Here is a 55,361-nt window from a genome sequence, read left to right as displayed (position 1 = left end):
CGAGCGCGTCGCCGGTGACGTCGGCCGGGGCGGGCAGTGCCTGCACGGCGTTCCAGAACGGGGTGAAGACCTTGTACGGTTCGCCCTGTCCGGTGAGCACCGTCCACGGCTCCCAGAGCAGGTTCGCGGCGAAGCTGTGCGCCTCGATGCCGCGTTCGTGCAGGGCGGCCTTGATGCCGGCGTCGATGTCCCGCTCGACGGCGCCGTACCGACGGTTCCAGTACACGGCGTCCGCTCCGGCATCGGCGACGAGCTGATCGATGACCTCGGCCCCAGCGCCCCGACGGAGGACGAGTCGGGACCCGCGCTCGCGGAGATCGGTGTCGAGCGCGGTCAGCGAGTGGTGCAGCCACCAGCGGCTCGCGGCACCGATCGGACGGAGGCCCGGGGACCGCTCGTCGAGCACGACGACCACGGTGACGTCGCCGCCGTGGTCGATCGCCGCTCGGAGCGCGGGGTTGTCCGACAGCCGGAGGTCGTCACGGAGCCAGACGATCGCGCCGGTCACACCGTCGCCGCGTCCGGAGCGGCGACCGGGCGGGTCACCGAGCGGCGGTCCGGTGCCGTGCCGACCGCGAGCCGGAGCTTGGTGCAGAGTTCGGTCAGGGTGCGGAGCTCGGGGTCGGACAGCCCCGCGCCGACCTGGCGGGCGATGCTCGCGGCGTGCTGCACGGCGACCTGCCGGTAGACGTCGAAGCCGTGCGGGGTCAGCGCCACGATCACCCCGCGGGCGTCGGTGGGGTCCGGCTGCTTCTCGACGATGCCGCGGGCGAGCAGCCGGTCGACCAGACGGCTGACGCTCGGCTGGGTCAACAGGAGGTGCCCGGTGAGGTCACGCATGCGGCAGCGACGGCCGGGCTGGGTCGACAGGTTGAAGCAGACGTCGTACTCGTTGAACGAGATCTCGTCGCCGGGGAAGTCCGCGTTGAGACTCCGCATCACGGCGACCTGGGCGCGGAAGAGCGCTTCCCAGGCGGCGACGGCGGTCGCCTTCTCACTGCGGCGTGTCTCGCTCACGTTCGCGTTCCCTCCGGTCGTACGGTCCGTCCACACTACCGACGGGGTCCGACAGGAGCCGGGCGACATGCACGAGGGCCGGCCGCCTGTCGGCGACCGGCCCTCTCCCTTGCACCAAGAGTGTCCTGCAATCACATTCCGCAGGCGGTGCCACAGCAAACACCGTCTGCACGAACGACTGTATAACGAAGCGGTAACGGGGCGCCAGCCTCTCCGGAGGTGGTTCGCTGCGAGTTCACCAAGAGCAGTCGCTCCGGTTCAGAAGAGGTCGGGCGACGGGGTGGACGCGTACCGGACCGCGACGTCGGCGTGGCGGTCGAAGCGGTAGCCGACGCCGCGCACGGTCCGGACGATCTCCTCGAACGCGCCGAGCTTCGAGCGCAGTCGGCGGACGTGCACGTCGATGGTGCGCTCGTTCGGGGTCTCGTCCTCGCCGTCCGACCAGAGGCCCTCGATGATGGCCGAACGGTCGACGGTCTGGCCCTCACGGAGGACCAGGAACTGCAGGAGCTCGAACTCCTTGTAGGTCAGCGGTGCGGCCTCACCGTCGAGCGTCACGCGCTTCCGGGAGATGTCGATGACGACCCCGGTCTCCTCGGGCTCGGGCTTCTCGGCCTGCTTGCGGGCTGCGACCGCGGAACGGTCCTGCAGGGCGAGGCGGACGACGTCGACGTCGCGCCCACCGGAGTGCTCGGCGGCGACGGCGACCGCTGCGTACGTCTCGGACGACGGGACGAGCTGCTCCGTGAGGGCCTTCAACTGCTCGACCACGGCGGCGAGGGTCGTGCCTGCGGCGGCGGCCTTGGCCTCGTCGATGCCGACGTACAGGGCGAAGCCGCGGGCCTCGGTGCCTTCCGGGAGCGCTCGGTTCCGCTGCGGAGCCACCACGGGGCTCGTCGGCACGGTGGCCGGCCCGGACGCCGCCGGGGAGGCCGGACGCGGGCGGATCGGCGTGACGGTGCCGAGTTCGGTCGGAGCCGAGGCGGTGCGGAGTGCGGTGCGGGGCTGGGCGATGGTGAGCGACATGGTGGTTCTCCGGGCGGTGTGGCCGGTGCGCGGGTGGCGCGGCGGCCGGTGTCGAATGCGTCATCCCGGGTGCGGCGGTACGCCGATGCGCCCTGCGGTCCTGCGGCGGACCGGGGCAGACCCGGGGGAACGGGAGACAGACCTCGTGACGTGGTGCGCGTCGCCGACGGTGTCCGTCACCCGGGGATCACGCGCTCGCGACGGGGATGGTGTCGCGGGGGATCCGGCTGGAACGGGTGCCGATCAGGCACACATTCGACAACGCATGACTGCCATGGCCGGCATCATCGTGCCGACGGTCCCCACTGCCCCTGCGGAGGAGCACGCCTCGGAGAGGACGCGGGTGGACACGGTTGCAGTCATGGGACGAGTATCGGCGGTATACCAACGCGGTGTCAACCGTCCGCGTGGACGGTGCGGTGAGCGCGACCGCGCGGCCGTCGAGCGCCACGCCCGTTCTTTCCCATTGCGCCCGCGATGGGAAGTCGAATCGGGCATACCGGGTGGAAAGGAACGACCGGGTACGCCCGGAACGACCCGGTACGCCCGGAACGACCCGGTACGCCCGAAACGACCCGGTACGCCCGAAACGACCCGGTACGCCCGAAACGACCGGGTACGCCCGAAACGACCGGGTACGCCCGGAACGGGCGGGTACGCCCGGTACGGGCGGGTACGCCCGGTACGGGCGGTACGGCCGTCGCGTCGCGCGCCAGGACGGACTGGAGGCGCGGTGCCAGCCGGCACCGCGCCTCCAGTCCGAGACGTGGCGGGTCTGCGCTACTCGGCCAGGCCGTAGAGCCGGTCGCCGGCGTCGCCGAGCCCCGGCACGATGTAGCCGTTCTCGTCGAGCTTCTCGTCGAGCGCACCGAGGACGATCGAGACGTTGCGGTCACCGACGGCCTGCTCGACCATGGCGAGCCCTTCGGGGGCACCGAGGATGCACACGCACGTGACCTCTTCCGCGCCGCGGGCGAACAGGAAGTCGATCGCGGCGGCGAGGGTGCCACCGGTGGCGAGCATCGGGTCGAGGACGAAGCACTGTCGCCCGGACAGGTCGTCGGGCAGGCGCTCGGCGTAGGTCTGCGGCTCGAGCGTCTCTTCGTTGCGGGCCATGCCGAGGAAGCCGACCTCGGCCGTCGGGACGAGCTTGACCATGCCCTCGAGCATGCCGAGCCCGGCGCGGAGGATCGGGACGACGAGCGGTCTGGGCTTGGCGATCGCGACGCCCATGGTGTGCGCCACCGGGGTGTCGATCGGCGTCGCCGTGACCCGGACGCCCCGCGTTGCCTCGTACGCGAGGAGCGTGACGAGCTCTTCGGTCAGGGCGCGGAACGTGGGGGAGGGCGTCGTACGGTCGCGGAGCACCGAGAGCTTGTGGGTGATGAGCGGGTGGTCGGCGACGTGGACTCGCATAGGGTCGAGCCTAGCGTGCCGCCGACCGTCAGGAGGTCCCGTGGAGCAGCCAGCAGCCCGCCCGTTCGTCCCGGCGATGGAGCGTGCCCTCGACGAGGCCAGGCGGTGCCTGGACACCGGCGACGTCCCGGTCGGCGCCGTGGTGCTCGACCGCGACGGCGTCGTGGTCGCCACCGGCCGGAACGAGCGCGAGGCGCGGCAGGACCCGACGGCGCACGCCGAGGTGCTCGCGCTCCGGGCCGCTGCGGCCGTCACGGGGGACTGGCACCTCGAGGAGCACACGCTGGTGGTCACGCTCGAGCCCTGCCCGATGTGCGCCGGCGCCGTCATGGCAGCACGGGTGCCCCGGGTCGTCTTCGGCGCGTGGGACCCGAAGGCCGGTGCCAGCGGCAGCGTCTACGACATCGCCAGGGACCGCCGGTTGCCGCACCGCTCCGAGGTGATCGGCGGCGTGCTCGAGGCGGCCTGCGCCGGGCTCCTCGACGACTTCTTCAGTCTGCGGCGAGGATGACGATCGCCTCGGTCGGCGGCTGCGGCCCGGTGCGCAGGACGTCGGGTTCGACGTAGATCACCCGGGCGATGGGCACGGCGCTCCGGACTCGCTGCTCGACGGCATCGATGCCCGCCGCGACGTCCCCGAGCCGGCGGTCCCCGTCGACGGCGACCTTCACCCCGACCATGAGTTCGTCCGGGCCGAGGTACAGGGTCTTGAGGTGGATGATCGAGTCGACCTCGGGGCCGTCGAGCACCGCCTCCTTGATGCGCTCGACGTCGGCGGCGGTCGCTCCCTCGCCCACGAGCAGGCTCTTCGTCTCGATGCCGAGCACCACCGCGACGGCGATGAGCAGCGCCGCGATGAGCATCGTGCCGATCGCGTCGAACACCCCGTTGCCGGTGATCGCCGTCAGCCCTACCCCGAAGAGCGCGAACACCAGACCGAGCAGGGCCGCGGTGTCCTCGAGCATCACGACGGGCAGCTCGGGCGCCTTGGCGCGACGGACGAACTGCACCCAGCTCTGCGAGCCCTTCTGCGGCCGGGCCTCCTTCAGGGCGGTGCGGAGCGAGAAGCCCTCGAGCCCGATGGCGATCACGAGCACGACGAGGGGTAGCCACCAGTTCTCGAGCGGGTGCGGGTGGGCGAGCTTCTCGATGCCCTCGTAGAGCGAGAAGACGCCGCCGACCGAGAACAGGATGATCGAGACGACGAAGGCGTACACGTAGCGTTCACGCCCGTAGCCGAACGGGTGCTCCTGGTCCGCCGCGCGGCGCGCCTTGCGACCGCCGAGCAGCAGCAGGAGCTGGTTGGCCGAGTCGGCCAGCGAGTGCACGCCCTCGGCCAGCATCGACGCCGATCCGCTGATCGCCGCCGCGATGAACTTCACGATCGCGATGCCGATGTTGGCACCGAGTGCGGCGAAGATCGCCTTCGTGCCTCCGGAAGCGCTCACAGCTGTCCCCTTCTCGTGGTCTGCGACACGATCCTAGGCGGGCGGCGTCGGTAGGGTCGGGAGCATGACGATCGACCTGCCCCGCACCGCCCTGCTCGGGGTCGGCTCCATGTCCGGCGCGGTCCTCGACGGCCTGCTCGCCGCGGGACTCGACCCGGCCACCGTGACCCTCACCACGAAGTCCGAGGGATCAGCGGCGGCCCACCGGGAACGCGGCCTCGACGCCACCGCGAGCGACACCGACCCCGCGGCGAACCGCTCGGCCGTCCGCGGTGCCGCCCTCGTCGTGGTCGGCGTGAAGCCGTACATGATCGCGGACCTGCTGGACGAGGTCGCCGGGGACCTGGAGCCCGGCGCCGTCCTGGTCAGCGTCGCCGTCGGGACCACCACCGCGAGCATGGAAGCGCGCGTGCCCGCCGGAGTCCGGGTCGTCCGCGCCCTGCCGAACACCCCCGTCGGCGTCGGCCACGGCGTCACCGGCATCAGCGCCGGCACGTCGGCGGACGCCGAGGCCGTCGCCCTCGCATCGTCGGTGTTCACCGCCTCGGGTGAGGTCATCGAGGTACCCGAGTCGCAGCTCGACGCCCTGTCCGCCGTGTCCGGGTCCGGTCCCGCCTACGTCTTCCTGTTGGTCGAGCAGTGGCAGCGCGCCGCCGAGGAGCTCGGTTTCACCCACGACCAGGCAGCGACGATGGTGCAGGGCACCGTCCGCGGCGCGGTCGAGCTGCTCGAGCGGTCCGGCCGGGAGCCCGCCGACCTGCGCCGTGCGGTGACGAGCCCGAAGGGCACGACGGAGCGTGCCGTCGCGGTGCTGCAGGAGGCCGACCTGGCGGACACGCTGCTGCGTGCGTCGCGTGCCGCGATCGCGCGTGCCGAGGAGATCGCCGCGTCCTAGAAGCATCCCCAGTGCGGACGCTGCCCCCTCCCTCGCAGGCTCGGTCGGCGCGGCCCGCGTGCCGCTGGCGCGGCACCGCTGAGCGGGCCGCGCTACTCGTACGCGGCGAAGCGCTCCAGGTCGGTCTCGGAACCCGAGACGATGATGACGTCGTCCTCGCCGATGATGCTCTCCGGCGTGGCGGGCACGAAGGGGCTGCCCGGCGGCTTGATGCCGAGCACGGTCAGGCCGAACCGGGTGCGGATGACCGTGGTGGCGAGGTCCTTGCCGCGGACCGCGCGCGGCGGGAACATCTTGACCACGGCGAAGTCGTCGTCGAACTCGATGAAGTCGAGCATGCGGCCGGAGACCAGGTGGGCGGTTCGCTCGCCGGCCTCCCGCTCGGGGTAGACGACGTGGTTCGCGCCGATGCGGGACAGGATCGTGCCGTGCGACCGGCTGATGGCCTTCGCCCAGATCTGCGGGACGCCGAGGTCGACCAGGTTCGCGGTGATGAGGACGCTCGACTCCAGGTCGCTGCCCGTGCCGACGACGGCGATGGCGAAGTCCTGCGCGCCGATCTGCCGGAGCGCGTCGATGTCCGTGGCGTCGGCCTGCACCGCGTGGGTGACCCGGTCGGACCACTTCTGCACCAGGCCGGCGTCGGTGTCGACGACGAGCACCTCGCGGTCCTGGCGTTCGAGCTGGCCGGCGGTGGCGGCCCCGAAGCGACCGAGCCCGATGACGAGGACGGGAGCGTCGTGACTGATGGCACCGTGCTGGTGCGGCGAACGGTTTCGGTCAGCCAACGATCGGCCTCTCCTCGGGACGGCGGAACAGTTGCCGGCTCTGGCTGGCGGCCAGGGCAGCGGCGATGGTCACTGTACCGACCCGGCCGAGGAACATGGTGGCGGCGAGGACGTACTTGCCGGACTCGGGGAGGTTCGCGGACACCCCGGAGGACAGCCCACTGGTCGAGAACGCCGAGATCACCTCGAACAGGACGCGGTCGAGGGAGTCGTCGGTGATCTGCAGGAGCACGACGGTCGCGACCGCCACGATCGTCGCTCCCCAGAGCACGATGGCGACCGCGACCCGCAGGACGTCGCTGGGGATGCGGCGGCCGAACGCCTCCATGCTCTGCCGGCCGCGGGCCTCGGCGACCGCGGCGAGGAACAGCACAGCGAGGGTCGTCACCTTGATGCCGCCCGCGGTCGACGCGGACCCGCCGCCGATGAACATGAGCATGTCGGTGACGAGCAGGCTCGAGCCGTTGAGCTGGTCGAAATCGACGAGCGAGAAGCCGCCCGACCGGGTCATGGTCGACAGGAACAGGGCCTGGAACGCGGTGCGCCCGGCGCCCTCCTTGCCGAAGGTCGTGGAGTTGGATGCCTCGAGCGCGATGTAGACGACCGCGCCGCCGACGAGCAGGATCGCGCTCGTGGCGAGGGTCAGCTTGACGTGGATCGGCCAGCGCCGCGGGGTGCGCAGCTGCTTGGTCAGCGCGCGGATCACCGGGAACCCGATGGACCCGGCCACGACACCGATCATCAGGAGCGTCAGGAACCAGTAGTCGTGCGCGAACGGGTCGAGGCCGTCGGCGTTGGGCGAGAACCCGGTGTTCGTGAAGGCCATCGCCGCGTAGTAGAAGGAGTCGCCGACCGCGGTCCAGAACGGGATGCCGGCGATGAGCACCGACGGCAGGAGGAGCAGACCGAGGACGATCTCGATCGAGAGCGTGCTCACCGCCACCGTCGCGAGCAGGGTGCCGACCTCGCCGAGCCGCACCGCCTGCCCCTCCGGGACGGCCCCGTGGTGGGTGCGGAGCGGGTTCGAATCGCCGGCGGCCATCAGCTTGGCGCGCAGGCCGAGCTTGCGGGTGACGAAGAGGCCGAGGATCGACGCGAAGGTCAGCACACCGACGGCGCCGATCTGGGTGCCGATGACCACGAGGACCTTGCCGAACACCGACCAGTGCGTCGCCATGTCGACCGTGGCCAGCCCGGTGACGCAGACCACCGACGCGGCGGTGAACAGCGCGTCCGAGAAGTGTGTGCCCCGCCCGTCGGTCGAGGCCCACGGGGTCATGAACAGCACCGTGAACAGGAAGATGAGCGCGATGAACACGACGATCGCCAGTCGGGACGGCGACGACCGGAGCACCGTCGCGATCCGGCTCGCGCGCCGTCGGCTGACGCTCACGTGGCGCGGGATCGGCTCGGTTCGGTCGAGCATGCGTATGCCTCCGAGGACATGGGCCGGGACGGTTCGTCATGGTACATCCGCGGTGCCCCGGCTAGCCTTGCCCCCATGGCCGACATCTTCTCCGTCGTGGCGGACCCGACCCGGCGCGAGCTGCTCGGCACCCTGCTGTCCGCCTACGGATCGGACGTCACGGGCGGGGAGCTCAGCGTCGGTCAGCTCGTCCAACGACTCGGTGTCAGCCAGCCCACGGTGTCGAAGCACCTGCGTGTCCTCCGCGACATCGGTCTCGTCACCAGTCGCGAAGAGGGGCAGCACCGGTACTACCGGCTCGACCCGGAGCCGCTCGTCCACCTGGAGGAGTGGGTGCTGCCGTTCACGGGTGCGGTCGACGCCGACGGCACACCCGCCACCACGGCGTGGACGCCCGACGGGCAGCCGGTGTCCGTCCGCCGGAACGGCACGGCAGGCAAGGCCACGGTCGAGGTCGGCACCGAGCTCGGCCGGGTCATGGCCGAGGCGTCCTACCGGGCCACCGCCGCGATCTCCGGGGCGCAGCAGGGCTGGGAGCGCGTGGTGGACCGCAGCCGCAAGCGCTTCACCCGCAAGCCCGACGAGGACTGAGCCCGCGGCGCGGCCGGTGAGCGCGCGACGAGGACTGATCCTGGACACCGAGTCGCACGCGCCTCTACAGTTGCCACTGACCACACAGGTCACACCACTCCCGTGCGCAGCGCGCGTGCGAGCCCCGAAGGCGGACCATGACCGGCAGTTTCGACGACGTGCGCTTCCTCACCGTCGCTGAGGTCGCCGAGATGATGCGCGTCTCGAAGATGACCGTGTACCGGATGGTGCACGCCGGGGAGCTCCCCGCCATCCGCTTCGGCCGCTCCTTCCGCGTCCCCGAGTCGGCCGTCGCCGACGTGCTGCGCGGTGGCGTGGCGGACGTCGGCTGAGCGCGCGTTCGACATCACAGCGGGCAGCCGGTAGACTCGGGCAGGTTGATTTTCCGCGGTCTCTTCGGCCCGGTGTCCGTACATCAGCATCAGTCCGAGCGAGGTCCACATGGGTTCTGTCATCAAGAAGCGTCGTAAGCGCATGGCGAAGAAGAAGCACCGCAAGCTCCTTCGCAAGACGCGTCACCAGCGCCGCAACAAGAAGTAGATCCTCAACAGGTCTGCGCAGGTCGGAGGACCTGCACGAGAAGCCCCGGTTCGCCGGGGCTTTCGCGTTCCCGGACTACGCTGGGACCATGCCCGCAGTGACGTTCCTGACGAAGCCCGGATGCCACCTCTGTGACGACGCCCGACCCGTGGTCGAACGTGTCGTCGCCGAACACCCCGGTGTCACGCTGCAGGAACGCTCGATCCTCGACGACGACGCCCTCCGCCAGGAGTACGCGGAGGACATCCCCGTCGTGCTGATCGACGGGCGCGTCCACAGTAACTGGCACGTCGACGCCGACCGGCTCGCGCGTGCACTCGAGAAGGCCGAGGCCCGCGCATGATCTCCCACGTCGTCTCCTGGTCCCTGCGTGCGGACCTCGACCACACCGCGTCCATCGCCCGCATCCGCGAGCTCCTGACCGGCCTGATCGGCACGATCGAGTCCATCCGCTCGCTCGAGGTCGTCGAGAACGTCGCGTACCCGGACAAGAACCAGGACGTCGCCGTGGTCGCGACCTTCGACGACCTGGCCGGCCTCGACGCCTACCAGGTGCACCCGGAGCACCAGGCCGCGGCAGCGGAGATCCGCGAACTGGTCACGTCGCGGGCCGCCATCGACTGGCAGAGCTGACCCGGGCCTCCCGGCCGCGCGCTCGTCGCTTCGCGTCGCGCTTCCTGAGCAGCAATGGTCGCCTCCCGCATCGGGAGGCGACCATTGCTGCTCACCATGTGCGCGCGGCCTCGCCGCGCAGCGTGGGACCTACGGGGTCAGGCGCGTCGGGCCACGGAACAGGTACGTGACCTCGCGGATCGACGGCTCACCGAGCATGAGCATCAGCACGCGTGCGAGGCCCATGCCGAAACCACCGTGCGGCGGGACGCCGTAGCGGAAGAAGTCGAGGTACCAGCCGAGCTCTTCCGGGTCGAGGCCCTTCTCGACGGCCTGCGCCTCGAGCACGTCGACGCGGTGCTCACGCTGGGCACCGGTGGAGATCTCGGCACCGTTGAAGATGAGGTCGTAGCTGTTGGTGACCGACGGGTCGCCCGGCTTCCGCATGTGGTAGTACGGCCGGATCGAGGCGTCGTACTCCGTGACGAACACGAACTCGGAACCGTGGTGCTCCTTCGCCCAGGCGGCGACGCGGCGCTCGCCCTCGGGGTCCAGGTCGCCGTCGGCGCGGACGACGTCGTAGCCGCTGTCGGCCACGATCTTGCGGGCGTCGGCCAGCGTCACGCGGGGGAACGGCGTCGCGGGGACCTGCAGCTCGAAGCCGAAGACCTCCTCGATGTCCTTGCCGTACTTCTCCTTGACGGCGGTGATGCCGGCGACGAGGACCTCTTCGTGCATCGCCATGACGTCCTCGTGGGACTCGATCCACGAGAACTCGGCGTCGACGCTCGTGAACTCGGTGGCGTGGCGGCTCGTGAACGACGGGTCGGCGCGGAAGGCGTCGGCGATCTCGAACACGGCACCGAAGCCGGCCGGCTGTGCCATCTGCTTGAAGTTCTGCGGGGACTGCGCCAGGTAGGCGGTCGTCTCGAAGTACTCGAGCTGGAAGAGCTCGGCGCGCGACTCGGACGCCGACGCCATCAGCTTCGGGGTGTGGATCTCGATGTAGTCGCGGTCGACCCAGTACGTGCGGAACGCGTGCTCCAGCGTCGTCTGGATGCGGAAGATCAGGTTCTGCTTGCGGTTGCGCAGGTCGAGGAAGCGCCAGTCGAGGCGCTTGTCGAGCGACGAGTCGTCGGCGATCGGGGTCTCCGGGATCGCGGCGCTCACCACCTGCAGTGCACCGATCTTGACCTCGAGCCCGCCGAGCTTCACGCGCTCGTCGTGCTTCAGCGTGCCGGTGACGTGCACGAAGGTCCCGTGCGCCAGGCCGGAGATCTCGTTGGTGGTCGCGAGGGCAGACTGTGCGGCGTCGTCGCCGTCCTCGGCTTCGCGCGTCGCCGGGTTCACGAGCTGGACGGCGCCGGTCTCGTCGCGCAGCACGACGAACTGCACCTTCTTCTGGTCTCGGACGGTCTCGACCCATCCGGCCACGGAGACGGGACCGTCGGGGAGGGCTGCCAGGTCGGCGATGCGGGTGCGTTCGATCACGGTGGTCGAGTCTAACCGCCTGCGTCCAGGGGCGTGGGCGGCAGGACTCCTCCCTCCACAGGGCCGCCTGCGTCCGACGTTGTCCACCGATGGCCGGGAGGCCCGTGGCGGCGTGCGTGGACTCCGTAGCGTTCTCGACGTGGCCGGGTCGCGGGACGAGAGGGGGACCGGGTGGGGACGGGGACGGGGGAGCTCGCGACCTGGCCGCCTGCGGCGGTCGCGACGGTGGTGGCGGCGCTCTCCACGGCGGCGTTCACGCTGCTCGTGGCGGTCGTCGGTGGGCTGTGGGCGGTCATCCGGTGGCGGCGGGACGTCGCGCGTGAACAGCGCGACCGGGCTTGGTCACGATTCGTCTGGGTGGTCGACCACGTCACGGACGCGGACGTGGGTCGTGCCGAGATCGGGAGACTCGTCGCGGGAGCGATGTACAACATGCAGGTTCTTCGCGAGGCCGACGAGGTCATCGGCAAGCTCGTGCTGGAACTGGTGACGGAAGAGGAGCAGACATGACGCAACGGGACCCGGTGAAGGCCTTGTTCGTGCGGCGGGACGAGGAATGGAAGGCGAACGTGCGCAGACGGCACTGGTTCCGGCCATGGCGAGCACGTCGGGTGATCGCCGAGCACGATCGGCTGCGGGAGATGATGGAGGAGATGGCCGAGGCCAAGCGGGAACGGAGCCGCCTCATCGCGGCTGGCGTGCTCGAGGGCTCAGGGGAGCGAAGCGCGGAGTGACCCGAGCGTGCCGACGAATTCTTCGGCCATGCCAGCCCGCTCGACGAGCTTGGCGTGGCGGGCTCTGGCGTCCTCGAGGTACGCGTCGAGGCGGGCCGCCAGCGCTGGTTCGTCCTCGGGGTCCTTCGTCGCGAGGGCGTCGACCACGCGGAGCAGCTCGGCCATCTCGTCGAGCGTGAAGCCGAGGGGCTTCATCCGGCGGATCACGAGCAACCGCTCCAGGTCCTGTGCGGTGTAGACCCGGAACCCGCCCGTGGTGCGCCCGCTCGGCACGAGCAGTCCGACCTCGTCGTAGTGCCGGATCGTGCGCAGGGACATGCCGGCGCGATCGGCGAGTTCACCGATGTGCATCGTGTCGGGGACGTCGTTGGGGCTCACGATGCACAACTCTACCCTCACGTGAGGGTAGAGTTCCGATCGATGTCCGTGATCACACACGCGCCGGCGGCCCCGAGCGTCCTCGCCGCCCTCCGCTCACCCCGCATGCTCACCCGAGAGGTCCTGGCGGGGATCGTCACCGCGCTCGCCCTCATCCCCGAGGCGATCTCGTTCTCCGTCGTCGCCGGGGTCGACCCCGCGGTCGGCCTGTTCTCGAGCGTCATCATCGCGATCGTGATCTCGATCGTCGGTGGTCGCCCGGCGATGGTCTCGGCCGCCGCGGGCTCCGTGGCACTCGTCATCGCGCCCCTGGTCCGCGAGCACGGCATCGAGTACCTCGTGCCCGCGATCGTCCTCGGCGGCCTGTTCCAGCTCGTGCTCGGCTTCCTGGGGGTGGCGCGGCTCATGCGCTTCATCCCGCGCAGTGTCAACGTCGCCTTCGTGAACGCCCTCGCCATCCTGATCTTCACGGCGCAGCTGCCGAACCTGCTCGGGGACGACGTGCCCCTCATCGTCTGGCCGCTGACAGCCCTCGGCATCGTGATCATCGTCGGCTTCCCGTTCCTGACGAAGGCGATCCCCGCGCCACTGATCGCGGTGGTCGTCATCACCGGCCTCACGATGCTCTTCAGCATCGCGGTGCCGACGGTGGGCGACGAGGGCGAGCTGCCGACGGCGCTGCCCGGCTTCAACGGGATCGTCACCCCCTTCACCTTCGAGACGCTGCAGATCATCGCGCCCTACGCGTTCGGGGTCGCCGTCGTCGGCCTGATCGAGACCCTGCTCACCGCGCAGCTCGTCGACTCCATCACGGAGACCGGCTCGAGCAAGTGGCGCGAGTCGTGGGGCCAGGGCGTCGCGAACATCGCGTCCGCGTTCTTCGGCGGGACCGGCGGGTGCGCGATGATCGGCCAGACGGTGATCAACGTGAAGACCGCGGGTGCCCGGACCCGGATCTCGACCTTCGCGGCCGGCGTCTCGGTGCTCGTCCTGACGATCGTGCTCCACGACCTCGTCGCGCAGATCCCGATGGCCGCGCTGACGGCGGTCATGCTCATGGTCTGCGTCGCGACCTTCGACTGGCACAGCATCCGACCGCGCACCCTCCGACGGATGCCGCTCGGCGAGACCGCGGTCATGCTCATCACGGTCGTGGTCGTCGTCGCGACCGAGAACCTGGCCACCGGGGTGTTCGTGGGCGTCATCGTCGCGGCCCTGGTGTTCGCCCGGCGGGTAGCGCACGTCGTGTCGGTCGTCCGCGAACCGATCGACGACCGCACCGTGCGGTACCGGGTCCGGGGAGCCCTGTTCTTCGCCTCGTCGAACGACCTGGTCACGCGCTTCTCCTACGCCGAGGACCCGGAGCACGTGGTCATCGACATGTCGGACGCCCACGTGTTCGACGCGTCGACGGTCGCGGCGCTCGACGGGGTCGAACAGCGGTTCGCGAAGCACGGGTCGACGGTCGAGGTGGTGAACCTCGACACGGGGTCGATCGCGCTGCACGGGCGGCTGTCCGGCGAGCTCGGGGGCTGAGCGCTTCCGCATCCGGTGAATCCCCTGGGGGGCCGGTGGGAACCGCGGGGCGACCTACACTGGAACCCATGCCCGCGACCCGACTCCACCTCGTCCGGCACGGTGAGGTGCACAACCCGGGCCGCGTCCTGTACGGCCGGCTCCCGGGCTTCGGACTGAGCGACCTCGGCACGCGGATGGCCCAGACCTCCGCCACCGCCTGGAAGGACGCCGGTGTCGACGTGCGTCGGATCGTCGCGTCCCCGCTGCAGCGCACCCAGGAGTCCGCCGCACCGTGGTCGGCGGCGTACGGGCTCGACGTGACGCTCGACGAGCGCCTGATCGAGCCGACGAACCGGTACGAGGGGCAGCCTCCCGGGTTCACGAAGCGATCGCTCGGCCGTCCGGCAGAGTGGCCGTGGATCGCGAACCCGCTGCGTCCGAGCTGGGGGGAGGCGTACGAGTCGATCGCCAACCGCATGCTCGCGGCGATGACCACGGCGTGGGAGAGCGTGGACGAGGGCGACGTCGTCCTGGTCAGCCACCAGCTGCCGATCTGGATGGTCCACCGCAAGCTCGCGGGGGAGCCCCTGTGGCACGACCCGCGCAAGCGTCGGTGCGACCTGTCGAGCATCACCACCGTCGAACGTGTGCCCGCCACGTCGACCGGTCGGTTCACCGAGGTCGGGTACGCGGACCCCGCGCAGGAACTGCGCGCGACCGCCGTCGACGAAGGAGCAGTGTGAACAGCACGAGCAGCGTGAGCGTCACCAGCAAGCGGTTCGCGGTCCTCGCGGCGACGGCGATCGCCGCCGCACTCGTGCTGTCCGGCTGCTCGTCGGACAGCGGCGGACTCGCGAAGCAGTACGGCAACGGCACGACCCAGAACTACATCTCGGGTGACGGCGCCGTGACCGAGGTCTCCGCGAAGGACCGCACCGACCCGGTCACGTTCCGGGCCGAGGACTCGAACGGCGACACCGTCTCGTCCGAGGACCTCCGGGGCAAGGTCGTCGTCCTGAACTTCTGGTACGCCAGCTGCCCGCCCTGCCGCGCCGAGGCGAAGTACCTCAACCAGGTGCACGAGGACTACGCGGACGACGACGACGTCGCCTTCATCGGCGTCAACGTCCGCGACGAGGCACAGACCGCCGCCGCCTTCGAGCGCACCTTCGACGTGCAGTACCCGACGGTCCTCGACCAGCGGTCGGGCACGATGCAGCTCGCGATGTCCGGGCAGATCGCCCCGAACGCGGTCCCGGCCACGATCGTCCTCGACACCAAGGGGCGCGTGGCTGCCCGGGTCCTCGGCGCGATCGACGGCACGAGCATCCTGCAGACCCTGGTCAGCGACGAGCTCGACGCCGGCAAGGCCTCCTGACCCGTGACATCCAACCCCTTCGCCGACGCGATCCTGAGCGGCCAGATGGCCGTGGCGCTGCCCGTGGCGGCGCTCGCCGGGCTCGTGTCGTTCCTGTCCCCGTGCGTGCTGCCGCTCGTGCCGGGGTACCTCGGGTACGTCGGCGGTGTCGCCGAGGGCGGGCAGCGTCGGGGTCGTGTGGTGCTCGGCGTGCTGCTGTTCATCGCCGGGTTCACCGCGGTCTTCGTTGCGTACACGACGGTGTTCGGCGCGCTCGGCTTCTGGCTCGTGCGGTGGCGCGACCTCATCACGCAGATCCTCGGGGTCGTCGTGATCGCGATGGGCCTGGTGTTCGTCGGTCGGTTCACGTTCCTGCAGCGCACCATCAAGCCCAGCTGGACCCCGGCCACCGGGCTCCTCGGCGCCCCCCTGCTCGGCATCGTGTTCGGCCTCGGCTGGACCCCGTGCCTCGGCCCGACCCTGGCGGCCATCAACCTGCTCAGTGTCCAGTCGGGCAGCGCCTGGCAGGGCATGTGGCTCGGGGTCGCGTACTGCCTCGGGCTCGGCATCCCGTTCGTCCTCGTCGCCCTCGGCGCCGGCTGGGCCACGGGCGCCATCTCGGCGGTGAAGCGGCACATGCGCACCGTCAACATCATCGGAGGAGCGATCCTGATCGTCATCGGTCTGCTCATGGTCACCGGTATCTGGTCGGCCGTCATGTCGAGCGTCGGGGCGGTGATCCAGAGCTTTGTCCCCGCGGTCTGACCCGAACGAGAACATCCCCACGGGCGCAGGCGACGGGGCCGACACCGCTTCGGACCCGCAGCGGCCGTCCGACCACGTCGACGGCTCCGGCCCCACCGACGGCGGCGTCAACCAGCCGAAGCTCGGCGTCGTCGGGTACCTCCGGTTCTTCTGGCGGCAGCTGACGAGCATGCGCACCGCGCTGTTCCTGCTCATGCTGCTCGCCCTCGCGGCGATCCCGGGCTCGCTCGTGCCGCAGCGCACCGCCGACCCGAACGGCGTCGTGCAGTACAAGGCGGACCACCCCCAGCTCTACCCGGTCCTCGACAAGCTGCAGGTCTTCGACACCTACACCTCCGTGTGGTTCTCGGCGATCTACCTGCTGCTCTTCGTCTCGCTGATCGGCTGCATCGTCCCGCGGACCAGGCATCACTGGCAGGCGCTCCGCACCCGACCGCCCCGGACGCCCGCGCGCCTGACGCGACTGGCGGGCTTCCGCACCGTCGCGGTGCAGCCGGACGCGATGATCGACGGGGCCACCGGGATCGACCCGGCCACGGGCCTCCCGTCCACCGAGCACGCGGTGACGCGCGCGATGGCGCTCCTGAAGCGTTCCGGGTACCGCGTCGAGCGGTTCGGCGACTCGGTGAGCGCGGAGCGCGGCTACCTGCGCGAGACCGGCAACCTGGTGTTCCACTCGGCGCTCGTCGGCGTGCTGCTGGCGGTCGGCGTCGGTGGTGGGTTCGGGTTCACCGGCCAGCGCCTGCTGGTCGAGGGCCAGACGTTCTCGAACGTGCTCGGCTCGTACGACTCGTTCAACCCGGGGCGCTGGTTCCAGCAGACCGACCTCAAGGGCTACAACCTGACCCTCGACAAGTTCGTGACCAAGTACGAGGAGCGCAACCTCGATGCCCTCGGCCAGGCACTCGACTACTCGGCCACCGTCACGAGCACCGAGAAGGGCGGCGAACCGAAGACCAGCCGCCTCGGCGTGAACGAGCCGCTGCACGTCGGCGGCACGAACGTCTACCTGCTCGGCAACGGCTACGCGATGCAGGTCACGGTGCGTGACGGTGACGGCAACGTGGCGTTCAAGGACGTCGTGCCGTTCCTGCCCGAGGACGCGAACTACACCTCCACCGGCGTCATCAAGGTGCCGGACTCGAAGCCGGACCAGCTCGGCATGGTCGGGTTCTTCTACCCGACGGCCTCGAAGCTGGCCAGCGGTGCGTACACGAGCGCGTACCCGGACACCCAGAACCCGCTGCTGACGCTGCAGGTCTACACGGGTGACCTCGGGCTCGACAGCGGTGTGCCGCAGAGCGTGTACACGCTCGACACCAAGGGGCTGGACCAGATCGCCGGTCGCCAGTCGGACACCGCGAGCATCGCGCTCGAGCCCGGTCAGACCAAGAAGCTCCCCGACGGCGCGGGGTCGATCACGTTCGACGGCGTGAAGCGGTACGTCTCCCTCGACGTCCACCACGACCCGTCGCAGCTCTGGGTGGGCGGGTTCGCCCTGCTCTCCACCCTCGGCCTGCTCACCTCGCTGTTCGTCCCGCGCCGGCGCGTCTGGGTGAAGGTCGTCCCGCGCAAGGACACGGCGGGCGGCGAGTACGACCTCGAGTACGCGGGCCTCGCCCGTGGCGAGGACCCGAACCTCGAGCGGGCCGTCGCGGACCTCGCACAGCGCCACACGTCGGACCTCGGAGTTAGGATGCCCCAGTGAACGACATGACCACGAACCTCGCGACCTACTCGGTCGTGCTGACGTACTCCGCGATGGCGGTGTACGTGATCGCGTTCATCTCGTTCGCCCTCGACATGGCCAAACGCTCCGGCGAGGTCACGGCCGCGGCGAAGAACGCCGGCGCCGACGACGGCTCGGCCGACGCGTCCAGCGCTGCATCCGCGCGCGGAGCGAAGACGGTCGCGACCGTGCGTGGTGGCACCGTCGTGCTCGAGCAGGTCGCCGCACCGCCGTCGGGCGGCTCCGCCGGCCGCGGCACGAAGTTCGAGCGCGTCGGCATGGCGATGACCATCCTCGCGCTCGTCCTGCACGTCGCCTCGGTGGTGCTCCGCGGCATCGCGGCCGACCGTGTGCCGTGGGGCAACATGTTCGAGTTCTCGCTGACCGGCACGGCGCTGATCACCCTGATCTTCCTGCTCGTGCAGTTCTGGCAGAACCTGAAGTTCCTCGGCGTCTTCATCACGGGCCTGACGATCATCCTGCTCGGCATCGCGACGGTGAACTACTGGGTCCCCGTCGTCCCGCTGCAGCCCGCCCTGCAGTCGTACTGGCTCGTCATCCACGTCTTCGTGGCGATCGCCGGCACCGGGTTCTTCGCCCTCGGCGCGGGCCTCGCGGTGGCGCAGCTCGTGCAGACGTACCGCCAGGGCCGCACGGCCTCGAGCAAGCTCCGCTTCATGGCGACGCTGCCCGACGCCGACCGGCTCGAGGTCCTGACCTACCGCGTCCTGCTCGTCGGCTTCGTCCTCTGGACCTTCACCCTCATCGCCGGTGCGATCTGGGCAGAGCGCGCCTGGGGCCGTTACTGGGGGTGGGACACGAAGGAGGTCTGGACCTTCATCATCTGGGTCGTCTACGCGGGCTACATCCACGCCCGGGCGACCCGTGGCTGGCGCGGCGCGCGCTCGTCCTGGCTGGCCCTCATCGGCTTCGCCGCGGTGATGTTCAACTTCTCGGTCGTGAACGTCTTCTTCAAGGGCCTGCACAGCTACTCGGGTCTGTGATGCACGTGGGTCGCTGAGGCGGCCCTGGTCGCGACCACGACCGGACGGGAGGCACGGTGCCAGCTGGCACCGTGCCTCCCGTCCGTCGTTCGGTCGCGTGCAGGACCAGGAAGACGCCGTCGTGTTGGCGAGACACCGCCGATTTCGGTGGCGTCTCGATGACTCGGCGGCGTCGAAGGGGAACGACGGCGTCGTGCGACCGGGCCTAGGCGGCGAGCCCGGCGAGCACGGCGTGCACACGGGCCACCCGCTCACGCCACCACGCCGTGCGCTCCGGCGACGCGGCGTACCGCTCCACCAGCTCCGGCGCGACGTCGACCCGGCGCACCGGCACCCGACCGCCGACCGGCAGCAGCGGTTCCACGGTGACGTCCCCGGCGAACATCGCGGCCGTCCCGAGCCCCGCCGCGTAGCCCGGTGTCATCGCCGCGGCGGCGAGGAACGCCCCCATCCCGAGCCCGACCGAGGTGTCGAGCGCACTGGAGACGACGCACGGCAGCCCGGCGTCGGCGATGACGGCGCGCGCCGCCGTGATCCCCCCGAGCGGCTGCGCCTTCACGACCAGCACGTCCGCGGCGCCGGCACGGGCGACGGCGAGGGGGTCGCTCGCCTTCCGGACGCTCTCGTCCGCGGCGACCCGGACGCCGAGCCCGGTGATCCGCGATCGCAGCTCGGCGAGCTCGGGCACCGTCGCGCACGGCTGTTCCGCGTACTGCAGGTCGAACGCCGCGAGCCGCTCGAGCGCCACGGCGGCCTGCTCGACGCTCCACAGGCCGTTGGCGTCGACCCGCACGGCGGCCTCTGGTCCCATGACCCGGCGGACGGCGGCGACCCGGGCGACGTCGTCGTCGACGGTCGTGCCGGGTTCGGCGACCTTGACCTTGGCCGTGGTGCAGCCGGGGTACCGGGCGAGCAGGTCGGCGACGTCCTCGGCGGCGATCGCCGGGACGGTGGCGTTGACCGGCACGGACTCGGCGGCGGGCTCGTGGTCCGTCCATCCGAAGTCGACGGTCGCCCGCAGCCAGGCGGCGGCCTCGGTGTCGTCGTACTCGACGAAGGGCGAGAACTCGGTCCAGCCGGACGGGCCGCGGAGCACGACGGCCTCGCGCGTGGTGATGCCGCGGAACCGCACCCGCATCGGCAGGGCCACGACGTGCGCGTCGGCGAGGAGATCGGCGAGGTCGGGGAGCACGTCCGCCATCCTGCCACCGCGCCCAGGGGGCCCGCCGGTTCCTCGGAGGGGACCGCCAGGGCAGGGCATTAGCATGCATCGGTCGGCTCCGGTCGGCGAGGGGAACGACCCGGAACGAGGGAGGCTCGGTGGCGGTGGATCCGCGGCAGCGCGCAGCACAGCAGCGTGCATCGCAGCGCCCGTCCGACCCGGCGCGTGCCGGACAGCCTGCGGCACCCGGTGCCGGACGACCCGCGGTCGCGCGCTCGGCCGCCGCTCCGGCCCGCGACGGCGACGACTTCGCCCGGCTCATGCAGCGCAACACCGTCGACGTGCGGCAGACCGGCGCCAAGAAGCGCCGCAACCCCGTCGTCGGCAAGATCGCCCTCGGCCTCGCAGTGGTGTCCGCCGCGGTGGACGCCAGCGCCTTCGCCGTGTTCATGGGCGGTGACACGAACTTCGCGTTCGGCATCTGCTTCGTCGTCGTGTTCCTGACGCTCATCGCCGCCGTGCTCGGATTCGTCGCGGCCGTCGGCTCGTTCGGCCGCTGGTACGGCGCCGTCGGGGTCGTCCTGGCGTTCTTCGCGAACCCGGTCATCCTCATCGTGATCATGGTGTTCGTCGCGCCGGAGATCCTGACCGACATGGGCGCCTGACCGGGCCCAGGTCCGGCGGTACGTTGGGAGCATGGCTGCTCCCGTCTCCGACCTGTTCGACCCCGACGTCTGGACCACGGCTCCGATCGCGGAGCAGTTCACGGACATCACTTACCACAAGCACGTCTCGAAGGGCATCGTCCGGGTCGCCTTCGACCGTCCCGAGGTCCGGAACGCCTTCCGTCCGCGCACGGTCGACGAGCTCTACCGCGCCCTCGACGACGCCCGTCAGGACCCCCGTGTCGGCGTCGTCCTGCTGACCGGTAACGGCCCGAGCCCGAAGGACGGCGGCTGGGCGTTCTGTTCCGGCGGGGACCAGCGCATCCGCGGGCGCAGCGGCTACCAGTACGTCGGTGACGAGGGCGCACCGCCGGAGGGTGTCGACCCCTCGGCCGCGCAGGCGTCGATGGGGCGGCTGCACATCCTCGAGGTCCAGCGCCTCATCCGGATGATGCCGAAGGTCGTCATCGCGGTCGTCCCCGGGTGGGCGGCCGGCGGCGGACACTCGCTGCACGCCATCTGCGACCTCACCATCGCGAGCGCTGAGCACGGCAAGTTCAAGCAGACCGACGCCGACGTCGGTTCGTTCGACGGCGGCTACGGCAGCGCCTACTACGCCGAGCAGATCGGTCAGAAGTTCGCGCGCGAGGTCTTCTTCCTCGCGCAGGAGTACTCGGCACAGCGCGCGTACGAGATGGGTGCCGTGAACGCCGTCGTGCCCCACGAGGACCTCGAGCGCGAGGCGATCCGCTGGGGTGAGATCGTGCTCGGCAAGTCCCCGACGGCGATCCGGATGCTCAAGTACGCGTTCAACGCCGTGGACGACGGCATGGTCGGCCAGCAGGTGTTCGCCGGCGAGGCGACGCGGCTGGCGTACGGTACCGACGAGGCGGTCGAGGGTCGCGACTCGTTCCTCGAGAAGCGCGCCCCGGAGTGGACCGCGTTCCCCTGGCACTACTGATGCCCCGTCCGCTGGCCGCGACCGGCACGTCGGACCCGATGGCCGTGCTGCGCTCCCTGGAGGCGGCGCTCGCCGGCGGCCCCGCCCTGCTCCCCGTCGCCGAGGGGGCCCCGGCGCTGCCGGCTCCGCCCCCGGCCGAGGTCCGTCAGGCGGTCGCCCTGGTGGTCGAGACGAGCGGGTCCACCGGGACCGGCAAGCGCGTGGCGCTCTCGTCGGAGGCACTGCTCGCCGGTGCCGCCGCGGCGGACGCGGCGCTCGGTGGGCCCGGGCGCTGGGTGCTCGCGCTGCCGACGCACTACATCGCCGGCCTCAACGTCCTGACCCGCTCGATCACCGCGGGCACCGACCCGGTCGTGGTGCCCCCCGGGCACTTCACGGCCGCCGCGTTCACCGAGGCGGCCGACCGGCTCGTCACCGGTCCGGCGGCCCCGCGTCGCTACACCTCGCTGGTGCCGGTCCAGCTCGCGCGGGTGCTCGACGACCCGGACGCCACCCGGGCGCTCGCCCGGTTCGACGCGGTCCTCGTCGGCGGACAGGCGACGCCGACCCCGCTCCGGCAGCGCGCGCTCGACGCCGGCGTCCGGATCGTGACGACGTACGGCGCGAGCGAGACGAGCGGCGGATGCGTGTACGACGGCGTCCCGTTCGGCACGGTGCGCACGGCGCTGGTCGACGGCGAACTGCACCTGGCCGGACCGATGCTCGCCGAGGGGTACCTGGACGACGACACCCGCACGGCGTCGGCCTTCGTCGAACGGGACGGGCTGCGCTGGTACCGGACCGGGGACACGGCGTCCCTGTCCGACGGCGTGGTCCGCGTGCTCGGACGCCTCGACGACGTCGTGATCTCCGGCGGCGAGAAGGTCCAGCTCGGCGCCGTCGAACGGCTCGTCCGTGGTCTGCCCGGGCACGAGGGCGCCGTCGTCACACGTCGTGCCGCGGGGGAGTGGGGTGAGGTCCCGATCGTCGTCACCGAGCGGCCGCTCGACCTCGACGTCGTGCGCGCCAGCGTCGGAGCAGCCCTCGGCCGTGCTGCCCGCCCGGCGGACGTGGTCGTGGTGGACCGGATCCCGATGCTGGCGTCGGGCAAACCCGACCGTCGGGCCGTGCAGGCGCTCGCCGACGGCGGTCGGTAGGAGCTGCGAGCCGTCGCACCCCGCGTCGGCAATAAGATCGGTGCTCGTGGCACGAACGAAGAACTCGACGCAGAAGCAGGGCCGGTCCGGCAACCCGGCGAAGGCCGCTGCCCCCGCCCGCACCAAGCGGAAGGCGACCGCGCGCGACTGGATCGGTGGCGCACGTCTGCGCACCCTGACCCTGGGCGTCGTCCCGGTGGTGCTGGGCACCGCCGTCGCGTTCGTCGACAGCGGTGAGCCCGGCGACTTCGGTGACTACCTGGCGAAGGACGGCCACCTCGCCGTCGCGCTGCTCGCCCTGGCCGTCGCGCTGTTCCTGCAGATCGGCGTGAACTACAGCAACGACTACTCCGACGGCGTCCGCGGCACCGACCAGTACCGCGTCGGCCCGGCACGACTCACCGGAGCCGGCCTGGCCAAGCCCCGGACCGTGCTCACCGTCGCCCTGACGTTCTTCGGCCTGGCGGCGGTCGCGGGCCTGGTCATCGTGCTGCTCACCCAGCTGTGGTGGCTGCTGCTCGTCGGGGCTGCGGCCATCGTCGCCGCCTGGTTCTACACCGGCGGCAAGAAGCCCTACGGGTACAACGCCCTCGGCGAGGTCTTCGTCTTCGTGTTCTTCGGCCTGGTCGCCGTGCTCGGCACGCAGTTCGTGCAGATCCGCGAGGTCACGGTCAGTGGCTGGGCCGCCGCGGTCGCCGCCGGGTTCTTCGCCTGCGCGGTGCTGATTGTGAACAACATCCGCGACATCGACGAGGACCAGCTGGCGGGCAAGCGCACGCTCGCGGTGGTCGTCGGACGCCCCGTGGCCCGCGTGCTCTACGGCCTGTTCCTGATGCTGCCGTACGTCGTGCTGCTCTGGTTCGTGCTGCTCTACTTCCGGACCGGCTTCACGTACTTCTCGCTGCTGCTGGCACTGCCGGCGCTCGCGATCGGGGTGTCGTCGCGCAAGCCCCGCGAGCTCATCACGGCGCTGCAGCTCTCGTCGTTCGCCTCGTTGGCGTTCGGCGTGGTGCTCGGGATCACCCTGGCCGTCCAGCCGTAGGAGCGCTCGGTCAGGTCAGTCGGCCTCGGTGTCCCGACGGGCCTCGTGCCGGTCGGCATCGGACACGGGGCGGACGACCGGGGCGGCGGAGGCATCGGAGTCCGCGGCGTCGACGAAGTCGTCCTCGAAGTCCGAGTCGGCGTCGCGCTCCGGGGCGCCACGGCGGTTCGCCAGGCTCAGGGCGACCTGCGTGCGTAGTCCGGACAGTGCGATGTACGAGATGAGCAGCCCCACCAGGGCGGCGATGATCGTCGCCCAGTACCACTTCAGCGGCGTCAGGAGCAGGAGGAGCACGAGCGCCACCGCGAAGATGCCGAGCCGAGCCAGGGTGTACAGGAGCCACGCTTTCACACGGTGAGTCTACGGAGGGTCGACCGGCAGGGGCATCACAGGGTCGCGACCTAGACTTCACCGCATGGTCCGCTTGTGGTTGATCGTCGCCGTGGCCGCCGTCGCCTTCACGGTGTACGCGGCCATCGACTGCGGGACGATGCCGCGTCAGCGTGTCCGATCCCTGCGCCGCGGCGTGTGGCTCCTGCTCGTGATCGTCCTGCCCGTCCTCGGCGGGGTCCTCTGGTTCCTGCTCGGTCGTACCCCGGCTGCCGGCCCCGGTCCGTCCGCCCGGTACCGTGGACCCGAAGACGACCCGGACTTCCTCGGCACCACGCCGGAGCCGGGCGACACCCTCACGGACAAGGACCAGGACGACGCGACCCTCCGAGACCTCGAAGACCAGTTCCACGACCGAGACGACGACGGCCGCACCGATCGCTGACGGCTCCGTCGGTTCCGGCAGCCCGGCGACCGACACCGCGCTCGCGCTCCTGCAGGAACTCGTCCGCGCCGGCGTCACGGACGTCGTGGTGAGCCCCGGTTCCCGGTCACAGGCCCTCGCCCTCGCCGCGGTCGCCCTCGAGCGTGCCGGCGGGCTCACCGTGCACGTCCGGCTCGACGAGCGGACGGCCGGGTTCTTCGCCCTCGGGCTCGCGGTCGAGACGCACCGACCGGCCGCGGTGGTGACGACGTCGGGCACCGCGGTGGCGAACCTGCACCCCGCCGTGCTCGAGGCACACCACTCCGGCGTGCCGATGATCGTGCTCAGCGCTGACCGGCCGGACGAACTCCGCGGCATCGGCAGCAACCAGACCACGGTGCAGCCCGGGATCTTCGGCCAGGCCGTCGCCTTCGTCCGCGACGTCGAGGCCCCGTCGGCCCACGGTGTCGACGCCTCGGTCCGTGACACCCTGCGCACCCTCGCCCGACAGACGGTCGCCGCCGCTGCCGGCCACACGGGGCAGCCGGGTCCGGCACAGCTCAACGTCGCGTTCCGCGAGCCGCTGTCCGCCGGGCTCGCCGATGAGCACGTCACACCCGTCCCCGACGACGAGATCGACCTCGCGTTCGCCACCCGCCGGGCGCACACCGGGCTGCCGGTCGCCGAACTCACCCCGGACGACGAGCCGGGCACGGTCGTCATCGCCGGGCACGACGCGGGCGAGGACGCCGAACGGATCGCCTGGGAACTCGGGGCACCGCTCCTCGCCGAGGTCTCGAGCGGTGCACGCTTCGGGCGCAACCTCGTCGTGGCCTACCGGGAACTCCTGCGCGACCCGGACCACGGCGGCGCCGTCCGCCGGGTCGTCGTGCTCGGCCACCCGACCCTCAGCAGAGAGGTCCCCACGCTCCTGCAGCGCGACGGGGTCGAGACGATCGTCGTCCGCGGACCGGCGGCCGACCCCTTCGACCCGGCCCGCGCCTCTCCCCACCGGCACGGCCCGGACGCCGCTGGCGCGTCGCCCGGGAACCGGCGGCGTGGGCCCAGCGAATCGTTGACCACCTTCGTGTCCGACGTCCGCGTGACGGGCCGCACCCGCCCGGAACACCGCGCGTGGGTGGGCCGCTGGGTCGGTGCGAGCCGGCACGTCCTGGGGGACGGCGACGCCGGCCCGGACCTCGACGCGAAGCGCTCCGCCGACCGCGCCGAGCGCAACAGGTTCCTCCGTGACGAGGTCGCGCTCCGTCGCCGCCCCGTCGACCGGGCCATGCTCGCCGACGCCGTGTGGGGCGTGACGTGGCCGCACGACCGCCTGGTGCTCGGGGCCTCGCAGCTCATCCGTGAAGCCGACGCCCGGGTGCTCGGCAAGAAGATCCGGGTGCACGCGAACCGCGGGCTCGCCGGCATCGACGGCACCGTCTCGACCGCGCTCGGCATCGCCGCGGCGCTCGAGCAGTCGTCGGCCTCGGTCGGCACCACGCGGGTGCTCCTCGGCGACCTGACGCTGCTGCACGACCTCGGCGCGTTCGTCACCGGCACCGAGGAGCGCACCCACCGGGTGCAGGTCGTCGTCGGCAACGACCACGGCGGGGCGATCTTCCGTGGGCTCGAGGTCGCGAAGACCACCCCGGACGCGGACATGCGACGGATGATGTCGACCCCGCAGCACGTGGACCTCGAACGGGTCGTCACCGGGCTCGGGTGGGAGTACCGACGGGCGGCGACGTGGGGTGACCTCGAACGGGTGCTCACGGACCCGGCCGAGCGGGTCGTCATCGAGGTGCCGCTGGCCGACTGACACGCGTCGGACGGCGCGGCCTCGCGTGAGGCGGGCGCGGCCTCGCGTCAGGCCAGCGCGTCCGTGATCGGGCGGAACTTCAGGGCCGTCTCGGCGACCTCGCGAGCCGGCTCCGACCCGGCGACGATCCCGGCGCCCGCCCAGGCCCGCACGGTGCCGTCGTCGTCGATGCGTGCGCTGCGGAGTGCGAGCATCCACTCGCCGTCGCCCGTCGCGCTCATCCAGCCGACCGGCCCGGCGTACCGACCACGGTCGACGCCCTCGAGTTCGGCGACCAGCCGCACCGCGACGTCCGTGGGGGTGCCGGCGACCGCGGCCGTCGGGTGCAGGGCGTCGGCGACGTCGAGCGAGGTGGTGTCGAGCGGCAGGGTGGCCTGCACGTCCGTGGCCAGGTGCCACAGGTTCGGCAGCTGCAGCCGGAACGGTTCGGCGTCGGCGCGCAGGTCCGTCGCGAGCGGGGCGAGCGCAGCGAGCAGGCTGTCGATCGCGAACGCGTGCTCCTCGACGTCCTTGGCGCTGGTGGCCAGGGCCTCGGCGGCGGCACGGTCGGACACCTCGTCGGCGCCCCGGGCTGCACTGCCGGCGAGCACCCGGGCGGTCAACCGGGTGCCGTCGGTGCGGGCGAGGGTCTCCGGGGTGGCACCGACCAGCCCGTCGACCGCGAAGGTCACGCACTGCGGGTAGGCGGCGGCGAGGTCGAGCAGGACCGCTCGTCGATCGGCTCCCGACGGGAGCGTGCCGACGAGGTCGCGGGCGAGCACCACCTTCTGGGCGCCCCCGGCCACGATGCGGCGGACGGCCTCGGACACGTTGGCGGCGTAGGTGTCCTCGTCGATGCGACCGGGGCGCAGGGCGACGGACACGTGCGGGCCGACGTGGGGGACCGGGACCGAGGTCCGCGTGAACGCCAGGGGTTCCGCGCCGGCCGTGGTGTCGATCGCGGTCAGCCACGCCTTGCCCCGGCGACGACCGAGGACCACGCGCGGCACGATGAGCACGCTCTCGTCGGCGGAGTCGTCGGCGAACGCGAACGAGCCGAACGCGACGAGCCCCGAGCCTCTCAACTGCACCGGGTCGTCGACGGTGGCGGTCTCGACGACGCTGCGCCAGACCGCTGCCGCGTCGCGCATCCGGTCCGGGCCGGTGAACGTGAACCGGAGCGCCTCACCGATGCCGACGATGCCGTCGCCGTTCCGGACGAAGGCGAGGGGACGGTCGCGGAGGGTGTGGCGGAGGACGGCGCCCGGGTCGTCGAGGATCCGGGTCGAGACCGTCAGCGGGGGCGCCGCCGTGGTGGTTCGGGTCACGGCTCCGATGCTACGCGCGGTCGGTGGACGGGCCGCGCGCCCCCGGTGTCCGCCCGGAGCGGCTGCCCGCACCCGTCGCGCACCGCCCGGGTGGCTGCGAGTCCGGTGAACGCTCGGTCGGGACCTCTAGGATTGAGCGCGTGAGCAGAGCGGACCTGAACAAGCGCCCGGACGAGGTGGCGGCGATGTTCGACGACGTCGCGGCCAAGTACGACCTCACGAACGACATCCTCTCGGCGGGCAACGCCCCGCTGTGGCGCGTCGCGACCGTGCGTGCGGTCGACCCGCAGCCCGGCGAGAAGGTCCTCGACATCGCCGCGGGCACCGGGACCAGCGCGGCGGCCTTCGCCAAGAAGGGCGCCGAGGTCACCGCGCTCGACCTGTCCGCGGGCATGATCGCCGTCGGTCGCGAACGCCACCCCGAGATCACCTTCGTCGAGGGGGACGCCGAGCAGCTCCCGTTCGACGACGACACGTTCGACGCGGTCACGATCTCCTTCGGGCTGCGCAACGTGAACGACCCGAAGCAGGCGCTCGCCGAGATGCTGCGTGTCCTGAAGCCCGGCGGTCGTGTCGTCATCTGTGAGTTCTCGACGCCGCCCCGCGCCCTGCTGCGCTTCGGCTACGGCACCTACCTGAAGCGCGTGCTCCCGGGCATCGCGCGGCTCTCGAGCAGCAACCCGGCCGCCTACCGCTACCTCGCCGAGTCGATCGACGCCTGGCCGGACCAGCAGGTGCTGACCCAGTGGCTGCGCGGTGTCGGGTTCTCGGTGGTCGCCTACCGCAACCTGACGGCCGGTATCGTCGCACTGCACCGTGGCCGCAAGCCCGTCGCCGACACGGTGCGCGAGTCCGCGGCACGGCGTGCGAAGGCTCGCCGTGACCACCAGAACACCGGCGAGCAGCCGCGCGTCGACCCGGCCGCCGACTGACCGGTCACCACCCCCGAAGACGGAGCAGCACTTGAATCCGAGCGTCCCGGTCGCACGTCGCGCGCCGAGCCTGCGCGCGTCGCTGGGCATCGGCGAGCGGTTGTTCGCCACGCCCGCCGACCGACGCTTCATCTCCGCTGTCGACGACGGGCTCGAGCTCGTCGAGCAGGGGCTCGAGGACGCCATGCGGTCCACCGACACCCTCGCCGACACCACCAGCCGGTACCTGCTGTCGGCAGGCGGCAAGCGCATCCGCCCGACCCTCACGCTCCTCATCGCGCAGCTCGGCGACGGTGTGACCGACGCCGTGGTCAAGGCCGCGGTGAGCATCGAGACCACGCACCTGGCATCGCTGTACCACGACGACGTCATGGACGAAGCGCCCGTCCGTCGCGGGGTCCCGGCCGCGCAGATCACCTACGGCAACAACGTGGCGATCCTGACCGGCGACCTGCTGTTCGCCCGCGCCAGCCTGATCACCGCCGACCTCGGCACCGAGGGCATCCGGATGCAGGCCGAGACCTTCCAGCGCCTCTGCATGGGGCAGCTGCACGAGACCACCGGCCCGCAGCCCGACGACGACCCGCTCGAGCACTACATCCAGGTGCTCAGCGACAAGACGGGCTCCCTCATCGCCACCGCCGCCCGCGCCGGCGTGATGTTCTCCGGAGCCGACCGCGCGTACCTCGACGCGGTGGGCACGTTCGGCGAGAAGGTCGGCGTGGCCTTCCAGCTCGTCGACGACGTCATCGACCTCGCCCCGGCGACGGACAAGACCGGCAAGATCGCCGGCAACGACCTGCGTGCCGGCGTCGACACCCTGCCCGTCCTGCAACTCCGACGGATGGCCGCGACCGACCCGTCCGCGCAGCACCTCGTCGAACGCATCGAGCGCGACGTGAACGGTGCGCCCGACGACGTGGTCGACTCCGCGCCGTACCAGTCGGCCGTCGCCGCACTCCGCGAGCACGAGGCCACCGCCGCGACCCGTGCGGTCGCCGTCGCCTGGGCCCGCGAAGCCGTGGACGCACTCGCCCCGCTGCCCGACGGCACGGTGAAACGGGCACTCACCCGCTTCGCCGACTCCGTCGTCGACCGAAGCCGCTGAACACCCCCTCCCGGCACGGGCCGCCACGGCGACCCGGTCAGGAGGCCCCGGGAACCCCCACCCGAACGAACTGGAGACGATCAGTGCCCACCCTCCGACTCGCCATCGTCGGCGCCGGCCCCGCCGGCATCTACGCCGCGGACATCCTGCTGCGCGAGGCCCACGGCTACGACGTGTCGATCGACCTGTTCGAACAGCTCCCCGCGCCGTACGGCCTGGTCCGGTACGGCGTCGCCCCCGATCACCCCCGCATCAAGGGCATCATCAACGCCCTGCGCGACGTCCTCGACCGCGGCGTCGTCCGGCTGTTCGGCAACGTCCGCTACGGCGAGGACATCACACTCGACGACCTGAAGAAGCACTACAACGCGGTCGTCTTCTCGACCGGTGCGATCAAGGACGCCGACCTGGACATCCCCGGCATCGACCTCGACGGCTCGTACGGCGCAGCCGAGTTCGTGAGCTGGTTCGACGGCCACCCCGACGTCCCGCGCACCTGGCCGCTGAACGCCGAGAGCGTCGCGGTGATCGGCGTCGGCAACGTCGCCCTCGACGTCTCGCGCATCCTCGCGAAGCACGCCGACGACCTGCTGCCGACCGAGATCCCGGCGAACGTCTACGAGGGCCTCAAGGCGTCGCCCGTCACCGACGTGCACGTCTTCGGCCGCCGCGGCCCCGCGCAGGTGAAGTTCACGCCGCTCGAGCTCCGCGAGTTGGGCGAGGTCCGTGACGTCGACATGGTGGTCTACGACGAGGACTTCGACCACGACGAGGCGTCGAAGACCGCGATCGCGACGAACAAGCAGGTCATGGTGATCAACCGTGTCCTCGAGCAGTGGCGCACGCGTGAGGTCGGACAGGCCAGCCGCCGCCTGCACCTGCACTTCTACGCGAAGCCGATCGAGTTCGTCGGCGACGAGCAGGGCAAGCTGACCGCCATCCGGTACGAGCGCACGCGCCCGAACGGCGAGGGCGGCGTCGAGGGCACCGGCGAGATCCGCGAGATCCCGATCCAGGCCGCCTACCGCGCGGTCGGGTACTTCGGTTCGCCGCTGCCCGGTCTGCCGTTCGACGAGCGGCACGGCGTGATCCCGAACCACGAGGGCCAGGTCCTCGACGACGACAACCAGCAGATCCCCGGTGTGTACGCCACCGGCTGGATCAAGCGTGGACCGGTCGGCCTCATCGGACACACCAAGTCCGACGCGATGGAGACCGTGCAGCACATCGTCAACGACCAGGCGAGCTGGTGGACGCCGGAGGCCCCCTCCGACGAGGCGATCCCGGCCCTGCTCCGCGAGCGCGGTGTCGAGTACACCGACCTCGAGGGCTGGCACCACCTCGACACCCACGAGCAGGCGCTCGGCGCGGTGGACGGGCGCGAGCGCGTCAAGGTCGTGCCGCGCGACGAGATGATCGACGTCTCGCTCGGTCGCGTCGACGCCCCGACGAACTGACGACCATGACCGACACGCGCCCCGTCCCGCCCACCGCGGTGCGGGGCGCGTCCGCTTCCGGGGCCCGGCTGCTCGGAGTGGACGTCGCACGGTCGGTCGCGCTGCTCGGCATGATGGCCGCACACATCGGCGGCATCGCGGACCAGCTCGACTGGACCGACCCGGCGACCTGGTCGGCCATCGCCCACGGGCGTCCGTCGACGCTGTTCGCGGTGCTCGCCGGGGTCTCGATCGGACTGACGAGCGGTCGCACGGACCCGCCGGGCCCGCCGACCATCGGACGCATCCGTGCCCGGCTCGCGATCCGCGCGGTGGTCGTCGTCGTCATCGGCTTCGCGCTCATCGCGCTCGACACCCCCGTGTACGTGATCCTGCCGACGTACGGGGTGCTGTTCCTGCTGGTGGTCCCGGTGCTGCGTCTCCCACCGGCGGCACTGCTCGGCATCGCCGCTGTCTGTGCGGTGCTGTCGCCGCTCGCCGCGCTCGCGATCGCTCCGGCGTACTCGGACGCCGGCATGGTCGGCGTCCAGCTCGGCCTGGTCTACCCCGTGGTCACGTTCCTGGCGTACGTCCTGGTCGGGCTCGCGGTCGCCCGGGCCGGCCTGGAGGATCGTGGCGGGCAGGTCGCGCTCCTCGTGTCCGGCGCACTGGTCGCCGCCACGGCGTACGTCGTCGGTGCCGTCGTCGCCCCGCTGCCGGACGACGTCGACCTGGCGTTCCCCGGCGTGCCGTTCGCCGGAGCGGGCTCGACGCCCTCCGGAGCGCTCGCACAGCTGTTCCTGTCGCCACGCGACCACTCGTCGTCCGTCGTGGACGTCGTGGGGACCGCCGGGGTGGCGGTCGCGGTCATCGCCCTCTGCCTGCTCGTGTTCGACGGCCGGGGCCGCCTGCTGGAACGGATCGCCTTCCCGCTGGCGGCGGTGGGGTCGATGCCGCTGACGGTGTACTCCGGGCACCTCGTGGTGATCGCGCTGCTGCCGGTGTACCCGGACTCCGCGGAGGCCTGGGAGTGGTTCGCGCTCGGGTCCGTCCTCTTCGCGATGCTCTGGCGCCGGTTCCTCGGCCGCGGCCCGCTCGAGCGGGTGGTCGGGGCACTGGCGTCCCTCGTCCCGATGCGCTGAGCGCACACGGCGGACCCGCACCGGGCCTCCAGACAGCTACTGCAGCGCCGCCGTGAGCCGCGCGACGTTGTCGAGTACCTTGGAACGTCGCGGACGGTCGACCCACGCGTCGAGCGTGAGTTCGAAGCTGTGCTCCTTGTAGGAGTCCTGCACCTCGCGCAGGGCGTCGACGAAGCGGTGACCGCGCACCATCACGGAGACCTCGAGGTTCAGGCTGAACGACCGCATGTCCATGTTGCTCGACCCGATCACCGACACCTCGTCGTCGATCGTGAAGTGCTTGGCGTGCAGGATCGTCGGGGCCCGGTACAGCCAGATCCTCACACCGGCACGCAGCAGTTCCTCGTAGTAGGAGCGCTGCGCGTGCCAGGTCATCGCGTGGTCGCCCAGTTCACCGACGAACAGCTCGACCTCGACCCCGCGCTGGGCCGTCGTCGTGATGGCGTAGAGCATCGAGTCGTCGGGCACGAAGTACGGCGACGTGATCGAGACCCGCTGCTGCGCCGAGTAGAGCAGCGCGTTGAACAGGCGAAGGTTGTTCTCACCGTCGAAGCCCGGTCCGGACGGCACCACCTGGCAGTCGAGCGCGTCCCCGCGGTCGGCCCGCTGCACGGGGTCGCTCTCACGGAGCAGCAGCTCGTCGGTCTCGCTGTACCAGTCGGTGACGAACAGGGCGTTGAGCCCGGCGACGACCGGTCCCTCGAACCGGGCGAACAGGTCCTTGTAGACCATGCCCTTCTCGACGTGGGACCGCAGGTCGTACGACGCGTCGATCAGGTTCTGCGAACCGGTGAACGCGACGGACCCGTCGATCACCATGATCTTCCGGTGGTTGCGGAGGTCCGGGCGCTGGAACTTCCCCTGCAGCGGCAGGAGCGGCAGCATCAGGTGCCACTCGATGCCGGCCCGGTCCATGAACGTCAGGGTCTCCTTGTAGCCGGGGTACCCGCGGCTGGCCCAGTGGTCGAGCAGGAAGCGCACCGTGACGCCACGGGCCTGCGCGCGGGCGAGGGCGTCGAAGAACGGCCGCGTGGTGTCGTCGAGCGTCGCGATGTAGAACTCGACGTGCACGAACCGGCGGGCCTGGTCGAGCGCCCGGGTCATCTCCGCGATGGACTCCTCGGAGTCCGGGTAGAGCTCCGCGGAGTTGCCGCCGACCAGGGGCATCGCGCCGAGTTCACGGTTCAGGCGCGTGATGCTCTCGAGCCACGCGGGCCACGGGTGGTCACGGCGCACTCGCTCGATGCCCTCGGTCTGCTCGAGGATGTACGCGTTGATCTCGGTCTGCTTCTCCCGCCGGGCACGCGGGAGCTTCGTCGACCCGATGACCAGGAAGACGATGAACCCGATGTACGGGATGAGGAAGATCGCGAGCAGCCAGGCCGTCGCGGTCTGCGGCTTCCGGTTGATCGGGACGTAGATGATCGAGAAGACGCGGATCGCCAGGTCCAGCAGGACGAGCAGGACGGTGATGACGACGCTGAGCCAGTGCTCCACGGGGTGCCGGTGTCGGGTGTCGTTCGGAGGGCGCCGCGGGTCAGCGGAAGTTGATGTACTGCAGCGGCACGTCGAACTCTTCACCCTTGAGGAGCTGGATCGTGTTCTGCAGGTCGTCGCGGCTCTTCGAGGAGACGCGGAGTTCATCACCCTGGATCTGGCTCTTCACGGACTTCGGGGCGTTCGCGCGCAGGAAGGCGCCGATCTTCTTCGCGACGTCCTGCTCGATGCCGTTCTTGAACTTCACCTCGATGCGGTACTCCTTGCCCGAGGGGTACGGGTCGCCGGCGTCGAGGCTCTTCAGGCTGATGTTGCGCTTGATCGCCTTGCTCTGCAGCACGTCGAGGACCGCCTTGGCGCGCTCTTCCGAGTTCGCCTTGATCAGGACGTCCTCGCCGCTGAACGCGATCGAAGCGTCGGCACCCTTGAAGTCGTACCGCTGCTCGATCTCCTTGGCGGCCTGGTTGAGGGCGTTCTCCGCCTCCATCTTGTCGACCTTGCTGACCACGTCGAAGGAACTGTCTGCCATGCGGGACAGCCTAACGGCGGACTGGAGGCGCGGTTCCGGTCGCGTGGATCGGCGCACGGTGGTCACGAGCACCGTTGCGGATCCGCTATGCTCTTGTGCGCGCCTTCGGTTGGTGATCACACCGGCTGGGTGCGCATGGCAAGTTACCCAAGCGGCCAAAGGGATCTGACTGTAAATCAGCCGGCGTAGCCTTCGGGGGTTCGAATCCCTCACTTGCCACCACCTGATCGGCCCTGTCCACTGTGGACGGGGCCGATGGTGTTTCCGGGAGGATGGGTGCATGGCTCCCGATCTCACCCCGTCCCAGTTCGCCGACCTCGCCGAGTCGATCGCCCGTGATGCGGCGGCACTGGCCGCACGGCGCCGCGCCGAGGGGGTCGAGGTCGCGGACCGGAAGTCCAGCATCGTCGACGTGGTCACGGCCGCCGACCGCGAGGTCGAGGCGCTCATCCGCGCCCGGATCGCCGAGGCCCGCCCCGACGACGCCTTCCACGGCGAGGAGTCCGGCTCCGCCTCCGGTGCCTCGGGCATCACCTGGGTGGTCGACCCGATCGACGGCACGGTCAACTACCTCTACGGCAGTGCCGAGTACGGCGTCAGCATCGGCGTCGTCCGGGGTGCGCCGGACCCGATGACCTGGGAGCCGATCGCGGGCGTCGTCGTGGCTCCGGCGACGGGCACCGTCTTCCGCGCGGCCGTCGGGCAGGGTGCGACCCGTGACGGACAGCCGCTGTCCGTCGCCACGCCCGCCTCACTGGCCGAGACGCTCGTCGCGACCGGCTTCGGGTACACCGCCGACCGTCGGCGTGAGCAGGTCGGCGTGCTCGCCGGACTGATCGGCGAGGTACGCGACATCCGCCGCGGGGGAGCGGCGTCGCTGGACTGCTGTGCCGTCGGGGCCGGGGTCGTCGACGCCTACTACGAGCGCGGGATCAACCCGTGGGACATGGCCGGCGGAGCCCTCGTCGCGCAGGAGGCCGGCGCCACGATCCGCATCTGGGAGGCCGGCGGAACCCGGTCGTTCCTGTTCGCGAGCCCGGCGGTCGCAGACGATCTCGAGGCCCTGTTGCGCAGGTTGGAGGCCGACCCACTCGGCGCGATCGAGGCCTGACGACTCGCCGGGCCCCAGGTCTGGGGGTGCGGTGTGGACATGACCACGACTGGCGACGTGCGACGAGCTTTGCTAGCGTGCTCAGGTCCCGTTATCTGCTCGTTACCATCGAGCGAGCCCTTCCCCGATCAGGATCGCCACCGCACGCATGCCCCACACCCCGCTCTCGCCCGCTCCCACCGACGGTTCCGTCGACGCCGCCGCGCCGGTCGTCCACCTGAGCCGACGAGCTCGGATCGAGGCGGAGCGAGCGGCAGCGAGGAGCACGGTCGCGACGGGGCCCTCCTTCGACGACGTGATCGGCGCGGCCACGCCGGGGACCCCCGCGGCTCCCGTCTCGCCGATCGACCTGGCACCGGCCTCGCCCGCGCGCCCGGCCGCCCGCATCGCGACGCCGCCGGCACCCACCTCGCCCGTCGTGCAGGCGCAGCCGGTCGCTCCCGCCGCCTCGGTGTCGCAGCCGCGCCGGGTCGCCGGTCAGGTCCCCGCGTCCCGTCGCCGCAGCAGCCGCCCGGCCACGACGGCCCCGGTGGACCGTGCGACCCGCCACATCCGCTCCACCCCGACCCCCGTGACCGCGACGGCTCGGACCCCGAAGCAAGGTGCGTCGTTCCGTCGCGCCGCGTCGCGGGTGACCGCGGTGGGTGCACTCCTCTTCGCCGCCGGTCTCGTCGTCTCGACGTCGCTGCCGGCGCAGGCGCTCTGGGTGCCGCAGTCCGGTTCGACCGCGGCCCGTGCCGCCGCCGACGGTGCCACCCAGTCGATGCAGGTCGGCTCCGCGGCGGACAGCTCCACCGACCGTGACCAGTACACGGTGTCCGACGCGACGCAGTACGCCAACGTGGACTCCTCGACCTTCACGAACGACCCGACGGGCACCATCCAGTGGCCGTTCCTCACCGGCGTCCCGATCACCTCGGGCTTCGGCGGACGCCAGGTCGCCGGGTGCTCGTTCTGCTCGACGAACCACATGGGCATCGACTTCGCTCCGGGGGAGGGCACGCCGATCGGCGTGATCGCCGCCGGCACCGTGATCAAGGTGCAGGCGAACGACGGCGGCTTCGGCAACGACGTCTGGGTCGAGCACGACGTCGACGGCAAGCAGTTCGTCAGCGTCTACGGCCACATGGAGGACAACTCCTTCAAGGTCGTCACCGGCCAGCACGTCGAAGCAGGCGACATCCTCGGTCTCGTCGGCAGCACGGGCAACTCCACCGGCCCGCACCTGCACCTCGAGGTGCACGTCGACGGGGCCCCGGTGGACCCGCTGGCGTGGCTCAAGGCCAACGCGAACTAGCGGTCCGCGACGCGGCACGCCCGGGCGTCTCGTCCGGTTCCGGAGCAGCGTCGGTGGTCTGCTATCCTCGTGTGGTGCCGTTCGCGGCACATCGCCCCGATAGCTCAGTGGTAGAGCACCTCCATGGTAAGGAGGGGGTCGTCAGTTCAATCCTGACTCGGGGCTCCGACCCGGTGCGCGTGTCGCTTCCGGATCTCTGGCGGGGTAGCTCAGTTGGTTAGAGCACACGACTCATAATCGTGGGGTCGCGGGTTCAAGTCCCGCCCTCGCTACACGCAAGGCCCTCTCGCCCAGGATCTCCTGGGTCAGGGGGCCTTCTCTGTGCGTGGCACAGTGCCCTTGCGGTGTCGCTGCCGGTCCTCTGCACCCGTTCCGTTCCGTTCAGTCGATCGCGGTCCGCAGCGACCCGGGCCCGCTCAGTGCCTCCTCGTCGGCCGCGACGTTCTTCTGCGCGGCGAACTGGGTCCGGTGCAGCTCCTCGTACCGCCCACCCGCGGCCAGCAGTTCCTCGTGCGTCCCGCGCTCCACGATCGAGCCGTCCTCGACCACGAGGATCATGTCCGCGCTGCGGATGGTGGAGAGGCGGTGTGCGATCACCATCGCGGTCCGTCCCTCGAGCGCCTCGCCGAGCGCGGCCTGCACGGCGGCCTCGGACGTCGAGTCCAGTGCCGCCGTCGCCTCGTCGAGGATGACGACGCGCGGCTGGGCGAGCAGGAGCCTCGCGATGGTCATCCGCTGACGTTCGCCCCCGGACAGCCGGTAGCCGCGCTCACCGACCATGGTGTCGAGCTGGTCGGGGAGGGACCGGATGAGCGGCTCGAGCCGTGCGCGACGGACGGCGTCCCACACTTCGTCCTCGGAGGCCTCCGGTCGGGCGAACCGGAGGTTGGAGCGGATGGTCTCGTGGAACAGGTGGCCGTCCTGCGTCACCATCCCGAGGGTGTGCCGCATCGAGGCGAAGGTGACGTCGCGGACGTCCGTGCCGGCGAGGCGGACGGCACCGCTGTCGACGTCGTAGAGGCGGGAGAGGAGCTGCGCCACCGTGGACTTGCCGGCACCGGACGTCCCGACCAGGGCGACGGTCTGGCCCGGCTCGATCCGGAAGGACAGGCCGTGCAGGACCTCCTCGCCGCCGCGGGTGTCCAGCGTGGAGACCTCCTCGAGCGAGGCGAGGGACACCTTGTCGGCGGAGGGGTAGGCGAAGCGGACGTCGTCGAACTCGACGGACACCGGGCCGTCCGGGACGGTGACGGCGTCGGGCTGCTCCCGGATGAGCGGTTCGAGGTCCAGCACCTCGAAGACACGCTCGAAGCTGACCACCGCGCTCATGATCTCCACCCGAGCGTTCGCGAGGCTCGTCAGCGGCGCGTAGAGGCGGGTCAGGAGGAGCGCCAGGGTGACCACCTCGCCGGTGTCCAGCTGCCCTGCGAGGGCGAGGAAGCCGCCGAGCCCGTACACGAGGGCGAGGGCGAGCGCGGACACGAGCATGAGGGCGGTGAAGAAGACGAACTGCAGCATCGCGGTCCGGACCCCGATGTCACGGACCCGCGCGGCGCGGACGCGGAACTCCTCGGCCTCCTCGTCGGGCCGACCGAACAGCTTGACGAGCGTGGCGCCGGGCGCCGAGAAGCGCTCGGTCATCTGCGTGCTCATCGCGGAGTTGTGGTCGGCGGCCTCGCGTCGCAGCGCGGCGAGTCGGCTGCCCATGCGGCGCGCGGGCACCAGGAAGACGGGGAGCATGACCACGGCGAGGACCGTCACGAGCCACGAGGTGCTGAGCATGACGACCAGGGTGAGGATCAGCGCCACGAGGTTCGTGACCACACCGGACAGCGTGCCGCTGAAGGCCTGCTGCGCGCCGATCACGTCGTTGTTGAGGCGGCTCACGAGCGCACCGGTCCGGGTGCGGGTGAAGAACGCGATGGGCATCTTCTGCACGTGGTCGAAGACGGCGGTGCGGAGGTCCAGGATCACCCCTTCGCCGATCCGCGCCGAGTACCAGCGGGTGGTCAGCGACACGGCGGCGTCGGCCACGGCCACGAGGGCGATGACGACGGCGAGCCGGACGATGGTGCTGATCTCGCCGCGGGCGACGATGACGTCGACCACCTGGCCGGCGAGGACCGGTGTCGCGACCGCGAGGAACGCCCCCACGACGGAGAGGGTGATGAACACCAGCAGCTTGCCCCGGTAGGGCACCGCGAAGGACATGATCCGCCGCAGGGACGCGCGAGAGAAACCGTGCTTGCCGTCCTTGGCCGTCGAGATCTTGTACAGCGAGCTCCAGGCCGCGCTCTCCATGCTCATGGTGGTTCCTTTCATGGGGACCACGCCCAACATAGATGGCCGGTCGCCCCCTCGGCGCCGCGGCGGGGCTAGTGCGTCCGGTGCGACCCGGTGTCGGTGCGCGTCGCCAGCACGCCGGCCGAGCGGAAGGCGTCCTCGATCGAGACGGTGACGTCCCGCCAGGCGGCGCGACGCCGGTTCGCGCCGATGCTCCCGCCGGACACGGCCGTCATGTGTCCCGTCCGCCGCAGCGTGATGGTGGTGGTGGCGCCGTCCACGATGGTCGACAGTTCGTACCGCCGGTACTCCCGCGCGGGCTGCACGAGTGCGCCGAGCAGGATGGTGAGCACCCGGCTGCCGGCCGTCGCGGTCATCGTGCCGCCGGTCGACTCGACGTGGTGTCCCGTGCGGCGCAGCGCTGCGGCAGCGACCTCCATGGCGGTGCACCGGTCGCCCGTGTGCACGGCGAACTCGGTCGTGGTGTCCATCGGCTCTCCCCGTCCCGAACGAACTCGTGCCCCGGGGCACGCGCCGATTCCCCCGAATCGGTATCAGACAGTCTAACTGATGCGTTCTCATGGACGACAGGCCCCAGGACGGGCGTCGGTAGACTGCCGTGGTGTCAGTGAACCCCGAGCTCGTCGGCAGGACGTTCCCGCCGGCCCAGCCCTACCTGGTCGGCCGCGAGAAGGTGCGCGAGTTCTCGCGTGCGGTGTTCGCGACCAACCCCGTCCACCACGACCCCGACGCCGCACGGGCGGCCGGGTACGCCGACGTGGTCGCACCCCCCACCTTCGCCGTCGTCGTGCAGGAGGCCACGCTCGCGCAGCTCCTGAACGAGCCCGACGCCGGCATCGACTTCTCCCGCGTCGTCCACGGTGAGCAGTCGTTCACCTACGATCGCCCGATCGTCGCCGGTGACGAGCTCACCGCGACGCTGACGGTGACCAGCGTGAAGACCCTCGGTGGCAACGCGATGGTCACGGCCCAGAGCACGATGAACGACGCCTCGGGGGAGCACGTCGTCACGGCGACCTCCACCCTCGTGGTCCGAGGAGACGACGCATGACCGCCGCACCAGCCACCGCGCTCGAGGTCGGCACGGTCGTCGCCGAGCGTGACGTGCACGTCACCCGCGACTCGCTCGTCCGGTACGCAGGCGCATCCGGCGACTTCAACCCGATCCACTACCGCGACGACGTGGCCGCGTCGGTCGGCCTGCCCGGTGTCCTCGCCCACGGCATGCTCACGATGGGGATCGCCGTGCAGCCGGTCGCCGAGTGGCTCGGTGACAGCGGCTGGGTCGCGGGCTACGGCGTCCGCTTCACGCGTCCGGTCGTCGTCGACCCGGAGCAGGGTGCCGCCGTCGGGATCGTCGCGAAGGTCGGCACCGTCGACGAGGACGGCCGTCCGAAGCGCATCGACCTCACCGTGACCGCCGCCGGGCAGACCGTGCTCGGCAAGGCGCAGGTCACGGTGGTGTTCCGCTGACCGTGTCCGAGCCGGTGCTGGCCGACCTGACGACGCTGCGCGTCGGCGGGGCCGCCTCCCGGCTGCTCACGGCCACGACGACGGACGACCTCGTCGCCCACGCGCTCGACGCCTTCGACGACCACGAGTGGCTCGTCCTCGGCGGCGGCAGCAACCTGCTGGTCGCCGACCAGGGCTTCGACGGCACGGTCGTGCTGGTCCGGACGACGGGCGTCGACGCCGAGCGCGACGCCGACGGCGTCACCGTCCGCGTCGCCGCGGGGGAACCGTGGGACCCGTTCGTCGCCACGACCGTCGCGAACGGTTGGACCGGCCTGGAGGCACTCAGCGGCATCCCGGGCACGGTCGGTGCGTCCCCGGTGCAGAACATCGGCGCCTACGGGGTCGAACTCGCCGACGTGCTCACGCGCGTCGAGTTCCTCGATGCGGCCACGGGGGAGCGCGCGTGGGTCCCGGCAGCCGAGCTGGCGCTCGGCTACCGCACGTCGACGCTCAAGCACGGTCGCCGCGGGGTGGTGCTGACGGTCGAGTTCCGGCTCGGGTTCGCGGGGGAGCAGGGCGTGCCGGTGCGGTACGCGCAGCTCGCCGGTTCGCTCGGTGTCGACCTCGGTGCGCTCGTGCCGCCCTCGACCGTCCGCGACGAGGTCCTGCGGCTGCGCGGCTCGAAGGGGATGGTGCTCGACGGGGACGACCACGACACCTGGAGCGCGGGGTCGTTCTTCACGAACCCGATCGTCTCGCCGGCGTTCGCCGAGACCCTGCCGACGGATGCGCCCCGGTGGCCCGCGGGCGACGACGTCAAGCTCAGTGCCGCGTGGCTCATCGAGCACGCCGGCGTGCACCGCGGGTACGCGGTGCCGGGATCCCGCGCGGCGATCTCGTCGAAGCACACCCTCGCCCTGACGAACCGGGGTGGGGCGACGGCCGCCCAGGTGGCCGAGCTCGCACGGTTCGTGCAGGTGACCGTCCTGAACCGCTTCGGCGTCTCGCTCGTCCCGGAACCCGTCGTGGTGGGCGACCTGCTCGGCTGATCGTCCACACGACGGGACGGACGAGCACGACGTGCCACGGGCCTCCCGGAACGCAGAACGGGCCACCTCGATGAGGTGGCCCGTCCTGCGGATGCGGAGGGACTACGCGAAGAACGTCGCCAGTCGGGCGACGCCCTCGGCGATGTCGTCGTCGCCCAGCGCGTACGACAGGCGCAGGTAGCCGGAGGGGCCGAACGCCTCGCCCGGGACGACCGCGACCTCGGCGTGCTCGAGGATCAGGTCGGCCAGCTCGAGCGTGGTCGTCGGGGTCGAACCGGCCCACTCGCGACCGAGCAGCGCGGTGACGTCCGGGTAGACGTAGAAGGCGCCCTGCGGGGTCGGCGTCCGGAAGCCCGGGATGGCGTTGAGGCCGTCCACGATGGTCTTCCGGCGGCGGTCGAAGGCCTCTCGCATGGCGGCGACGGGCTCCTGCGGACCGGTCAGGGCGGCGATCGCGGCGCGCTGCGACACGTTCGAGACGTTGGACGACAGGTGTGACTGCAGGTTCGACGCGGCCTTGACGGCGTCGGTCGGACCGATGAACCACCCGACGCGCCAGCCGGTCATCGCGTAGGTCTTCGCGACGCCGTTCACCAGGATCGTCGTGTCGGCCAGGGCGGGGACCTCGGCCAGGATGCCGGTGAACCGGACCCCGTCGTACACCAGGTCCTGGTAGATCTCGTCGCTGATCACCCAGATGCCGTGCTCGAGCGCCCATTCGCCGATGGCCCGGGTCTGCTCCGCCGAGTACACGGCGCCGGTGGGGTTCGACGGCGAGCAGAACAGCAGGGCCTTGGTCGCCGGGGTGCGGGCCGCCTCGAGCTGCTCCACCGTCATCAGGTAGTCCTGGTCGCTGCCGGCGAAGACCTCGACCGGCTCGCCACCGGCCAGGCGGATCGCCTCGGGGTAGGTGGTCCAGTAGGGCGCCGGCAGCAGGACCTCGTCTCCGGCGTCGACGATGGTCTGGAAGGCCTGGTAGACCGCCTGCTTGCCGCCGTTCGTGACGATGACCTGCGACGGGTCGACCGCGATGCCGGACACCCGGGCGGTCTTGTCGGCGATGGCCTGCTTGAGTTCGGGCAGACCGGTCGCGGGCGTGTACCGGTGGTTCTTCGGGTCCTGCGCGGCAGCGACGGCCGCGTCGACGACGTGCTGCGGGGTCGCGAAGTCGGGCTCGCCCGCGGCGAACGAGATCACCGGCCGCCCGGCTGCCTTGAGCGCCTTGGCCTTCGCGTCGACCTTGAGCGTCGCGGACTCGGCGATGGCCGCGATGCGGGACGCGATGCGCGGACGATCGGCCGGCGCGGTGGCGAGGGTGTCGACGGACACGTGGGCGGTGGACTCGGGGCCTGGGGCTGCGGTGCTCACGGGGTCCAGCCTACCGGCGCGGCACGCCGTGGAAGGGGTCAAGTGGACACCGTGTGACGGACTCCCGTAGACTCGTCCACCGGAACGCGGATCGGTGTCGAACCGCGTCCGAAGGGCGGTGGCTCAATTGGTAGAGCAGCGGTCTCCAAAACCGCAGGTTGCAGGTTCGAGTCCTGTCCGCCCTGCAACTCTGGAAGGGTAGAAGTTGGCGAGCAAAGACATGGAGACGACGGCGGACGACGTCGTCGCCAAGGCGAAGCAGGACCGGGCCGAGCGCCGCGGGCCCATCGCTGCCATCGTGCTCTTCATCCGCCAGGTGATCGGCGAACTGCGCAAGGTCGTCACGCCGACCCGCAAGGAACTCTTCAGCTACACGGGCGTCGTGCTCGTGTTCGTCGTCGTCATGATGATCCTGGTGTCGATCCTCGACTTCGTGTTCGGACTCGGCGTCGGGTACGTCTTCGGCAACGGGCCCACGGCCTGACCCCGACGTCGGCTGCCGTGTGCGGCTGTTCCGAGGAGTACGGTCGCCCGAGACGGCGTCGATCGTGACGGCGTTGCCCGTGACCATGACCGAACGCCACCCCGACCCGAACCACCGAACGGAAAGAATCGACTGTGTCTGACAACTCCCGCGATGACATCGACCTCGCGACGGCTGCCGAGCAGTCCTCCGAGGTCGAGGAGAACCAGGAAGGCGACGTCGAGACCGGCGAAGGACGCTCCGTCGAGTCCGCTGAAGAGCGTGCGGTCTCGATCGAGGGCGACGATGACGAGTCGCTCGGCCTCAGCTCCGAGCCCGACGACGGCACCGTCGACGCGGGCCTCGACGAGGCGCTGACCGCCCTGCAGGAAGCCCGGGACCCCGAGGCCGACGCCGTCGTGGACGACGCCCTCGAGATCGACTCCGCCGACGAGGCCGAGGCCGCCGTCGAGGCCGTCGAGGACGAGGAAGAAGTCGAACTCGAGTCCGAGACCGCCGCCGAGGCGAACGAGACGCTCGCCGCCGACGAGGCACTCGACGCCGAGGACGAGGACGACGAGCCCGCCGAGGTCGACCCGTACGAAGCCTTCAAGGCCGAGCTGCGGATGAAGCCGGGCAAGTGGTACGTCATCCACTCCTACGCGGGCTTCGAGCGCCGCGTGAAGTCGAACATCGAGAACCGCATGGTCTCGATGTCGATGGAGGACTACATCTACCAGGTCGAGGTCCCGATGGAGGACGTCGTCGAGATCAAGAACGGGCAGCGCAAGCTGGTCACCCGCGTCCGGATCCCCTCGTACGTGCTCGTCCGAATGGACCTCAACGAGGACTCGTGGTCCGTCGTCCGGCACACCCCGGGGGTCACCGGCTTCGTCGGCAACGCGCACAACCCGACGCCGCTCCGTTTCGACGAGGCGTTCGGCATGCTCAAGTCCCTCGTGCAGGTCGCCGAGGCGGCCCCCACCAAGGGCGGCGCGAAGGGCAGCGGCTCGCTGCAGGCCCAGCCCGCGGCCGAGGTCGACTTCGAGGTCGGCGAGACGATCACGATCAAGGAAGGCTCGTTCGCGGGTCTGCCTGGTTCGATCTCCGAGATCAAGCCGGAGAGCGGCAAGCTCACGGTCCTCGTCTCGCTGTTCGAGCGTGAGACCCCGGTCGAGCTCAGCTTCGACCAGGTCACCAAGCTCTAGCGATCACCACGCTGTAGCGATCACCGAGATCGACTACACTGAACGGGTTTGGGCCCGCGCGCCTCGTGCGAGCGGGCCTTCACCGCTGTCCGGAACGGCCGGACCAGCGGGAGAGTGCACGGGTCCCCGTGTGTTCGATTCCAGGAGGAAGACAAGTCATGGCACCGAAGAAGAAGGTCACGGGCCTGATCAAGCTGCAGATCAACGCGGGAGCCGCCAACCCGGCCCCCCCGATCGGTCCGGCGCTCGGTCAGCACGGCGTCAACATCATGGAGTTCTGCAAGGCGTACAACGCGGCGACCGAGTCGCAGCGTGGCAACGTCGTGCCGGTCGAGATCACCGTCTACGAGGACCGTTCGTTCACGTTCGTCCTGAAGACCCCGCCGGCCGCCGAGCTCATCAAGAAGGCTGCTGGTGTGCAGAAGGGGTCCTCGACCCCGCACACGGTCAAGGTCGCGAAGATCTCGATGGACCAGGTCCGTCAGATCGCCGAGACCAAGCAGGCCGACCTGAACGCCAACGACATCGAGCAGGCCGCGAAGATCATCGCCGGCACCGCACGCTCGATGGGCATCACGGTCGAGGCCTAAGCACCGATCGGGCTCCGGCCCACCACCAGACACCTTTCCGTGGGAGAGCCTCGCCGGCTCGCCAACCACGTATCTCGCAAGGAGACCACCATGGCGAAGAAGTCCAAGGCCTACCAGGCCGCGGCCGCGAAGATCGAGGCCGACAAGTTCTACACCCCGACCGAGGCCGTCGCCCTGGCCAAGGAGACCGGTTCCTCGAAGACCGACTCCACGGTCGAGGTCGCGCTGAAGCTCGGCGTCGACCCCCGCAAGGCCGACCAGATGGTCCGCGGCACGGTCATCCTGCCGCACGGCACGGGCAAGACCGCCCGCGTCATCGTCTTCGCGACGGGTGCGGCTGCTGAGGCCGCCATCGCCGCCGGTGCCGACGAGGTCGGTGGCGACGAGCTCATCGCGAAGGTCGCCGAGGGCTACACCTCGTTCGACTCCGCCGTCTCGACCCCCGAGCTCATGGGCAAGGTCGGTCGTCTCGGCAAGGTGCTCGGCCCGCGTGGCCTCATGCCGAACCCGAAGACCGGCACCGTGACCCCGAACGTGGCGCAGGCCGTCAACGACATCAAGGGCGGCAAGATCGAGTTCCGCGTCGACAAGCACGCCAACGTGCACTTCGTCGTCGGCAAGGCCTCGTTCACGCCGGAGCAGCTCGACGAGAACATCACGACCGCGCTCGAGGAGATCAACCGCCTCAAGCCGTCGTCCTCGAAGGGCCGTTACGTCATGAAGGGCGCCGTCTCGACGACCTTCGGTCCCGGCATCCCGCTGGACGTCAACAGCATCTGAGTCGTCTGACTCTCGAGTCGTCTGACTCGTGGAAGGGCCCGCACCGGCAACGGTGTGGGCCCTTTCCGCGTGTCCCGGAGCCGTCCCGGTAGCGTGGAGCGGTGCGCACCCTCGTGAACTCGCTCCGGTTGATCGCCCTCATCGCCGTCGTCGTCGCGGTCGTCGCGCAGTGGCTCGAGAGCTCGCGGACCCCGACCTACTCGTTCTGGAACTTCTTCGGCTACTTCACGATCCAGTCGAACCTGATCGTCGCCGTGGCCCTCGCGGTGACGCTCGTGGCCGCGGCCCGTCGCAAGCGGGCGGACCTCGCCGTCTCGGTGCTCCGCGGCGCCGCGACGGTGTACATCGCGACGACCGGCATCGTCTACAACACGCTGCTCACCGGTGCCAACGTCTCGGCGTCGGTGCCGTGGTCGAACGACATCGTGCACAAGATCATCCCGGTGTACGCGGTGCTCGACTGGCTGCTGTTCTCGGACCGGGCGCGACTGCTGCTCCGGCACGTGTGGTGGTTCCTGCTCTACCCCGCGGTCTGGACCACCGTGGTGCTCGTCCGCGGTGCGACCGACGGGTGGGTGCCGTACCCGTTCCTCGATCCGGCGCAGGGCTACGGCGTCGTCGCGATCTACGTGGTCGGGATCGCGGTCTCGATCACCCTGCTCGGCATCCTCGTCGTGGGGATGAGCCGGCTGCGCCTGGTGAAGGTCTAGGAGACGGGCTAGGAGCGGAAGCCGCGGAGCTTGTCGAGCACCAGGTCGGCGAGCTGCACCAGCCCGCGGATCTGGTCGTCGTCGCGGTCGACCCAGCGGCACTCGGGTTCGTCGGCGACCGGCACGAACCCGTCGTGGCGCTCCCAGACGAACAGGGTGCGGTCGGCGCCGAGCACGTACTGCTGCCACCAGATCTGCCGCAGGTAGTGCCGGGGGATGCTCCGCCAGGCCTTGCCGGTGGTCTTGATCTCGGCGAGCACCACGCGCGACGACTCGTCGACCCCGACGCCGTCCGGGGTGGCGAGGTGGGCGCGGTTCGCGGCGGCGTGGAACAGGTGCGCCGAGGGCTGGATGCCGTGCGTCGCCGCCACCCACGCGGCGATGACCGGTTCGCGGTCCTTGCCGTGCTCGGTGAACGCGTTGCCGGAGAACCGGGAGCCGTAGCGCTTCTCGGTGACGACGGCCTCGACCGCGCGCAGTGAGGCGAGCCGGGCGACGTCGGTCGCGGTGATGCCCATGGCACGGGCGCGGAGCCATGCGACGCGGTCCGAGGAGTGCGCGACGATGCGCTCGGTGTGGCCGCGCAGGGCGGTGAACGCACCACGTCCGGGGACCGCAGCCGGCGTGGCGGAGGCAGACAGATCCTCCAGACCGGGGTCCAGGTCGCCCCACAGGGTGGGCTGCACGATCGTCACCCGACGATTGTCCCCCCGACCACCGGCAAGACCGAAACCGACGCGCTCACGCGACCGCGGGTGTGCGTCAGGAGACGAGTTCGCGTCCCTCGGCGAAGGCGACCAGCTCGTCGACCCCGGCGGGGGAGAGGGCGTAGCCGATGGCGAGGGCCGCGGCGCCCTGCAGTGCGGCGAGGGACCCGGCGCGCGACTGCACGATGACGAGGTGCTCACTGGCCAGGGGCATCGAACGGGAGTAGACGACCTCGCGGACGCCGGCGAGCAGGTGCTCGCCGGCCTGCGTGATCGATCCGCCGAGTGCGATGACGGACGGGTTGATGAGCGAGATGCAGGTCGCCAGGACCTCGCCGATGTCCCGACCGGCCTGTCGCACGGCGTAGATCGCGTCGAGGTCCGACCGGTTCACCAGGTCGATCACGTCCGCACCGGTGTGCGCGTCGTGCCCCTTCGCGCGGAGGGCCCGGGCGATCGCCGGACCGGAGGCCACGGCCTCGAGGCAGCCCGTGTTGCCGCAGTGGCAGGGGACGTCGCCGGCGCGGGAGACCCGCACGTGGCCGATGTCACCAGCGGTGCCCTGGGCACCGCGCTGCAGCCGGCCCTCGGAGACGATGCCCGACCCGATGCCGGTGGCGACCTTGACGAAGAGCAGGTGGTCGATGTCGGGCCAGCCGTGCTCCCGCTCACCGAGGGCCGCGATGTTGACGTCGTTGTCGAGCAGCACGTGCGCGGCGATGTGCTGACGGAGCCACGAGGGCACGTCGAAACCGTCCCAGCCGGGCATGATCGGCGGGTTGGCCGGTCGTCCGGTGGAGAACTCGACGGGTCCGGGCACGCCGATACCGATGGCGATGACGTCCTGGCGGCTGCGCCCGACCTCGGCGAGGAGGCCGTCGATCGTCTCGACGAGCCAGGACAGCGTCGGGACCGGGCCGGCGGCGATGTCGATCCGGGCTTCCCGGGTGGCGAGCGGTGCCGCGACCAGGTCGGTGACGGCGACCCGGCCGTGGGAGGCACCGAGGTCGGCGGCGACCACGAGTCGGGCGCGGGGCTTCAGCGCCACCTGTGCGGGCGGACGTCCGCCGGTGGAGACCGCGGTGTCCACGGCCCCGACGAGCCCGATGTCGATCAGGGAGTCGAGGCGCACGCCGATGGTGGAGCGTGCGAGTCCTGTCAGGGCGGCGAGCTCGGCCCTGGTGCGCGGCACGCCGTCGCGGAGGATCTGGAAGAGCTCGCTCGTCCCGACCGGAGGCGACGCTGCCGTCCGGTTCAAGTCGACCATGTGGGGAGTGAAGCACACATCCTTCGCGCCACGCAATGAAGTCCGTCGACATTCCTCGGACTTCTGCTTGACCGCCGACAGAAGTGCTCGTAGTGTGACGATCGGTCAGTGACGACCGCACCATCTCGACGAGGAGAACCCCTGGTGACCCAACCGCTCTCGGTCCAGCTCTACACGGTCCGCGATGCCCTCAGTGCTGATCTGCCCGGCACCCTGCAGCGCATCGCCGACATCGGCTACACGAACGTCGAGGCCTTCGGCTTCGTCGAGAACGCCGACGAACTCGCCGCAGCCCTGCAGGGCGCCGGCCTCGCCGCCCCGAGCGGCCACGCCCGTCTGCTGGACGCCGGTGCACAGGACCTCGAGCGCATCTTCCACGCCTCCACCACCCTCGGCTTCGGGACCCTCATCGACCCGCACATCGACGAGGCCCGCTGGACCACCCGCGAGGACGTCGAGGCGATCGCCCGCGAACTCAGCGCCCTCGCCCCGCGCGCCGCCGACCACGGCCTGGTGCTCGGCTACCACAACCACGCGTTCGAGTTCTCGAACCGCATCGACGGTGTCAGCGCCTACGAGGTCTTCGCCGACGCCCTGTCCGACGACGTCGTGCTCGAGCTCGACACCTACTGGGTGCAGGTCGGCGGGGACGACCCGGTCGCGGTCATCGGCAAGTACGGCGACAAGGTCCAGTTCCTGCACGTCAAGGACGGCGACGGCTCGCACGACGACAAGCAGCAGGTCGCCGTCGGCAACGGCATCATGCCGATCCGCGACATCATCGCCGCCGCGCCCGACGCGCTGCACGTCGTCGAGCTCGACGACCACGAGGGTGACGTGTTCCAGGCCGTCGCCGACTCCTACACGTTCCTCGAGGGGGCCCGCGCATGACCGACACCACGACCGCCGCTGCGACGGCGACCGACAGCGGCACCCGCACCGGCCCCGTCGGCGTCGGCGTCATCGGCGCCGGGGTCATCTCGGACCAGTACCTGTCGAACCTCACCGTCTTCCCCGACGTGACCGTCCGCTTCATCGCCGACATCGACCTGCCGCGCGCCGCCGCGCAGGCCGAGAAGTGGGGCGTCCCCGGATCGGGCACCGTCGAGGAGCTCCTGGCCGACGACGACATCGAGATCGTCGTGAACCTGACGATCCCGGCCGCCCACGTCGAGGTCGCGCTCCAGGCCCTGGCCGCCGGCAAGCACGTCTGGGGCGAAAAGCCCTACGCCCTCGACCGGGCCAGCGCCGCGGAACTCCGCGACGCCGCGGCCGCCGCGGGCAAGACCGTCAGCGTCGCCCCGGACACGTTCCTCGGCGCCGGCCTGCAGACCGCGCTCCGCACCATCCGCGACGGCCGCATCGGGACACCCCTGAACGGCCTGACGCTCTTCCAGAGCCCCGGCCCCGAGTCGTGGCACCCGAGCCCCGAGTTCCTCTTCGCGTACGGTGCCGGCCCGCTGTTCGACATCGGCCCGTACTACATCACCACACTCGTCCAGACGTTCGGACCGGTGAAGAAGGTCACGGCGACGGCGTCGAAGTCCCGTGCCACCCGCACCATCGGCTCCGGTCCGAAGGCCGGCACGGACTTCCCGGTCGAGGTGCCGACGAACCACTCCGCGCTGATCGAGTTCGAGAACGGCGGGAGCGCGCAGAGCGTCTTCTCGTTCGAGTCCGACCGCGGTCGCACCGGCTTCGTCGAGATCGCGGGGGAGACCGGCACCGTCGTGTTCCCCGACCCGAACAACTTCGACGGCGACACCGAGCTGTACGCCCTCGGTTCCGAGGAGCCCGAGACGATCCCCGCGGTCGGCTCCACGTACTCGCGCGGCACCGGCGTGGTCGACCTGGCCCGCTCCCTGCGGGCCGGCGACGAGAACCGCGTCCCCGGTGCGCTCGCCTTCCACGTCCTCGACGTGATGGTCTCCATCGCCGAGGCGGCAGAACGTGGCGAGGCGGTGCTCGTCGAGAGCACCGTGTCGCCCTCCCCGACCCTCCCCGAGGGCTGGGACCCCGCGGAGCGCACCCTGGCCTGAGCGGCCCGGGCGCCCCCGCACCCACAGCAGCACCCGACCAGTACGACCGTTCCACCGCAGCACCAGCTCCACCTCCTGCACCATCCCTGCACCATCTCAACGACGAGAAAGTAGAGAGTCATGCGCACTGCCATCCGCGCACTGGCCATCACCGCGGCCGCCGCACTCACCGTGTCCGGCCTCGCAGCCTGCTCCTCCGGGTCGTCCGGCGACGCCGGCGACTCCAAGACGCTCACCTACTGGGCGTCCAACCAGGGCACCTCCCTGCAGAACGACAAGGAGGTGCTGACCCCCGTCCTCAAGAAGTTCACCAAGGAGACCGGGATCAAGGTCGACCTCCAGGTCATCGGTTGGAACGACCTGCAGAACAAGATCCAGACCGCCGTCACCTCGGGCCAGGGCCCGGACGTCGTCAACATCGGCAACACCTGGGCGACCTCGCTCCAGGCCACCGGCGCCTTCCAGGAGTTCGGTGACGCCGAGATGAAGGCGATCGGCGGCGAGGACAAGTTCGGCAAGGTCGCCCTCTCCACCGGTGGCGCGCCCGGCGAGACGGTCACGAGCGTCCCGCTCTACGGCCTCGCGTACGGCCTGTACTACAACAAGAAGATGCTCGCCGACGCCGGGATCACCCCGCCCACCACGTGGGAGGAGATGGTCGACGCCGCCGAGAAGCTCACCAAGGGCGACACCTACGGCTTCAGCCTCGCCGGCGGTTCGTACACCGAGAACTCGCACTTCGCGTTCATCAACTCGGCGCAGAACGGTGGCGAGTGGTTCGACGAGGACGGCAAGCCGACCTTCACGTCGAAGGCCAACGTCGACGGCATCAAGCGCTACCTCGACCTGATGCAGGACTCCAAGGTCGCGAACCCGTCGAACGCGCAGTACGACAACGCGACGCAGTCCACCACGGACTTCGCGAAGAAGAAGGCCGCGTTCATCCTCAACCAGAACAACGCGAACGCGACCATCGAGTCCCTCGGCATGAAGTCGTCCGAGTACGGCGTCGTCGCCCTGCCCGCCCCGACCGGTGGCGAGGAGATCGCCTCGTTCCCGGCCGGCATCAACCTGTCGGTCTTCAAGAACACGAAGAACAAGGACGGCGCGCTCGAGTTCGTCAAGTACATGACGAGCATGGACACGCAGACGACGCTGGACAAGCCGTACTCGGCTCTGCCGGTCCTCGCCGAGGCTGCTGACTCCGTCGAGGACGAGCAGACGAAGACGTTCCTCGACATCTACAACAACAAGGCGAAGCCGCTCCCGCTGGTGCCTGCCGAGGACCAGTTCGAGTCCACGGTCGGCAAGGCGATGAACGACATGTTCGCCAAGATCGCGACCGGCTCCACCGTCTCCGAGGCCGACATCAAGTCGGCCCTGCAGACGGCCCAGGACCAGGTGTCCCAGGCCGCCGGTTGATCCACCCTGGAGGCCCGGGTCGCGTCCGCAGCGACGCGCCCGGGCCTCCAGCCCCTGACGCTCCAGAGCCGACCACCCGTCGGCCGTGAGGCGCACGCCCCAGGGCCGACCACCCGTCGGCCGTGAGGCTCCTGCCCCACGCACCCCGCGCCTCCCCCCACGGCCTCGGCCGCCACGCTGCTCCGCAAGCTCCGCACCGCGTCGGAACCGGGCCGCGTGGGCCCAGGCCGCTGCCACGGCCTGCGCGGACCGCACCTGCACGCCCCTCCTGCCGAAAGGCCCCACCAGATGTCCACGACGGTCCTGCCCGACTCGGAGCGCATCGACCCGACGCACACGAAGGCCCCGACGATGTCGGGCCGTCCGCCGGGTCGCAAGCGCAAGATCCACTGGCTGCCCTACGCGCTCGTCGCGCCGGCCATCCTGTTCGAGCTGCTCATCCACATCGTCCCGATGCTCGTCGGCATCTGGATCTCGTTCATCCAGCTCACCAAGTACTTCATCGCCAACTGGGGCGCCGCGCCCTTCGCCGGCTTCCGCAACTACCAGGTCGCCGTCGACTTCGACCAGGCGATCGGCCGCGGGGTCCTCAACTCCTTCCTCATCACCTGCGCCTTCACGGTCCTCGTGGTCGGGCTCTCCTGGACCTTCGGCATGGCGGCAGCCGTCGCGCTGCAGAAGCCGTTCGCGGGTCGCGGGCTCTTCCGCACCCTGTTCCTCGTGCCGTACGCGCTGCCGATGTACGCCGGCGTGATCACCTGGAAGTTCATGTTCCAGCGTGACTCCGGAGCGCTGAACCACCTCCTGGTCGACCAACTCGGCCTGTTCGGCGGGGAGGCCCCGTTCTGGCTCATCGGCAACAACGCCTTCGTCGCCGTCGTCGTCGTGGCGATCTGGAAGACCTGGCCGTTCGCGTTCCTGATGCTCATGGCCGGTCTGCAGTCCGTGCCGAACGACGTCTACGAGGCCGCCTCGGTCGACGGCGCCAAGCCGTTCCGCCAGTGGCGCTCGATCACGCTGCCGATGGTCCGCCCGGTCAACGTGACGCTCGTGCTCGTGATGTTCCTCTGGACGTTCAACGACTTCAACACGCCGTTCGTCCTGTTCGGCTCGACCGCCCAGCCGCCCGCCGCGGACCTGCTGAGCTTCCACATCTACAACGCGTCGTTCATCACCTGGAACTTCGGTTCCGGCGCCGCGATGAGCGTCCTGCTCCTGCTCTTCCTGCTCGTCGTCACCGGCATCTACCTCGCCGTGACCAACCGGAGGTCCGTCCGTGCGTGAGACAACTGGCGCCAAGTCCTTCAAGATCATCACCCTGGTCGTCCTGACCCTGTTCACGGTCGTGCCGCTGTACGTGATGATCACCACGGCCATGAAGCCGCTCGGCGACGTGCAGGACAACTTCACGTGGATCCCGTCGACCATCACCTTCCAGCCGTTCATCGACATGTGGTCGACCGTGCCGCTCGGCCGGTACTTCATCAACTCGCTCGTGGTCTGCACCGTGGCGACGGTGTTCTCGCTGATCATCGCGACGTTCGCCGCCTACGGTGTCTCGCGCTGGAACTTCAAGGGCAAGAGCACCTTCACCACCGCGGTGCTCTCCACGCAGATGTTCCCCGGCGTGCTGTTCCTGCTCCCGCTGTTCCTGATCTTCACGAACCTCGGCAACACCCTGGGCATCCAGCTCGTCGGGTCGTGGCTCGGCCTGATCATCACGTACCTGACGTTCACGCTGCCGTTCTCGATCTGGATGCTCGCCGGCTACTTCGAGACCATCCCGCGTGAGCTCGACGAGGCTGCGATGGTCGACGGTTCCGGTCCGATGGGTGCCCTGTTCCGGGTCATCCTGCCGTCGGCCCGTCCGGGTCTGGTGGCGGTCGGGATCTACTCGTTCATGACGGCCTGGGGTGAGGTCCTCTTCGCCTCGGTCATGACGAACGGCCTCGGTTCGACCCTGGCGGTCGGTCTGCAGCAGTACTCGACGCAGACGAACGTGTACTGGAACCAGGTGATGGCGGCGTCGCTCGTGGTGTCGATCCCGGTCGTGGCCGCGTTCCTCGTGGTCCAGCGCCAGTTCGTCGCCGGTCTGACCGCGGGTGCCGTGAAGTAGGCGCTCGTCCCTTCCGCAAAGCCTGTCCGCAAGACACCGGTGTTCGTGCTCGACACCCCCGCATCACGCGGTGCGCAGCGCGAACACCGGTGTTTTGCCGTCTCCCCACCCACCCGACCACCCGACCGACAGGATGAGACCATGAGCGACGAGACCCGTGGGCGGCAGCTGCTGCCCGGACAGACCAGCCGCGTGCACGTCTACGACGTCGAGACCCGCACGCCGCGGCTCGTGTTCGAGTCGGCCACGGTGCTCGTCGAGGCACCGAACGTCCTCGACGCCGACACCCTGGTGCTCAACGGCGACGGCGACCTCTGGCTGCTGCGGCTGCCGTCGGCCGACAGCGACACCGTCCTCGACGAGACCGCGCTCGTGCGGGTGCCGATGGCCGGCGTCGACGAGATCAACAACGACCACGTGCTCGACCCCTCGGGCACCTCGATCGTGGTGAGCGCCCGCGACGGTGAGCTGTACCGGGTCCCGCTGCCCGACGGCGGATCGGCGGTCCGGATCACCGACGTCGAAGCGGCCCTGCCGACCAAGCGGAAGTTCTACCTGCACGGCATCGCCCCCGACGGCAGTGCCCTCGCGGCGATCGTCGGTGAGCTGTCCGAGGACGGCGTCTGGACCACCGACGTCGCGATGGTCGGCCCGGAGACCGGGGAACCGACGTTCGTGACGCGCGACGGGCACCCCGACGACGGTTGCACGATCAGCCCGGCCGGCGGGATCCTGCTCTGGAACACCGAGCGGTTCACCCCCGGCACCGCCCAGCTGGCCGTCCGCTGGCCGGGGCACGACAGCCCGGTCCGCCTGACGAACGACGACCGGGTGAACTGGTTCCCGCACCTGTCCCCGGACGGCGCGCACCTGCTCTACCTGTCGTTCGAGCCCGGGGTGCAGGGCCACCCGGCCGACCACCGCGTCGAGCTCCGGCTGCTGCCCGGCTCGCTCGTCCGGGGCGCCCGGATCGCGGTCCAGCCGGAGACCCTCGTGGTACTCGACGGCGGGCAGGGGACGGTCAACGTGCCGCCGTGGGCGCCGGACTCGACCTGGTTCGCGTACTGCGACTACCCGGTGGCGGGGTAGCGGCGGCGTCTGCGGCGCCGGGCCGGCGGCGGCTGCCGCGCCGGGCCGGCGGCGTCCTCACGCGCTGAGCGACAGTCCACGCGCCGCCGGACGCGTGGACTGTCGCTCAGCGCGAAACGCGGGCGGACGCCCCGCCCCGCCCGCGTTTCGCGCTGAGCGAC

60 protein-coding genes and 4 tRNA genes (1 of these 64 running past the window's edge) are annotated in these 55,361 nt (G+C 70.7%); 45 read left to right on the top strand and 19 right to left on the bottom strand.

The window, feature by feature from the left end; genetic code table 11:
- The 4 genes from KK097_RS13340 to upp all read right to left on the bottom strand — a co-directional run.
- Positions 1–508: the 5' portion of a cryptochrome/photolyase family protein gene (locus tag KK097_RS13340; protein WP_214545142.1), read on the bottom strand. 803 nt of this gene lie to the left of the window's left edge; only the first 508 of its 1,311 coding nucleotides appear in the window; its start codon is at positions 506–508; the stop codon falls past the left edge of the window.
- Positions 505–1,017, bottom strand: a complete 513-nt coding sequence (locus KK097_RS13335) for a MarR family winged helix-turn-helix transcriptional regulator (protein ID WP_307858434.1) — start codon at positions 1,015–1,017, stop codon at positions 505–507. Before KK097_RS13335 ends, KK097_RS13340 begins: the two co-directional genes overlap by 4 nt.
- A 258-nt stretch (positions 1,018–1,275) precedes the next feature.
- The gene (locus KK097_RS13330; RefSeq protein ID WP_214545141.1) at positions 1,276–2,043 is read right to left on the bottom strand and encodes a winged helix-turn-helix domain-containing protein; all 768 of its coding nucleotides are present in this window, start codon (positions 2,041–2,043) and stop codon (positions 1,276–1,278) included.
- 780 nt (positions 2,044–2,823) lie between these two features.
- On the bottom strand, positions 2,824–3,459 hold the full coding sequence (upp, locus tag KK097_RS13325; protein ID WP_214545140.1) for a uracil phosphoribosyltransferase: 636 nt from the start codon (positions 3,457–3,459) through the stop codon (positions 2,824–2,826).
- Between the two features lie 76 nt (positions 3,460–3,535).
- Between upp and KK097_RS13320 the strand changes: the two genes are divergently transcribed.
- Positions 3,536–3,970 (top strand): nucleoside deaminase, encoded by a 435-nt coding sequence (locus KK097_RS13320; RefSeq protein WP_214545155.1) that lies wholly within the window; start codon positions 3,536–3,538, stop codon positions 3,968–3,970.
- Here KK097_RS13320 and KK097_RS13315 read toward each other — a convergent pair.
- Entirely contained in the window at positions 3,951–4,907 is a 957-nt protein-coding gene (locus KK097_RS13315; protein ID WP_214529599.1) for a cation diffusion facilitator family transporter, read from the bottom strand. The genes KK097_RS13320 and KK097_RS13315 overlap by 20 nt on opposite strands.
- 64 nt (positions 4,908–4,971) lie before the next feature.
- On the opposite strand from KK097_RS13315, the gene proC reads away from it, so the two are divergent.
- Entirely contained in the window at positions 4,972–5,802 is an 831-nt protein-coding gene (gene proC / locus KK097_RS13310) for a pyrroline-5-carboxylate reductase (RefSeq protein ID WP_214545139.1), read from the top strand.
- A gap of 92 nt (positions 5,803–5,894) precedes the next feature.
- On the opposite strand, the gene KK097_RS13305 is transcribed toward proC, so the two are convergent.
- Entirely contained in the window at positions 5,895–6,590 is a 696-nt protein-coding gene (locus KK097_RS13305; protein WP_250892977.1) for a potassium channel family protein, read from the bottom strand.
- Entirely contained in the window at positions 6,583–8,016 is a 1,434-nt protein-coding gene (locus KK097_RS13300; RefSeq protein WP_214545138.1) for a TrkH family potassium uptake protein, read from the bottom strand. Before KK097_RS13300 ends, KK097_RS13305 begins: the two co-directional genes overlap by 8 nt.
- 75 nt (positions 8,017–8,091) lie before the next feature.
- On the opposite strand from KK097_RS13300, the gene KK097_RS13295 reads away from it, so the two are divergent.
- The 5 genes from KK097_RS13295 (at position 8,092) to KK097_RS13275 (ending at position 9,780) form a co-directional block, all read left to right on the top strand.
- Positions 8,092–8,607 carry an ArsR/SmtB family transcription factor gene (locus tag KK097_RS13295; RefSeq protein ID WP_214529595.1) on the top strand — a complete coding sequence of 172 codons (516 nt, stop codon included), beginning with the start codon at positions 8,092–8,094 and terminating at the stop codon, positions 8,605–8,607.
- 137 nt (positions 8,608–8,744) lie between these two features.
- Complete coding sequence (locus tag KK097_RS13290; RefSeq protein ID WP_017888579.1) at positions 8,745–8,939, top strand: helix-turn-helix domain-containing protein; 195 nt, start codon at positions 8,745–8,747, stop codon at positions 8,937–8,939.
- A gap of 109 nt (positions 8,940–9,048) precedes the next feature.
- Positions 9,049–9,147, top strand: coding sequence for a 30S ribosomal protein bS22 (locus tag KK097_RS13285; protein ID WP_003792170.1), 99 nt, complete (start codon positions 9,049–9,051; stop codon positions 9,145–9,147).
- Between the two features lie 88 nt (positions 9,148–9,235).
- Entirely contained in the window at positions 9,236–9,490 is a 255-nt protein-coding gene (locus KK097_RS13280) for a glutaredoxin family protein (protein WP_214545137.1), read from the top strand.
- The gene (locus KK097_RS13275; protein WP_214545136.1) at positions 9,487–9,780 is read left to right on the top strand and encodes a Dabb family protein; all 294 of its coding nucleotides are present in this window, start codon (positions 9,487–9,489) and stop codon (positions 9,778–9,780) included. Before KK097_RS13280 ends, KK097_RS13275 begins: the two co-directional genes overlap by 4 nt.
- 129 nt (positions 9,781–9,909) lie before the next feature.
- Here KK097_RS13275 and aspS read toward each other — a convergent pair whose 3' ends face one another.
- Positions 9,910–11,250: an aspartate--tRNA(Asn) ligase gene (aspS, locus tag KK097_RS13270; protein ID WP_110861580.1), complete on the bottom strand. Its 1,341-nt coding sequence runs from the start codon at positions 11,248–11,250 to the stop codon at positions 9,910–9,912.
- A 171-nt stretch (positions 11,251–11,421) separates the two neighbouring features.
- Here aspS and KK097_RS13265 point away from each other — a divergent pair, with 171 nt between their 5' ends.
- A complete protein-coding gene (locus KK097_RS13265) occupies positions 11,422–11,760 on the top strand; it encodes a hypothetical protein (RefSeq protein WP_214545135.1) in 339 nt (112 codons plus the stop codon).
- Positions 11,757–11,984, top strand: a complete 228-nt coding sequence (locus KK097_RS13260) for a hypothetical protein (protein ID WP_138803868.1) — start codon at positions 11,757–11,759, stop codon at positions 11,982–11,984. The genes KK097_RS13265 and KK097_RS13260 overlap by 4 nt, the downstream gene beginning before the upstream one ends.
- On the opposite strand, the gene KK097_RS13255 is transcribed toward KK097_RS13260, so the two are convergent.
- Positions 11,961–12,362 carry a MerR family transcriptional regulator gene (locus tag KK097_RS13255; protein ID WP_439647655.1) on the bottom strand — a complete coding sequence of 134 codons (402 nt, stop codon included), beginning with the start codon at positions 12,360–12,362 and terminating at the stop codon, positions 11,961–11,963. The genes KK097_RS13260 and KK097_RS13255 overlap by 24 nt on opposite strands.
- Before the next feature lie 42 nt (positions 12,363–12,404).
- Here KK097_RS13255 and KK097_RS13250 point away from each other — a divergent pair, with 42 nt between their 5' ends.
- From KK097_RS13250 to ccsB, 6 genes are all read left to right on the top strand, one after another.
- Positions 12,405–13,898 (top strand): SulP family inorganic anion transporter, encoded by a 1,494-nt coding sequence (locus KK097_RS13250; RefSeq protein WP_214545134.1) that lies wholly within the window; start codon positions 12,405–12,407, stop codon positions 13,896–13,898.
- A 68-nt stretch (positions 13,899–13,966) separates the two neighbouring features.
- Positions 13,967–14,623, top strand: a complete 657-nt coding sequence (locus KK097_RS13245) for a histidine phosphatase family protein (protein WP_214529588.1) — start codon at positions 13,967–13,969, stop codon at positions 14,621–14,623.
- Positions 14,620–15,258 (top strand): TlpA family protein disulfide reductase, encoded by a 639-nt coding sequence (locus KK097_RS13240; RefSeq protein ID WP_214545133.1) that lies wholly within the window; start codon positions 14,620–14,622, stop codon positions 15,256–15,258. Before KK097_RS13245 ends, KK097_RS13240 begins: the two co-directional genes overlap by 4 nt.
- 45 nt (positions 15,259–15,303) lie before the next feature.
- The gene (locus KK097_RS13235; RefSeq protein ID WP_214545152.1) at positions 15,304–16,002 is read left to right on the top strand and encodes a cytochrome c biogenesis CcdA family protein; all 699 of its coding nucleotides are present in this window, start codon (positions 15,304–15,306) and stop codon (positions 16,000–16,002) included.
- Complete coding sequence (gene resB / locus KK097_RS13230) at positions 15,986–17,710, top strand: cytochrome c biogenesis protein ResB (protein ID WP_250896741.1); 1,725 nt, start codon at positions 15,986–15,988, stop codon at positions 17,708–17,710. The genes KK097_RS13235 and resB overlap by 17 nt, the downstream gene beginning before the upstream one ends.
- 5 nt (positions 17,711–17,715) lie before the next feature.
- Positions 17,716–18,735, top strand: coding sequence for a c-type cytochrome biogenesis protein CcsB (ccsB, locus tag KK097_RS13225; RefSeq protein WP_214529675.1), 1,020 nt, complete (start codon positions 17,716–17,718; stop codon positions 18,733–18,735).
- 205 nt (positions 18,736–18,940) lie between these two features.
- Here the strand turns inward: ccsB and KK097_RS13220 are convergent, their stop codons facing one another.
- The gene (locus KK097_RS13220) at positions 18,941–19,936 is read right to left on the bottom strand and encodes an o-succinylbenzoate synthase (protein WP_214545132.1); all 996 of its coding nucleotides are present in this window, start codon (positions 19,934–19,936) and stop codon (positions 18,941–18,943) included.
- 119 nt (positions 19,937–20,055) lie between these two features.
- Here KK097_RS13220 and KK097_RS13215 point away from each other — a divergent pair, with 119 nt between their 5' ends.
- Genes KK097_RS13215 through KK097_RS13200 form a run of 4 tightly spaced genes read left to right on the top strand, consistent with a single transcriptional unit; the run spans position 20,056 to position 23,701 of the window.
- The gene (locus KK097_RS13215; protein WP_214529582.1) at positions 20,056–20,562 is read left to right on the top strand and encodes a hypothetical protein; all 507 of its coding nucleotides are present in this window, start codon (positions 20,056–20,058) and stop codon (positions 20,560–20,562) included.
- Between the two features lie 31 nt (positions 20,563–20,593).
- Positions 20,594–21,523, top strand: coding sequence for a 1,4-dihydroxy-2-naphthoyl-CoA synthase (locus KK097_RS13210; RefSeq protein ID WP_214545131.1), 930 nt, complete (start codon positions 20,594–20,596; stop codon positions 21,521–21,523).
- The gene (locus KK097_RS13205; protein WP_214545130.1) at positions 21,523–22,659 is read left to right on the top strand and encodes an AMP-binding protein; all 1,137 of its coding nucleotides are present in this window, start codon (positions 21,523–21,525) and stop codon (positions 22,657–22,659) included. Before KK097_RS13210 ends, KK097_RS13205 begins: the two co-directional genes overlap by 1 nt.
- A 40-nt stretch (positions 22,660–22,699) precedes the next feature.
- Positions 22,700–23,701: a 1,4-dihydroxy-2-naphthoate polyprenyltransferase gene (locus KK097_RS13200; protein ID WP_214545129.1), complete on the top strand. Its 1,002-nt coding sequence runs from the start codon at positions 22,700–22,702 to the stop codon at positions 23,699–23,701.
- Positions 23,702–23,716: 15 nt separating this feature from the next.
- Here KK097_RS13200 and KK097_RS13195 read toward each other — a convergent pair whose 3' ends face one another.
- Complete coding sequence (locus KK097_RS13195) at positions 23,717–24,052, bottom strand: DUF4229 domain-containing protein (RefSeq protein ID WP_214545128.1); 336 nt, start codon at positions 24,050–24,052, stop codon at positions 23,717–23,719.
- 64 nt (positions 24,053–24,116) lie between these two features.
- Here KK097_RS13195 and KK097_RS13190 point away from each other — a divergent pair, with 64 nt between their 5' ends.
- Both KK097_RS13190 and menD read left to right on the top strand, forming a co-directional pair.
- Entirely contained in the window at positions 24,117–24,476 is a 360-nt protein-coding gene (locus tag KK097_RS13190; protein ID WP_214529575.1) for a PLDc N-terminal domain-containing protein, read from the top strand.
- An 88-nt stretch (positions 24,477–24,564) separates the two neighbouring features.
- A complete protein-coding gene (gene menD, locus KK097_RS13185) occupies positions 24,565–26,274 on the top strand; it encodes a 2-succinyl-5-enolpyruvyl-6-hydroxy-3-cyclohexene-1-carboxylic-acid synthase (protein ID WP_439647654.1) in 1,710 nt (569 codons plus the stop codon).
- Positions 26,275–26,321: 47 nt separating this feature from the next.
- Here menD and KK097_RS13180 read toward each other — a convergent pair whose 3' ends face one another.
- Positions 26,322–27,581: an isochorismate synthase gene (locus tag KK097_RS13180; protein WP_214545127.1), complete on the bottom strand. Its 1,260-nt coding sequence runs from the start codon at positions 27,579–27,581 to the stop codon at positions 26,322–26,324.
- A gap of 140 nt (positions 27,582–27,721) precedes the next feature.
- On the opposite strand from KK097_RS13180, the gene KK097_RS13175 reads away from it, so the two are divergent.
- The 4 genes from KK097_RS13175 (at position 27,722) to KK097_RS13160 (ending at position 32,199) form a co-directional block, all read left to right on the top strand.
- Positions 27,722–28,513: a demethylmenaquinone methyltransferase gene (locus KK097_RS13175; RefSeq protein WP_017888622.1), complete on the top strand. Its 792-nt coding sequence runs from the start codon at positions 27,722–27,724 to the stop codon at positions 28,511–28,513.
- A gap of 31 nt (positions 28,514–28,544) precedes the next feature.
- The gene (locus KK097_RS13170) at positions 28,545–29,621 is read left to right on the top strand and encodes a polyprenyl synthetase family protein (RefSeq protein ID WP_110893078.1); all 1,077 of its coding nucleotides are present in this window, start codon (positions 28,545–28,547) and stop codon (positions 29,619–29,621) included.
- Positions 29,622–29,704: 83 nt separating this feature from the next.
- The gene (locus KK097_RS13165; protein WP_214545126.1) at positions 29,705–31,078 is read left to right on the top strand and encodes an FAD-dependent oxidoreductase; all 1,374 of its coding nucleotides are present in this window, start codon (positions 29,705–29,707) and stop codon (positions 31,076–31,078) included.
- Positions 31,079–31,083: 5 nt separating this feature from the next.
- Positions 31,084–32,199, top strand: a complete 1,116-nt coding sequence (locus tag KK097_RS13160) for a heparan-alpha-glucosaminide N-acetyltransferase domain-containing protein (RefSeq protein WP_214545125.1) — start codon at positions 31,084–31,086, stop codon at positions 32,197–32,199.
- 36 nt (positions 32,200–32,235) lie between these two features.
- Here KK097_RS13160 and cls read toward each other — a convergent pair whose 3' ends face one another.
- Positions 32,236–33,696 carry a cardiolipin synthase gene (cls, locus tag KK097_RS13155; protein WP_214545124.1) on the bottom strand — a complete coding sequence of 487 codons (1,461 nt, stop codon included), beginning with the start codon at positions 33,694–33,696 and terminating at the stop codon, positions 32,236–32,238.
- Between the two features lie 40 nt (positions 33,697–33,736).
- On the bottom strand, positions 33,737–34,225 hold the full coding sequence (locus tag KK097_RS13150) for a YajQ family cyclic di-GMP-binding protein (protein ID WP_214529567.1): 489 nt from the start codon (positions 34,223–34,225) through the stop codon (positions 33,737–33,739).
- Positions 34,226–34,362: 137 nt separating this feature from the next.
- Between KK097_RS13150 and KK097_RS13145 the strand changes: the two genes are divergently transcribed.
- The 5 genes from KK097_RS13145 to KK097_RS13125 all read left to right on the top strand — a co-directional run bounded on the left by KK097_RS13145 (position 34,363) and on the right by KK097_RS13125 (position 36,905).
- A tRNA-Tyr gene (locus KK097_RS13145) sits at positions 34,363–34,447 on the top strand.
- 58 nt (positions 34,448–34,505) lie between these two features.
- On the top strand, positions 34,506–35,336 hold the full coding sequence (locus tag KK097_RS13140; protein WP_214545123.1) for an inositol monophosphatase family protein: 831 nt from the start codon (positions 34,506–34,508) through the stop codon (positions 35,334–35,336).
- Positions 35,337–35,484: 148 nt separating this feature from the next.
- Positions 35,485–36,633, top strand: a complete 1,149-nt coding sequence (locus KK097_RS13135; protein WP_214545122.1) for a M23 family metallopeptidase — start codon at positions 35,485–35,487, stop codon at positions 36,631–36,633.
- Positions 36,634–36,726: 93 nt separating this feature from the next.
- A tRNA-Thr gene (locus KK097_RS13130) sits at positions 36,727–36,798 on the top strand.
- Between the two features lie 33 nt (positions 36,799–36,831).
- Positions 36,832–36,905: transfer RNA gene (locus tag KK097_RS13125), tRNA-Met, on the top strand.
- 109 nt (positions 36,906–37,014) lie between these two features.
- Here the strand turns inward: KK097_RS13125 and KK097_RS13120 are convergent.
- Both KK097_RS13120 and KK097_RS13115 read right to left on the bottom strand, forming a co-directional pair.
- Complete coding sequence (locus KK097_RS13120) at positions 37,015–38,940, bottom strand: ABC transporter ATP-binding protein (RefSeq protein ID WP_214529563.1); 1,926 nt, start codon at positions 38,938–38,940, stop codon at positions 37,015–37,017.
- Between the two features lie 68 nt (positions 38,941–39,008).
- Positions 39,009–39,407 carry a hypothetical protein gene (locus KK097_RS13115; protein ID WP_214529561.1) on the bottom strand — a complete coding sequence of 133 codons (399 nt, stop codon included), beginning with the start codon at positions 39,405–39,407 and terminating at the stop codon, positions 39,009–39,011.
- A 131-nt stretch (positions 39,408–39,538) separates the two neighbouring features.
- Here KK097_RS13115 and KK097_RS13110 point away from each other — a divergent pair, with 131 nt between their 5' ends.
- The 3 genes from KK097_RS13110 to KK097_RS13100 are packed head-to-tail and all read left to right on the top strand — an operon-like array spanning position 39,539 to position 41,441.
- Complete coding sequence (locus tag KK097_RS13110; protein ID WP_214545121.1) at positions 39,539–39,988, top strand: MaoC family dehydratase N-terminal domain-containing protein; 450 nt, start codon at positions 39,539–39,541, stop codon at positions 39,986–39,988.
- On the top strand, positions 39,985–40,410 hold the full coding sequence (locus tag KK097_RS13105) for a MaoC/PaaZ C-terminal domain-containing protein (RefSeq protein ID WP_214545120.1): 426 nt from the start codon (positions 39,985–39,987) through the stop codon (positions 40,408–40,410). The genes KK097_RS13110 and KK097_RS13105 overlap by 4 nt, the downstream gene beginning before the upstream one ends.
- 2 nt (positions 40,411–40,412) lie before the next feature.
- On the top strand, positions 40,413–41,441 hold the full coding sequence (locus KK097_RS13100; protein WP_214545119.1) for a UDP-N-acetylmuramate dehydrogenase: 1,029 nt from the start codon (positions 40,413–40,415) through the stop codon (positions 41,439–41,441).
- A 102-nt stretch (positions 41,442–41,543) separates the two neighbouring features.
- Here KK097_RS13100 and KK097_RS13095 read toward each other — a convergent pair whose 3' ends face one another.
- On the bottom strand, positions 41,544–42,770 hold the full coding sequence (locus KK097_RS13095; protein WP_214545150.1) for a pyridoxal phosphate-dependent aminotransferase: 1,227 nt from the start codon (positions 42,768–42,770) through the stop codon (positions 41,544–41,546).
- Between the two features lie 151 nt (positions 42,771–42,921).
- Here KK097_RS13095 and KK097_RS13090 point away from each other — a divergent pair.
- From KK097_RS13090 to KK097_RS13065, 6 genes are all read left to right on the top strand, one after another.
- A tRNA-Trp gene (locus KK097_RS13090) sits at positions 42,922–42,994 on the top strand.
- A 35-nt stretch (positions 42,995–43,029) separates the two neighbouring features.
- Positions 43,030–43,293 carry a preprotein translocase subunit SecE gene (gene secE / locus KK097_RS13085; protein WP_371830607.1) on the top strand — a complete coding sequence of 88 codons (264 nt, stop codon included), beginning with the start codon at positions 43,030–43,032 and terminating at the stop codon, positions 43,291–43,293.
- A 134-nt stretch (positions 43,294–43,427) separates the two neighbouring features.
- Entirely contained in the window at positions 43,428–44,480 is a 1,053-nt protein-coding gene (nusG, locus tag KK097_RS13080) for a transcription termination/antitermination protein NusG (protein ID WP_214545118.1), read from the top strand.
- 158 nt (positions 44,481–44,638) lie between these two features.
- Complete coding sequence (rplK, locus tag KK097_RS13075) at positions 44,639–45,070, top strand: 50S ribosomal protein L11 (protein ID WP_017888638.1); 432 nt, start codon at positions 44,639–44,641, stop codon at positions 45,068–45,070.
- Between the two features lie 90 nt (positions 45,071–45,160).
- Complete coding sequence (gene rplA, locus KK097_RS13070; protein ID WP_214545117.1) at positions 45,161–45,850, top strand: 50S ribosomal protein L1; 690 nt, start codon at positions 45,161–45,163, stop codon at positions 45,848–45,850.
- 101 nt (positions 45,851–45,951) lie between these two features.
- Positions 45,952–46,560, top strand: coding sequence for a Pr6Pr family membrane protein (locus KK097_RS13065; RefSeq protein ID WP_214529551.1), 609 nt, complete (start codon positions 45,952–45,954; stop codon positions 46,558–46,560).
- Between the two features lie 8 nt (positions 46,561–46,568).
- Here KK097_RS13065 and KK097_RS13060 read toward each other — a convergent pair whose 3' ends face one another.
- Both KK097_RS13060 and KK097_RS13055 read right to left on the bottom strand, forming a co-directional pair.
- Positions 46,569–47,255, bottom strand: a complete 687-nt coding sequence (locus KK097_RS13060; protein ID WP_214545116.1) for a YqaJ viral recombinase family protein — start codon at positions 47,253–47,255, stop codon at positions 46,569–46,571.
- Between the two features lie 67 nt (positions 47,256–47,322).
- Complete coding sequence (locus KK097_RS13055; RefSeq protein WP_214529549.1) at positions 47,323–48,534, bottom strand: ROK family transcriptional regulator; 1,212 nt, start codon at positions 48,532–48,534, stop codon at positions 47,323–47,325.
- A gap of 144 nt (positions 48,535–48,678) precedes the next feature.
- Here KK097_RS13055 and KK097_RS13050 point away from each other — a divergent pair, with 144 nt between their 5' ends.
- The 6 genes from KK097_RS13050 to KK097_RS13025 all read left to right on the top strand — a co-directional run bounded on the left by KK097_RS13050 (position 48,679) and on the right by KK097_RS13025 (position 55,200).
- A complete protein-coding gene (locus KK097_RS13050; protein WP_214529548.1) occupies positions 48,679–49,425 on the top strand; it encodes a sugar phosphate isomerase/epimerase family protein in 747 nt (248 codons plus the stop codon).
- Positions 49,422–50,573 (top strand): Gfo/Idh/MocA family protein, encoded by a 1,152-nt coding sequence (locus tag KK097_RS13045; protein ID WP_214529547.1) that lies wholly within the window; start codon positions 49,422–49,424, stop codon positions 50,571–50,573. Before KK097_RS13050 ends, KK097_RS13045 begins: the two co-directional genes overlap by 4 nt.
- Positions 50,574–50,693: 120 nt before the next feature.
- Positions 50,694–51,995 (top strand): ABC transporter substrate-binding protein, encoded by a 1,302-nt coding sequence (locus tag KK097_RS13040; RefSeq protein WP_214529545.1) that lies wholly within the window; start codon positions 50,694–50,696, stop codon positions 51,993–51,995.
- Positions 51,996–52,283: 288 nt separating this feature from the next.
- The gene (locus tag KK097_RS13035) at positions 52,284–53,279 is read left to right on the top strand and encodes a carbohydrate ABC transporter permease (protein WP_214529543.1); all 996 of its coding nucleotides are present in this window, start codon (positions 52,284–52,286) and stop codon (positions 53,277–53,279) included.
- On the top strand, positions 53,272–54,111 hold the full coding sequence (locus KK097_RS13030) for a carbohydrate ABC transporter permease (RefSeq protein ID WP_214529542.1): 840 nt from the start codon (positions 53,272–53,274) through the stop codon (positions 54,109–54,111). The genes KK097_RS13035 and KK097_RS13030 overlap by 8 nt, the downstream gene beginning before the upstream one ends.
- A gap of 141 nt (positions 54,112–54,252) precedes the next feature.
- Positions 54,253–55,200, top strand: coding sequence for a TolB family protein (locus KK097_RS13025; protein WP_214545115.1), 948 nt, complete (start codon positions 54,253–54,255; stop codon positions 55,198–55,200).
- Positions 55,201–55,361: the final 161 nt, after the last annotated feature.

It is taken from the genome of Curtobacterium flaccumfaciens (genome assembly GCF_018598405.1).
GTDB classification, from domain to species: Bacteria; Actinomycetota; Actinomycetes; order Actinomycetales; family Microbacteriaceae; genus Curtobacterium; species Curtobacterium aurantiacum.
This window is presented reverse-complemented; position numbering and strand designations above follow the sequence as displayed.

Excerpts from the sequence above, each read along its gene's own strand:
- KK097_RS13045 (WP_214529547.1), top strand. The coding sequence starts at position 49,422 with ATGACCGACACCACGACCGCCGCTGCGACGGCGACCGACAGCGGCACC.
- proC (WP_214545139.1), top strand. The coding sequence starts at position 4,972 with ATGACGATCGACCTGCCCCGCACCGCCCTGCTCGGGGTCGGCTCCATG.
- KK097_RS13235 (WP_214545152.1), top strand. The coding sequence starts at position 15,304 with ATGGCCGTGGCGCTGCCCGTGGCGGCGCTCGCCGGGCTCGTGTCGTTC.
- KK097_RS13280 (WP_214545137.1), top strand. The coding sequence starts at position 9,236 with ATGCCCGCAGTGACGTTCCTGACGAAGCCCGGATGCCACCTCTGTGAC.
- KK097_RS13285 (WP_003792170.1), top strand. The coding sequence starts at position 9,049 with ATGGGTTCTGTCATCAAGAAGCGTCGTAAGCGCATGGCGAAGAAGAAG.
- KK097_RS13055 (WP_214529549.1), bottom strand. The coding sequence starts at position 48,534 with ATGGTCGACTTGAACCGGACGGCAGCGTCGCCTCCGGTCGGGACGAGC.
- KK097_RS13150 (WP_214529567.1), bottom strand. The coding sequence starts at position 34,225 with ATGGCAGACAGTTCCTTCGACGTGGTCAGCAAGGTCGACAAGATGGAG.
- KK097_RS13260 (WP_138803868.1), top strand. The coding sequence starts at position 11,757 with ATGACGCAACGGGACCCGGTGAAGGCCTTGTTCGTGCGGCGGGACGAG.
- KK097_RS13190 (WP_214529575.1), top strand. The coding sequence starts at position 24,117 with ATGGTCCGCTTGTGGTTGATCGTCGCCGTGGCCGCCGTCGCCTTCACG.
- KK097_RS13135 (WP_214545122.1), top strand. The coding sequence starts at position 35,485 with ATGCCCCACACCCCGCTCTCGCCCGCTCCCACCGACGGTTCCGTCGAC.
- KK097_RS13295 (WP_214529595.1), top strand. The coding sequence starts at position 8,092 with ATGGCCGACATCTTCTCCGTCGTGGCGGACCCGACCCGGCGCGAGCTG.
- KK097_RS13250 (WP_214545134.1), top strand. The coding sequence starts at position 12,405 with ATGTCCGTGATCACACACGCGCCGGCGGCCCCGAGCGTCCTCGCCGCC.
- KK097_RS13210 (WP_214545131.1), top strand. The coding sequence starts at position 20,594 with ATGGCTGCTCCCGTCTCCGACCTGTTCGACCCCGACGTCTGGACCACG.
- KK097_RS13330 (WP_214545141.1), bottom strand. The coding sequence starts at position 2,043 with ATGTCGCTCACCATCGCCCAGCCCCGCACCGCACTCCGCACCGCCTCG.
- KK097_RS13105 (WP_214545120.1), top strand. The coding sequence starts at position 39,985 with ATGACCGCCGCACCAGCCACCGCGCTCGAGGTCGGCACGGTCGTCGCC.
- KK097_RS13300 (WP_214545138.1), bottom strand. The coding sequence starts at position 8,016 with ATGCTCGACCGAACCGAGCCGATCCCGCGCCACGTGAGCGTCAGCCGA.
- secE (WP_371830607.1), top strand. The coding sequence starts at position 43,030 with ATGGAGACGACGGCGGACGACGTCGTCGCCAAGGCGAAGCAGGACCGG.
- KK097_RS13040 (WP_214529545.1), top strand. The coding sequence starts at position 50,694 with ATGCGCACTGCCATCCGCGCACTGGCCATCACCGCGGCCGCCGCACTC.
- KK097_RS13140 (WP_214545123.1), top strand. The coding sequence starts at position 34,506 with ATGGCTCCCGATCTCACCCCGTCCCAGTTCGCCGACCTCGCCGAGTCG.
- KK097_RS13160 (WP_214545125.1), top strand. The coding sequence starts at position 31,084 with ATGACCGACACGCGCCCCGTCCCGCCCACCGCGGTGCGGGGCGCGTCC.
- KK097_RS13220 (WP_214545132.1), bottom strand. The coding sequence starts at position 19,936 with ATGGCGGACGTGCTCCCCGACCTCGCCGATCTCCTCGCCGACGCGCAC.
- KK097_RS13320 (WP_214545155.1), top strand. The coding sequence starts at position 3,536 with ATGGAGCGTGCCCTCGACGAGGCCAGGCGGTGCCTGGACACCGGCGAC.
- KK097_RS13025 (WP_214545115.1), top strand. The coding sequence starts at position 54,253 with ATGAGCGACGAGACCCGTGGGCGGCAGCTGCTGCCCGGACAGACCAGC.
- KK097_RS13275 (WP_214545136.1), top strand. The coding sequence starts at position 9,487 with ATGATCTCCCACGTCGTCTCCTGGTCCCTGCGTGCGGACCTCGACCAC.
- KK097_RS13205 (WP_214545130.1), top strand. The coding sequence starts at position 21,523 with ATGCCCCGTCCGCTGGCCGCGACCGGCACGTCGGACCCGATGGCCGTG.
- KK097_RS13245 (WP_214529588.1), top strand. The coding sequence starts at position 13,967 with ATGCCCGCGACCCGACTCCACCTCGTCCGGCACGGTGAGGTGCACAAC.
- rplK (WP_017888638.1), top strand. The coding sequence starts at position 44,639 with ATGGCACCGAAGAAGAAGGTCACGGGCCTGATCAAGCTGCAGATCAAC.
- KK097_RS13120 (WP_214529563.1), bottom strand. The coding sequence starts at position 38,940 with ATGAGCATGGAGAGCGCGGCCTGGAGCTCGCTGTACAAGATCTCGACG.
- KK097_RS13115 (WP_214529561.1), bottom strand. The coding sequence starts at position 39,407 with ATGGACACCACGACCGAGTTCGCCGTGCACACGGGCGACCGGTGCACC.
- rplA (WP_214545117.1), top strand. The coding sequence starts at position 45,161 with ATGGCGAAGAAGTCCAAGGCCTACCAGGCCGCGGCCGCGAAGATCGAG.
- upp (WP_214545140.1), bottom strand. The coding sequence starts at position 3,459 with ATGCGAGTCCACGTCGCCGACCACCCGCTCATCACCCACAAGCTCTCG.
- KK097_RS13035 (WP_214529543.1), top strand. The coding sequence starts at position 52,284 with ATGTCCACGACGGTCCTGCCCGACTCGGAGCGCATCGACCCGACGCAC.
- ccsB (WP_214529675.1), top strand. The coding sequence starts at position 17,716 with ATGACCACGAACCTCGCGACCTACTCGGTCGTGCTGACGTACTCCGCG.
- KK097_RS13290 (WP_017888579.1), top strand. The coding sequence starts at position 8,745 with ATGACCGGCAGTTTCGACGACGTGCGCTTCCTCACCGTCGCTGAGGTC.